This is a genomic window from Actinospica robiniae DSM 44927 (genome assembly GCF_000504285.1).
GTDB classification, from domain to species: Bacteria; Actinomycetota; Actinomycetes; order Streptomycetales; family Catenulisporaceae; genus Actinospica; species Actinospica robiniae.
Genome location: NZ_KI632511.1, coordinates 1,849,027 through 1,904,832, shown reverse-complemented (window position 1 = coordinate 1,904,832; position 55,806 = coordinate 1,849,027). Strand labels below are relative to the sequence as shown.

50 protein-coding genes and 3 pseudogenes (1 of these 53 only partly in view) are annotated in these 55,806 nt (G+C 68.8%); 26 read left to right on the top strand and 27 right to left on the bottom strand.

Annotated features, from left to right (window positions below; all coding sequences use genetic code 11):
- From ACTRO_RS08195 to ACTRO_RS08185, 3 genes are all read left to right on the top strand, one after another.
- Positions 1 to 1,038 carry the 3' portion of an MFS transporter gene (locus tag ACTRO_RS08195; RefSeq protein WP_063627944.1) on the top strand. 309 nt of this gene lie to the left of the window's left edge, so only the last 1,038 of its 1,347 coding nucleotides appear in the window; the start codon falls outside the window, past its left edge; the stop codon is at positions 1,036 to 1,038.
- Positions 1,039 to 1,062: 24 nt separating this feature from the next.
- Entirely contained in the window at positions 1,063 to 1,902 is an 840-nt protein-coding gene (locus tag ACTRO_RS08190) for a helix-turn-helix domain-containing protein (protein ID WP_211244161.1), read from the top strand.
- Positions 1,903 to 1,966: 64 nt separating this feature from the next.
- Complete coding sequence (locus ACTRO_RS08185) at positions 1,967 to 2,548, top strand: dihydrofolate reductase family protein (protein ID WP_034262497.1); 582 nt, start codon at positions 1,967 to 1,969, stop codon at positions 2,546 to 2,548.
- 270 nt (positions 2,549 to 2,818) lie between these two features.
- On the opposite strand, the gene ACTRO_RS08180 is transcribed toward ACTRO_RS08185, so the two are convergent.
- The 6 genes from ACTRO_RS08180 to ACTRO_RS08155 form a co-directional block, all read right to left on the bottom strand.
- Positions 2,819 to 3,448 carry a hemerythrin domain-containing protein gene (locus ACTRO_RS08180; RefSeq protein ID WP_034262494.1) on the bottom strand — a complete coding sequence of 210 codons (630 nt, stop codon included), beginning with the start codon at positions 3,446 to 3,448 and terminating at the stop codon, positions 2,819 to 2,821.
- 201 nt (positions 3,449 to 3,649) lie between these two features.
- The gene (locus tag ACTRO_RS08175) at positions 3,650 to 4,570 is read right to left on the bottom strand and encodes a serine hydrolase domain-containing protein (RefSeq protein WP_034262491.1); all 921 of its coding nucleotides are present in this window, start codon (positions 4,568 to 4,570) and stop codon (positions 3,650 to 3,652) included.
- A 206-nt stretch (positions 4,571 to 4,776) separates the two neighbouring features.
- Positions 4,777 to 5,280 carry a hypothetical protein gene (locus ACTRO_RS08170; RefSeq protein ID WP_157435948.1) on the bottom strand — a complete coding sequence of 168 codons (504 nt, stop codon included), beginning with the start codon at positions 5,278 to 5,280 and terminating at the stop codon, positions 4,777 to 4,779.
- 142 nt (positions 5,281 to 5,422) lie between these two features.
- Positions 5,423 to 6,643 carry an enolase C-terminal domain-like protein gene (locus ACTRO_RS08165; RefSeq protein WP_034262486.1) on the bottom strand — a complete coding sequence of 407 codons (1,221 nt, stop codon included), beginning with the start codon at positions 6,641 to 6,643 and terminating at the stop codon, positions 5,423 to 5,425.
- Positions 6,640 to 7,500, bottom strand: a complete 861-nt coding sequence (locus tag ACTRO_RS08160; protein WP_034262484.1) for an NAD-dependent epimerase/dehydratase family protein — start codon at positions 7,498 to 7,500, stop codon at positions 6,640 to 6,642. Before ACTRO_RS08160 ends, ACTRO_RS08165 begins: the two co-directional genes overlap by 4 nt.
- A gap of 119 nt (positions 7,501 to 7,619) precedes the next feature.
- Positions 7,620 to 8,600, bottom strand: a complete 981-nt coding sequence (locus tag ACTRO_RS08155; protein WP_034262482.1) for a helix-turn-helix transcriptional regulator — start codon at positions 8,598 to 8,600, stop codon at positions 7,620 to 7,622.
- 91 nt (positions 8,601 to 8,691) lie between these two features.
- Between ACTRO_RS08155 and ACTRO_RS08150 the strand changes: the two genes are divergently transcribed.
- The 3 genes from ACTRO_RS08150 to ACTRO_RS08140 all read left to right on the top strand — a co-directional run bounded on the left by ACTRO_RS08150 (position 8,692) and on the right by ACTRO_RS08140 (position 11,866).
- Entirely contained in the window at positions 8,692 to 9,057 is a 366-nt protein-coding gene (locus ACTRO_RS08150) for a VOC family protein (protein ID WP_034262479.1), read from the top strand.
- A gap of 172 nt (positions 9,058 to 9,229) precedes the next feature.
- Positions 9,230 to 10,015 carry an HAD family acid phosphatase gene (locus ACTRO_RS08145; RefSeq protein ID WP_034262477.1) on the top strand — a complete coding sequence of 262 codons (786 nt, stop codon included), beginning with the start codon at positions 9,230 to 9,232 and terminating at the stop codon, positions 10,013 to 10,015.
- A 126-nt stretch (positions 10,016 to 10,141) separates the two neighbouring features.
- Positions 10,142 to 11,866 carry a hypothetical protein gene (locus tag ACTRO_RS08140; protein WP_157435946.1) on the top strand — a complete coding sequence of 575 codons (1,725 nt, stop codon included), beginning with the start codon at positions 10,142 to 10,144 and terminating at the stop codon, positions 11,864 to 11,866.
- 92 nt (positions 11,867 to 11,958) lie between these two features.
- On the opposite strand, the gene ACTRO_RS47045 is transcribed toward ACTRO_RS08140, so the two are convergent.
- Positions 11,959 to 12,342 (bottom strand): hypothetical protein, encoded by a 384-nt coding sequence (locus tag ACTRO_RS47045; protein ID WP_157435944.1) that lies wholly within the window; start codon positions 12,340 to 12,342, stop codon positions 11,959 to 11,961.
- A gap of 77 nt (positions 12,343 to 12,419) precedes the next feature.
- A complete protein-coding gene (locus tag ACTRO_RS08135) occupies positions 12,420 to 13,238 on the bottom strand; it encodes a class I SAM-dependent methyltransferase (protein ID WP_034262470.1) in 819 nt (272 codons plus the stop codon).
- Positions 13,239 to 13,413: 175 nt separating this feature from the next.
- Here ACTRO_RS08135 and ACTRO_RS08130 point away from each other — a divergent pair, with 175 nt between their 5' ends.
- A complete protein-coding gene (locus tag ACTRO_RS08130) occupies positions 13,414 to 14,043 on the top strand; it encodes a DsbA family oxidoreductase (RefSeq protein WP_034262468.1) in 630 nt (209 codons plus the stop codon).
- A 75-nt stretch (positions 14,044 to 14,118) separates the two neighbouring features.
- Here ACTRO_RS08130 and ACTRO_RS08125 read toward each other — a convergent pair whose 3' ends face one another.
- A complete protein-coding gene (locus tag ACTRO_RS08125) occupies positions 14,119 to 14,589 on the bottom strand; it encodes a hypothetical protein (RefSeq protein ID WP_051450502.1) in 471 nt (156 codons plus the stop codon).
- Positions 14,590 to 14,672: 83 nt separating this feature from the next.
- Here ACTRO_RS08125 and ACTRO_RS08120 point away from each other — a divergent pair, with 83 nt between their 5' ends.
- Positions 14,673 to 15,113: a VOC family protein gene (locus ACTRO_RS08120; protein ID WP_034262466.1), complete on the top strand. Its 441-nt coding sequence runs from the start codon at positions 14,673 to 14,675 to the stop codon at positions 15,111 to 15,113.
- Between the two features lie 234 nt (positions 15,114 to 15,347).
- Here the strand turns inward: ACTRO_RS08120 and ACTRO_RS08115 are convergent, their stop codons facing one another.
- Positions 15,348 to 15,521, bottom strand: a complete 174-nt coding sequence (locus ACTRO_RS08115) for a hypothetical protein (protein WP_034262464.1) — start codon at positions 15,519 to 15,521, stop codon at positions 15,348 to 15,350.
- Positions 15,522 to 15,813: 292 nt separating this feature from the next.
- On the opposite strand from ACTRO_RS08115, the gene ACTRO_RS08110 reads away from it, so the two are divergent.
- From ACTRO_RS08110 to ACTRO_RS08100, 3 genes are all read left to right on the top strand, one after another.
- Positions 15,814 to 16,275 carry an ATP-binding protein gene (locus ACTRO_RS08110; RefSeq protein ID WP_084316078.1) on the top strand — a complete coding sequence of 154 codons (462 nt, stop codon included), beginning with the start codon at positions 15,814 to 15,816 and terminating at the stop codon, positions 16,273 to 16,275.
- Between the two features lie 436 nt (positions 16,276 to 16,711).
- Positions 16,712 to 18,775, top strand: coding sequence for a S53 family peptidase (locus ACTRO_RS08105; RefSeq protein WP_245594324.1), 2,064 nt, complete (start codon positions 16,712 to 16,714; stop codon positions 18,773 to 18,775).
- A 208-nt stretch (positions 18,776 to 18,983) separates the two neighbouring features.
- Positions 18,984 to 20,093, top strand: coding sequence for a baeRF2 domain-containing protein (locus tag ACTRO_RS08100; protein WP_034262461.1), 1,110 nt, complete (start codon positions 18,984 to 18,986; stop codon positions 20,091 to 20,093).
- A gap of 126 nt (positions 20,094 to 20,219) precedes the next feature.
- Here the strand turns inward: ACTRO_RS08100 and ACTRO_RS08095 are convergent, their stop codons facing one another.
- Both ACTRO_RS08095 and ACTRO_RS47040 read right to left on the bottom strand, forming a co-directional pair.
- Positions 20,220 to 21,209 (bottom strand): zinc-dependent alcohol dehydrogenase family protein, encoded by a 990-nt coding sequence (locus tag ACTRO_RS08095; RefSeq protein WP_034262458.1) that lies wholly within the window; start codon positions 21,207 to 21,209, stop codon positions 20,220 to 20,222.
- 151 nt (positions 21,210 to 21,360) lie between these two features.
- Positions 21,361 to 22,278 (bottom strand): cupin domain-containing protein, encoded by a 918-nt coding sequence (locus ACTRO_RS47040; protein ID WP_034262456.1) that lies wholly within the window; start codon positions 22,276 to 22,278, stop codon positions 21,361 to 21,363.
- Between the two features lie 100 nt (positions 22,279 to 22,378).
- Between ACTRO_RS47040 and ACTRO_RS08085 the strand changes: the two genes are divergently transcribed.
- Positions 22,379 to 23,758, top strand: coding sequence for an FAD-dependent oxidoreductase (locus tag ACTRO_RS08085; protein ID WP_034262453.1), 1,380 nt, complete (start codon positions 22,379 to 22,381; stop codon positions 23,756 to 23,758).
- Between the two features lie 94 nt (positions 23,759 to 23,852).
- On the opposite strand, the gene ACTRO_RS08080 is transcribed toward ACTRO_RS08085, so the two are convergent.
- Entirely contained in the window at positions 23,853 to 26,495 is a 2,643-nt protein-coding gene (locus tag ACTRO_RS08080) for a discoidin domain-containing protein (protein ID WP_157435940.1), read from the bottom strand.
- A 287-nt stretch (positions 26,496 to 26,782) separates the two neighbouring features.
- A complete protein-coding gene (locus ACTRO_RS08075; RefSeq protein ID WP_034262450.1) occupies positions 26,783 to 27,973 on the bottom strand; it encodes an ROK family protein in 1,191 nt (396 codons plus the stop codon).
- A gap of 103 nt (positions 27,974 to 28,076) precedes the next feature.
- Between ACTRO_RS08075 and ACTRO_RS08070 the strand changes: the two genes are divergently transcribed.
- The 4 genes from ACTRO_RS08070 (at position 28,077) to ACTRO_RS47030 (ending at position 32,869) form a co-directional block, all read left to right on the top strand.
- On the top strand, positions 28,077 to 29,354 hold the full coding sequence (locus ACTRO_RS08070; RefSeq protein ID WP_034262447.1) for a Gfo/Idh/MocA family protein: 1,278 nt from the start codon (positions 28,077 to 28,079) through the stop codon (positions 29,352 to 29,354).
- Positions 29,355 to 29,463: 109 nt separating this feature from the next.
- Positions 29,464 to 30,897 carry an N-acetylglucosamine/diacetylchitobiose ABC transporter substrate-binding protein gene (ngcE, locus tag ACTRO_RS08065; protein ID WP_034262444.1) on the top strand — a complete coding sequence of 478 codons (1,434 nt, stop codon included), beginning with the start codon at positions 29,464 to 29,466 and terminating at the stop codon, positions 30,895 to 30,897.
- Positions 30,898 to 30,991: 94 nt separating this feature from the next.
- Positions 30,992 to 31,936, top strand: coding sequence for a carbohydrate ABC transporter permease (locus tag ACTRO_RS47035; RefSeq protein WP_034262442.1), 945 nt, complete (start codon positions 30,992 to 30,994; stop codon positions 31,934 to 31,936).
- Between the two features lie 15 nt (positions 31,937 to 31,951).
- On the top strand, positions 31,952 to 32,869 hold the full coding sequence (locus ACTRO_RS47030; RefSeq protein WP_034262439.1) for a carbohydrate ABC transporter permease: 918 nt from the start codon (positions 31,952 to 31,954) through the stop codon (positions 32,867 to 32,869).
- An 18-nt stretch (positions 32,870 to 32,887) separates the two neighbouring features.
- Here the strand turns inward: ACTRO_RS47030 and ACTRO_RS48785 are convergent, their stop codons facing one another.
- Positions 32,888 to 33,034, bottom strand: a complete 147-nt coding sequence (locus ACTRO_RS48785; protein ID WP_211244160.1) for a hypothetical protein — start codon at positions 33,032 to 33,034, stop codon at positions 32,888 to 32,890.
- Between the two features lie 406 nt (positions 33,035 to 33,440).
- Here ACTRO_RS48785 and ACTRO_RS51365 point away from each other — a divergent pair.
- A pseudogene (locus ACTRO_RS51365) lies at positions 33,441 to 33,491 on the top strand (hypothetical protein); the annotation flags it as partial.
- 75 nt (positions 33,492 to 33,566) lie between these two features.
- Complete coding sequence (locus tag ACTRO_RS08045; protein WP_051450499.1) at positions 33,567 to 34,268, top strand: LysR family substrate-binding domain-containing protein; 702 nt, start codon at positions 33,567 to 33,569, stop codon at positions 34,266 to 34,268.
- Here the strand turns inward: ACTRO_RS08045 and ACTRO_RS08040 are convergent.
- Positions 34,265 to 34,786: a hypothetical protein gene (locus ACTRO_RS08040; protein WP_157435938.1), complete on the bottom strand. Its 522-nt coding sequence runs from the start codon at positions 34,784 to 34,786 to the stop codon at positions 34,265 to 34,267. The two genes, ACTRO_RS08045 and ACTRO_RS08040, sit on opposite strands and share 4 nt — an antisense overlap.
- Before the next feature lie 245 nt (positions 34,787 to 35,031).
- Here ACTRO_RS08040 and ACTRO_RS08035 point away from each other — a divergent pair, with 245 nt between their 5' ends.
- The 3 genes from ACTRO_RS08035 to ACTRO_RS08025 all read left to right on the top strand — a co-directional run bounded on the left by ACTRO_RS08035 (position 35,032) and on the right by ACTRO_RS08025 (position 38,807).
- On the top strand, positions 35,032 to 36,030 hold the full coding sequence (locus ACTRO_RS08035; protein WP_034262436.1) for a DUF4331 family protein: 999 nt from the start codon (positions 35,032 to 35,034) through the stop codon (positions 36,028 to 36,030).
- Between the two features lie 70 nt (positions 36,031 to 36,100).
- The gene (locus ACTRO_RS08030; protein WP_034262434.1) at positions 36,101 to 36,973 is read left to right on the top strand and encodes a DUF427 domain-containing protein; all 873 of its coding nucleotides are present in this window, start codon (positions 36,101 to 36,103) and stop codon (positions 36,971 to 36,973) included.
- 91 nt (positions 36,974 to 37,064) lie between these two features.
- Positions 37,065 to 38,807: an MOSC domain-containing protein gene (locus ACTRO_RS08025; protein WP_034273716.1), complete on the top strand. Its 1,743-nt coding sequence runs from the start codon at positions 37,065 to 37,067 to the stop codon at positions 38,805 to 38,807.
- Here ACTRO_RS08025 and ACTRO_RS50880 read toward each other — a convergent pair.
- The 3 genes from ACTRO_RS50880 to ACTRO_RS08015 form a co-directional block, all read right to left on the bottom strand.
- Complete coding sequence (locus tag ACTRO_RS50880; RefSeq protein WP_342673756.1) at positions 38,717 to 39,040, bottom strand: SGNH/GDSL hydrolase family protein; 324 nt, start codon at positions 39,038 to 39,040, stop codon at positions 38,717 to 38,719. The two genes, ACTRO_RS08025 and ACTRO_RS50880, sit on opposite strands and share 91 nt — an antisense overlap.
- A gap of 83 nt (positions 39,041 to 39,123) precedes the next feature.
- A complete protein-coding gene (locus tag ACTRO_RS08020) occupies positions 39,124 to 39,411 on the bottom strand; it encodes a hypothetical protein (RefSeq protein WP_157435936.1) in 288 nt (95 codons plus the stop codon).
- A 111-nt stretch (positions 39,412 to 39,522) separates the two neighbouring features.
- Complete coding sequence (locus ACTRO_RS08015; protein WP_342673755.1) at positions 39,523 to 40,158, bottom strand: SAM-dependent methyltransferase; 636 nt, start codon at positions 40,156 to 40,158, stop codon at positions 39,523 to 39,525.
- A gap of 351 nt (positions 40,159 to 40,509) precedes the next feature.
- On the opposite strand from ACTRO_RS08015, the gene ACTRO_RS43030 reads away from it, so the two are divergent.
- On the top strand, positions 40,510 to 42,402 hold the full coding sequence (locus ACTRO_RS43030; RefSeq protein WP_051450498.1) for a sensor histidine kinase: 1,893 nt from the start codon (positions 40,510 to 40,512) through the stop codon (positions 42,400 to 42,402).
- 48 nt (positions 42,403 to 42,450) lie between these two features.
- Here ACTRO_RS43030 and ACTRO_RS08005 read toward each other — a convergent pair whose 3' ends face one another.
- Positions 42,451 to 43,083 carry a response regulator transcription factor gene (locus tag ACTRO_RS08005; protein WP_034273712.1) on the bottom strand — a complete coding sequence of 211 codons (633 nt, stop codon included), beginning with the start codon at positions 43,081 to 43,083 and terminating at the stop codon, positions 42,451 to 42,453.
- Between the two features lie 150 nt (positions 43,084 to 43,233).
- On the opposite strand from ACTRO_RS08005, the gene ACTRO_RS08000 reads away from it, so the two are divergent.
- Together ACTRO_RS08000 and ACTRO_RS07995 are read left to right on the top strand one after the other, a co-directional pair.
- Positions 43,234 to 43,989, top strand: a complete 756-nt coding sequence (locus tag ACTRO_RS08000) for an SDR family oxidoreductase (RefSeq protein WP_034262430.1) — start codon at positions 43,234 to 43,236, stop codon at positions 43,987 to 43,989.
- Between the two features lie 327 nt (positions 43,990 to 44,316).
- The gene (locus ACTRO_RS07995) at positions 44,317 to 44,703 is read left to right on the top strand and encodes a DUF5655 domain-containing protein (protein ID WP_034262427.1); all 387 of its coding nucleotides are present in this window, start codon (positions 44,317 to 44,319) and stop codon (positions 44,701 to 44,703) included.
- Between the two features lie 30 nt (positions 44,704 to 44,733).
- Here ACTRO_RS07995 and ACTRO_RS07990 read toward each other — a convergent pair whose 3' ends face one another.
- Positions 44,734 to 45,834 carry a glycosyltransferase WbsX family protein gene (locus tag ACTRO_RS07990; protein ID WP_051450497.1) on the bottom strand — a complete coding sequence of 367 codons (1,101 nt, stop codon included), beginning with the start codon at positions 45,832 to 45,834 and terminating at the stop codon, positions 44,734 to 44,736.
- Between the two features lie 129 nt (positions 45,835 to 45,963).
- Positions 45,964 to 47,403 carry a condensation domain-containing protein gene (locus ACTRO_RS07985; RefSeq protein WP_034262424.1) on the bottom strand — a complete coding sequence of 480 codons (1,440 nt, stop codon included), beginning with the start codon at positions 47,401 to 47,403 and terminating at the stop codon, positions 45,964 to 45,966.
- Between the two features lie 360 nt (positions 47,404 to 47,763).
- On the opposite strand from ACTRO_RS07985, the gene ACTRO_RS07980 reads away from it, so the two are divergent.
- Complete coding sequence (locus ACTRO_RS07980; RefSeq protein WP_034262423.1) at positions 47,764 to 48,708, top strand: DUF5996 family protein; 945 nt, start codon at positions 47,764 to 47,766, stop codon at positions 48,706 to 48,708.
- A 99-nt stretch (positions 48,709 to 48,807) separates the two neighbouring features.
- Here the strand turns inward: ACTRO_RS07980 and ACTRO_RS07975 are convergent, their stop codons facing one another.
- The 3 genes and pseudogenes from ACTRO_RS07975 to ACTRO_RS50870 all read right to left on the bottom strand — a co-directional run.
- Positions 48,808 to 50,571 carry a SpoIIE family protein phosphatase gene (locus tag ACTRO_RS07975; RefSeq protein ID WP_051450496.1) on the bottom strand — a complete coding sequence of 588 codons (1,764 nt, stop codon included), beginning with the start codon at positions 50,569 to 50,571 and terminating at the stop codon, positions 48,808 to 48,810.
- Between the two features lie 198 nt (positions 50,572 to 50,769).
- Positions 50,770 to 51,162: pseudogene (locus tag ACTRO_RS50875) on the bottom strand (SCO5389 family protein); the annotation flags it as partial.
- Positions 51,163 to 51,321: 159 nt separating this feature from the next.
- Positions 51,322 to 52,239 (bottom strand): annotated as a pseudogene (locus ACTRO_RS50870) (ATP-binding protein); the annotation flags it as partial.
- 268 nt (positions 52,240 to 52,507) lie between these two features.
- Here ACTRO_RS50870 and ACTRO_RS07965 point away from each other — a divergent pair.
- Positions 52,508 to 53,200, top strand: a complete 693-nt coding sequence (locus ACTRO_RS07965; RefSeq protein WP_034262421.1) for a class I SAM-dependent methyltransferase — start codon at positions 52,508 to 52,510, stop codon at positions 53,198 to 53,200.
- Here the strand turns inward: ACTRO_RS07965 and ACTRO_RS07960 are convergent.
- Both ACTRO_RS07960 and ACTRO_RS07955 read right to left on the bottom strand, forming a co-directional pair.
- On the bottom strand, positions 53,194 to 53,703 hold the full coding sequence (locus ACTRO_RS07960; protein WP_051450495.1) for a FadR/GntR family transcriptional regulator: 510 nt from the start codon (positions 53,701 to 53,703) through the stop codon (positions 53,194 to 53,196). The genes ACTRO_RS07965 and ACTRO_RS07960 overlap by 7 nt on opposite strands.
- A gap of 163 nt (positions 53,704 to 53,866) precedes the next feature.
- Positions 53,867 to 55,501, bottom strand: a complete 1,635-nt coding sequence (locus ACTRO_RS07955; protein ID WP_245594322.1) for a glycoside hydrolase family 27 protein — start codon at positions 55,499 to 55,501, stop codon at positions 53,867 to 53,869.
- Positions 55,502 to 55,806: the final 305 nt, after the last annotated feature.

Here is a 55,806-nt window from a genome sequence, read left to right as displayed (position 1 = left end):
GTCGCGTACTGGGCCGGGGTCCTGAGCCTCGGGCAGCTCTACGCCGTCGCCCTCGTCTCCAGCGCGTTCAGCGTGTTCTTCTCCGTCGCCTACCCGAGCTATCTGCCCACCCTGCTCGAACGCGACCAGCTCATGGACGGCAACGGGAAGCTCGGCACCACCCAGTCCTTCGCGCAGATCGCCGGCCCCGGACTCGGCGCCGGGCTGGTCGCCGCGTTCGGCGCCGCTACCGCCATGGTCGGCGACTCCCTGTCCTACCTCGCCTCCGCCGCCGGCCTCCTGGCGATCGGCAGCCGCGAACCGCCCGCCGCCGCCCCCGCCGGACGCCCGCGGCTGCGCGAGCAGATCCGCGCCGGACTCGCCTACGTGCTGCACGAGCCGATCCTGCTCAAAGGCGTCCTGTGGAGCGGCTGCGCGAACTTCTTCGTCATCATGGTCGAATCCCTCGGCGCGGTCTTCCTCGTGCGCGTCCTGCACCTGCGCCCCGCATACGTCGGCCTGCTGCTCGCGCTCGGCGCCGTCGGCGGCGTCGTCGGCGGGCTCGCCTCCGGGCTGCTCGCCCGCCGCTTCGGCGCGGCCCGCGTGTGCTGGCTGTCGATGACCGTCTTCGCGCTTCCCGGACTGCTGATCGCCGCCGCGGGCTCCGGCGCCTGGGTGCTGCTGTTCGCGATCGGCTGGATGTCCTGGACGTTCTCCTCGACCGTGTGCTCCGTCGCGTTGCTCAGCTACCGCCAGTCCACCTGCCCGCCCGACCTGCTCGCCCCGGTCAACGCCACCTCCCGGTGGATCAACTGGGGCACCCTGCCGCTGGGCGGTATCGCAGCCGGCGCCCTCGGTTCCACCCTCGGGGTACGCCCGACCCTGTGGATCGCGGTCGTCGGCGGCTGCGCCTCCGGCCTGTGGCTCTTCTTCTCACCGCTGCGCGGCATGCGCGACTTCCCCGCGCACGAACCCGAATCCGAGCACGAACCCGAAACCGAGCCCGCTCACGTCAGCTCAGTCCGGTCGGTTGAGGCGGGGGAATGCCAGGCCTGCTGACGGTGCGTCAGCGATACTGGTGAGATGGAGTACGTGTCCAGAGTGCCGCGACCGCCGCTGGACGGGCTGATCGACGACCTTTACTACCTGGAGGGTGCGCCGCCGTACGCCCGGCTGACGCTGCCGCCGATGCCGGCGGCGTTGCTCATCGTCAACCTCGGGCCGCCGTTCCGCATCCGTGCCGGCACCGACATCGAGACGGCCGAGTACGCCGACGGCTGCGTGGTCACCACACCCACTCGCGCGTTGGAGTTCGGCTACCCGCCCCAGACCCGGTCCGTCGGCGTGCACTTCAAGCCTTGGGGGCTGGCGCCGTTCCTGCCGATGCCCGCGGCCGAACTGTGCGACCGGCCGGTGACGGTAGAGCAGGTCTGGGGCCGACCCGCCATTGCCGAGCTGCGAGACCGGCTGGCCACGGCCGAGGGACCGCACGCGATGCTGACGCTGCTTGAGGATGAGCTACTGCGACGGCTGCGTGACACGGCCGGCCTGGGGCTGGTCCGCCACACGAGCAGCGTCATCGCGGCGACCGGCGGGGCGGTGGCGATCGGCGGCCTGAGGGAGGCGGCCGGTGTCAGCAGCACCCACCTGGCACAGCGGTTCAAGGAGCTCATCGGGGTCACGCCGAAGCGGCTGGCCCGCACCTACCGCTTCGCAGCCACCGTGTTCTCGATCGACCCCGCCGGACCGATCGACTGGGCCGACCTCGCCGGCAGCGCGGGTTACTTCGATCAGGCGCACTTCGGCCACGAGTTCCGGGAGTTCACCGGGCTCACGCCGACACGATATGTCGAAGTCCGGCAGCGGTTCCTGCGCGAACATCCCGGCAACATCCTGGACAGCTGGCCCCTGCCGATCGATTGATTTCTTACAAGAGCGACAGCCCACGCAACACTAGTGTTGGGCACCCCAGAGCAAAGGAGGGCCCATGGGCAAGGTGGTCATGTACAGCTCAGTGTCGGTGGACGGCTTCATCGCGGACGAAAACGACCAGCCGGGACCGCTATTCGACTGGTTGTCGAGCGGTGACGTCCCATTGGACGAGAGCGGCGTGTTGAAGGTGTCGCAGACGTCCCACGACTACACCCGGTCTTACTGGGACGCGATCGGGGTGACACTCGTCGGCCGCCACGTCTTCGACATGACGGACGGCTGGGACGGGAAGCCTCCGAGCGGGATCGACCACGTGGTCGTCGTGACCCACCGGCCGGCACCTGAGGGCTGGGACCACGAGGCGCCGTTTTACTTCGTCGACAACGTCGACGCAGCCGTGGCCAAGGCGCAGGAGCTTGCCGGTGACCGCATGGTCGAGGTCGCCGCTGGCGAGGTCGGTGGCCAGGTGCTCGCCGCAGGTCTGGTCGACGAGGTACGCATGGACGTCGTGCCTGTCGTGTTCGGGTCCGGCAAGCGCTATTTCGGGTCGGTCGACGCGCAGCACCTGTTGGAGGATCCTGAGGTGGTGCTTCAGGGCAACCGGGTGCTTCATCTGCGCTATCAGGTGCGCCGTTGACCCCGGTGCCTAGCTGATGTCATCGAGTGCTGGGTTATCCGCAGTCCTCACCTGGCCTGGGCTACCGGCCCGGCCGGGGAGGGGATCGTGATGTCTGACATCGACGTTGCGCTCGAGTGCCTCTTCGCGTGGATGCGACCCGGAGGACGGCCAGGTCTTTCGGGGTTGGCGTTCTCTGCATCCACGGGTGAAATAGATACCACCCCACCAGGCGACGACATGCGGTGTCGGCCTGCGCGCCACGGACCTGCGCCGGCGCGAGTCGTCCCGCTAGGCGGCGACGGGGGCGGTCTCGAAGTACCGCGAGCGCTCGTCCCGCCATCGGGACTCGGCGAGCCTGTCGACAGCCTCCTGAAACAGAGCGCGGTATTCGAGGCGTGCGATGTCTGCCGAGGAGAGCCGCGCCACGGATCCTGCCGGCACGGCCCGATCCGACGTGCGCGCTGTCGGGTTCGCCGGGTCGGGGGCGAACGCGCGGTAGAGCCAGGCACCGAGGCGCGACTGTTCTTCGTCGCTCCAGCGGAGTTCGAGCGGATGCCACTCCTCGGCTTCCTGGGACCACATGTGCGCGATGAGCTCTTCGGAGAACGAGAAGAACGCGTCCTGAAAGTCGTTGCCGTCCAAGTCGAGCCGCTCGAGGTGCTCGATCATCTCGCCGAGCCGTCGTTCGTCCTCGAGGTGGGCTTTCACGACCGAACGGGGGATCACCGTGTGCGCGGCCGGCCGCAGCACGAAGTCCTCGGCCGCCTCGTGCACGGCCAGTACCCGGCGCAGCGCGTCGAAGGCCGCTCGGCGGTCCGGGCCCTTCCCGTCCGCCACCAGGCACAGCAGTTCACGCGTGCGGGCATGTTGGTCGCTCAGAACCTTGAGAATGGACCCGGCCCCGACGGTACTGCTCACTGCGGACCTCCGCGCGATCGACCCCCGGTCCGTATAGTCCGGCTGCACCGTATTACCGGGTTGTACCTTGATAAACCCGGGAATCCGGGTCGAACCGCCACGGTCGTGGCGCGGGCGCCGCTCACGTGCGCGGCTGCGAGACGCTCCTGGTCTCATCCTTTCGGGCCGATGAGAGGCAGGAGCGTTCGCGGACGCTCGCTTTTATAGACGGTCCACGATCTCTTGGTCTATGAGCGTTGTTATCGAGACCGGGTGGGGGCCCGTGTTCCCTTCGACATGGCCGGTCACGGTCACCACCGCTTCCTTGTCCGGGGCGATGATGCAGAGCTGGCCGTAACGGCCTGCCATTTTGTACGTCTTCTCCCCGGGGGTGCACCAGACGCCGAGGCCGTAGCTGTCGGAGAGGCGGAAGCCCTGGTATGTCGGGTCCTCGACCGTCGGGACGGTTTCCGTCGCGATGCGTGCGCAGTATTCGGCGGGGATGAGCTGCCGGCCTTCGTGGCGGCCCTCGTCGAGCAGGAGGCGGCCGAAGCGGGCCAACTCGGACGTCGTCAGGTGGAGGGCGCTTTCCGCTACCGGGTGGCCGAGGGGGCAGGTGTGCCACTGGGGGTTGTGGATGGCCAGTGGGGTGAAGAGGCGGGACACCAGGTAGTCGCGGACGTTGGCGCCGGTTGCGGCGCGCAGGGCGCGGGCCGCTATGTACGGGCCGATGCCGGTGTAGCTGAAATGCGTGCCGGGCTCGTGCGCCAGCGGGGTCGCGAAGAAGTCAGCGGCCAGATCCGCGACCAGGACGGGCTCGTAGGCGGACCAGGAGTGCGGGCTGCCGGACGTCATCGTGAGCAAGTGCCGGAGCGTGACCTGGTCCAGGCCGGGCGCGGCAGAGCCGGCCAGCTCGGGGTAGTACTCGAGGGCGGGGTCGTCCAGGGCGAGGCGGCCTTCGGCCTCGGCGATGCCGAGCGCTACGGACGTGAACGTCTTCGAGACCGACCGCAGGTCGATCCGGTCGTCCGACCGGAGCCTGCGTTCGACCGGCTCGGCACCACGGCGGTAGACGTGCACTCCGTAGAGTTCCATGCCCTCTCGTTCGGCCGACCGGACCAGGGCGTCAATGAGTTCTCGCATGCCATGGAGCCTAATAGCGGGGTCTGACATTCTCGGCTGTCTGCGCCGCGTCACTGTCGCCGTGGGGCCCTGGAGCGTTGCGTGCTTGACCCGATCAGGGTCCTCGCGCTTGACGGCAGCCCATGATCGATATCGCTGAGCCCGGGCCTGCACGTGCGCGGCCCGGGCTCAGCGATGCTCGGCATCAGCCAGCTATATCAGCCGTGTCAGTTGTTGTTCTCGGGAACCGGGGGAGTGAGCGTGATTCCGCAGTCCGTCGCCAGCGTCTTGAGGTCGCTGTCGAACTGCTCGAGCTGAGACGCCGACACGGTGTTGTATCCGCTGGGATTGTTCATGTTGGTGAGGTCTCCGGTGTCCGTGTACACGGCGAAGATGTCCGTGGCAATCTGTGTGTTCACATTGCCGGCGCTGCTCGCCTGGACCTGGAGGCTGGTGAACGGGTTTCCCCACAGCCCGCCCTTGGCCGGGGTGTAGCCGGCCAGGAAATCAGAGTAGCTTTTGGCCACCTGCGCGCAGATCGGGCTGTTCGCACCGGCACCGCCGCCGGCCGCTCCGGTGCTCGCCCCACCTGCTGCTCCGTTGTTCGCGCCGCCTCCCGCCGAGGTGACGGGAGACGAACTGGCGCAGCCGGCCGGCGCCACGGTCCCGGCGACGGCCAGCGCCGCCAGGACCATCCTGCTTTTGCGGATCGTGCAATCGTGCTGAGACACGGGCCCACCCCTGTGATTGGTTGTCGCCCGACCGCAACTCCAGTGGCGCAACACCAGACCCTTGCGTCTAATTGAACGGGCGCCATCAAGACGTCATCAATATCTTCGGATACGTATTTGCGGTGAATCCACATCTCCCGCGTCAGGGGCGGGCCGGGCTGCCGTCGGGCAGGCGGGCCAGGGTCCAGCCGGGCAGTTCCTCGGAGCACGGGTACTTCGCCGCAAGACGTTCGTCGATGTCGATTCCGAGGCCTGGCTTGTCGTTCGCGTAGAGGTATCCGTCGCGGGTTCGGGGGCAGCCGTCGAAGACCTCGTAGACCGGTTCGGGGAATCCGGCCCACTCCTGGATGCCGAAGTTGGGGCTGGCCAGGGCCAGGTGCAGGCCGGCGGCGTGGCCGACGGGGGAGGTGTCGCGCGGGCCGTGCCAGGCGGTGCGCACGCCGAAGGCCTCCGCGGTGGCGGCCAGTTTCCGGGCCGGGGTGATGCCGCCGATCTGACTGATGTGGCAGCGGATGAAGTCGATGAGCCGGGAGCTGATCGGCGGCATCCACTCGTGCGGGTTGTTGAACAGTTCGCCCATCGCGATCGGCGTCGTGCACTGTGCGCGCAGTCGGCCGAGCCACTCGTGGTGCTCGGGCGGGAAGGGGTCTTCGAGGAAGAACAGTTCGTGCTCTTCGAGACGGCGGGCAAGACGGACCGCGTCAGCGGGTGCGAGGCGCTCGTGCACGTCGTGCAGGAGTTCGACCTCGAAGCCGAGGTCCTCGCGCAGAGCGGTGAACATCGCGGGCACGGTGCGGGCGTAGGCGGCGGGGTCGAAGTAGGCCCCGGGCAGGGCGCCGGCGGGTGCGGCCGGCATCAGGGCATGTCCGCCGCCGTACCCGCCGAGTTGGCAGCGCACGTGCCGGACGCCCTGCGCGAGCCAGCCGCGGACGTTGTCGGCGATTTCAGCCGCGTCACGCCCGTCGGCGTGCCGGTAGACGGCGGCGCCCTCGCGCACCTTGCCGCCGAACAGTTCGTAGAGCGGCAGTCCGGCGATCTTTCCCTTGATGTCCCACAGGGCCATGTCGACGCCGGAGATCGCGTTGTTGAACTCGGGTCCGTTGCGCCAATAGCCGCTGACGTTCATCGTCTGCCAGAGGTCTTCGATCCGATGGGCTTGCTTGCCGCGCAGGAACGGGTCGAGGTAGTCGGTGACGATGGTGCGCACCGCATGCGGTCGCTGCGTGAAGGTGGCGCAGCCGACGCCGTACAGGCCGGGCTCGGAGGTCTCGACCTTGACCACGACCAGCCGGTTGGCGCCGTCGGGCATGGTCAGAATCGGACGCACGGCCCGGATGGTGAGTGCGGAGCCGTTCGCCGTCATGCGTTCTCCTCCTGCTCGGTGGTCCAGGAATAGGTCGGCTCGTAGGCGAGCACGGACCGGCCGGTGCTCGCGTCGATGAGCGACCAGTGCTCGTCCGCTTCGTGCTCGCGGATCGGGACCTCGGGGAACCAGCGGGCGAGCAGTTCATCGGTGGGCAGAGTGGAGGTGGTCCCGGCCGCGGTGACGTGCACGGCGACGTGGCGGCCGTCGAGCGGTCGGGTGAGGGCGAGCAGACAGGCCTGCGCGACATCGCGTACGTGGACGTAGGACCAGAGTTCGGGGGCGAACTTGGCCGGGTCCTTCGCTGTGATGGCGAGCAGAGGCTTGATCGTGGTGTCGTCGACGACGTGCGAGATGCGCAAGCTCACCGCGTCCCCGGCGCCGCGGCGGACGTAGGCCTCTGCGATCTGCTCGCCGACCGCCTTCGAGAGGCCGTAAGAGTCCTGCGGGAGCAGCGGGTGGCCCTCGTCGATGGGGAAGTAGTCGGGGACGCTCCAGCGGTGCTGGAAGGGGAAGCCGTAGGCGGAGATGCTCGAGGCGCTCACCACCCGCCGGATGCCCAGGCGCGCCGCCGCCTCGTATACGTGGAACGTGGCGGCGGTGTTGTTGCGGAAGACCTCTTCGGCCGGCAGGCCGGTGGGCGCGGGGATCGCGGCGAGGTGGAGCACCGCGTCCTGCCCGGCGAGAGCGCCGTAGACCTGCCCGAGGTCGTTGAGGTCCGCGCGGAGGGGCGCGATGCCGGGCGTGAGGTGCGAGAACTGGCGGTCGACGGCGAGCACTTCGATGCCGGCGGCCGTCAGCGCGGTGACAGCTGTCCGGCCGAGCAGCCCCGCCGCTCCGGTGACGGCGACCTTCATTCCGGCAGCACCCGCTTTCGTATCCGGCGGCCCTGAAAGACGGTGTGGGCGGCGCCAGGCCGTCCGCCGCTCTCCGAAGGTATACAAGGTCTCGCAAAAAATCTAGAAGTCACAGCAAATTATCTATTGAACCTCGATGCGCCCGGTGACGGCGCATAGTGGTGGGCAAGGTCGGTGGCGAGGTCACGGAGGTGAGCCCTGACTTCGGCGGGGCCGTGCACGGTGATGGCGCTCCCGAACGGCAGTAGCGCTCGCACGTCCTCCAGGTGCGGGAAGCGGATCCTCACCCTGTGGCCGGTGGCAGATTCCTCATGGCCGTCCTGGACGAGTCGTTGGCCGAGGATCCGTCGCGCTCGCTCGATCTGGGTCTGGTCGATGGTGGCGCTGACCTCTATCGCATGGGTGTGTTCCCACTGCTCGACGAGCGCCGCAGCGACAGTGGCCAGGGTCTGGTTCGCGCGGATCCGTCGTGGCTGGTCGACCTCTTTCCACGCCGTGATCCGTTCGAGTCGGTACATCCGCGGCACTCGGGCACAGTCGGCGACGAGGTACCAGATGCCCGCCTTGGCGAACACTCCGTAGGGATCCACGACCAGGTCGCGTGGGCACGACTCGCGTGGGCTGTCGTACTGGATCCGCAGCCGGCGACCGCGCCGCACAGGGCCGAGCAGCGAAGCCGGAGTCGTGACGGCGGTACGTGCCTGGAGCCAAGGACGACTGTCCACGTGCACTACGTCAGTGAGCGGCAGGAGCCCATCACCTCGGCGTGGCGGCGTAGCACCGATCTTGGAGCGCGCGCGCCGGCTTTCGCCCGATGCGTCGAGCTCAGCACGTTGCTTCTCGTCCAGCCCGGCGAGCGACAGATGGTCACGCTCGCCCGGCGTGAGTCGCGCAAGGTCGAGTCCGGATCCGGGCAGCATGGTCACGCCTCCGAGGCGGCCCCGTTGCGCGGTCACCGGCATACCGGCGTCGCGGAGCCAGTTCAGGTCCCGGGTGACGGTTCGAAGTGACACCCCGAGCGCCGAGGCAAGCTCCTGCGTGGTCACCGCATCCCTCGATTCCAGGAGCAGCATGAGGGAGAAGAAGCGGTCGGGGGTCACTCCTCAAGTTTTTCAGAAATTGCGCCATGATCCGGCGCATATCCCGGTCAGGCTGGTGGGCACGCACCCACGACCTGCGAGAAGGACAACCATGACCACATCCGTCGTATCCATCGTCTACGTGAACGACGCTCCCGCCGCAGCACGCTTCTACGGCGACCTCCTCGGCATGCTGCCGTCGCTCGAGACTCCGGGATACATCACCTTCGAGCTCGGGCCAGGCGCTGACCTCGCTTTGTGGTCTGGCCAGTTTGACGACCTGTCGGCGGACGTCCCGCGTACCAGTGAGGTGTGCCTGGCCACCAATGGTGGGCCCGACGAGGTCAGCGCGATATTCGCGCTGTGGAAGTCCAAGGGTGTCAACATCCTGCGGGAGCCACATGATGCGGGGTTCGGGCTGACCTTCCTCGCGGCCGATCATGACGGGAACCGTATCCGCGTCGCACCGCGGGACTGAAAGGCCCCGATGCGGCGGGCTCGGCGGGTGGCCGACGCAGGCGCCTTGTTCACCTGGCGTTCTTGACCTGTTCATCTGACGGCCAATACGGTCGGGTCACCGCGATCAGCCGCCGGGCAGAGGCGACGGGCGCCTTTGCGGCCCGTGCGGCTGGAAGGAGAGCCGCGCCCACATGCGCCCACACGTCTTGTCCATCCGCTCCCGCACACTGGCCGCCCTGGCGGTCGGCGTCCTGACCGGCTCGCTGACCGCAGGGGGTCTGGCGCTGGCCGACTCCTCCTCGGCGCCGCGAACCGACAAGCAGATCACGAACATGACCGACGAGGTCAGCGAAATCGAGGCGTACTACGGCGACACCGTCGACGCCAACGGCGAACACTGGCCCTCACCGAGCAGCAACTACGCGGTGCAGGTCCAGGGCATCGAGACGCAGGCGGAGAAGTACCTCGCGGACAAGGCCCGCCACGCCCACGGCGCCAAGCAGGCCATCGTGCTGGATGTGGACGACACCTCCCTGTCCACCTACAACTACGAGCTGGAGACGATGTTCGTCTACAGCTCCGCCAGCAACGCCGCGTACATCGCCACCAAGACCATGCCCGCCGTCTTCGGCATGAACAACCTCGCCACCTGGGCGCAGGCGCAGGGCTACACGGTCTTCTACATCACCGGCCGTCCCGAGTCGCAGCGCACGTACACCGAGGCGAACCTCGAGGCCGTCGGCTTCCCGGCCGCCACCGACGCGAACCTGTTCATGAAGAACGCCGCGAACCCGCCCGCCTACCTGCCCTGCGGCGCGACCTGCAACACCGACCAGTACAAGGCGTACACCCGCGCCCACCTCGAAGCCCTCGGCTACGAAATCGTGGGCAACTTCGGCGACCAGTACAGCGACCTGTCCGGCGGCCACGAGGACAAGTCCTTCAAGATCCCCAACCCGATGTACTTCCTTCCCTGACCGATCCCGCCGCTGGTGGTCCCGCCCGGATGGGCGGGACCACCAGCGCAGCCGCCTTCCGAGGCCTGCGACACAGGGCACGTCGAACGTGCTCTGCTGTCGGAGGTGATCTGTACGGTCTGTCATATGACCGAAGATGAGGCCAAGGCTGTGGCGTCGGTGGCAGCCCGGTGCCTGACGTGGAGTGGCTGGCGGCGGTGGGAGCCGGTCATGCGCTATGGCAGGCTGTTCCCGCCGGGCACGGGCACGCATGGCGTTGATATCCGGCGAATGTCTCCGGATTCGGCCGGCCGGAAGGCATGCCGGCTCGCTGTGGATTCAGATCTGCTCTATGTGGAGGGCTTCGCCCGCCACCCAGAGGCTATGCGCGAGAGCGATTCCTGGGAGTGGGCTTGGTGCCTGGACGGCGAGACCGTCGTGGATCCGGCTGCCGACAGGCAGGGCACCGCGTTCTTCGGGGTGGCTCTGCGGCCGCAGTACATGCATCGCGTACGCGCAGCTCAGCGCGGAGATGACGGCAGTGACGGTTTCCAGTGGGCATTCACCCGCGGCGACCGGGAGAACCCGCCGCTGGACCCGGCCGCCGACGTCGTCTTGGATCTCGGCAGGGACATCCCATCCTCGGTCCGCGAGTGGGCTCTGACCGCCGAGCGGCATCCCGGTCCGGCCCGGATACCGCCCGACTGGGTCCTGGCGGAACTGTTCGGCGCCGATGCGGATTCCGCCGTCCTGGAGCGATTTCGTGGCCTGTTCGCCGGACGCGTCGACCAACGCCAGACAACCGAACCACTGCCCACGGGGCGGTACGCGCGGTACCTGGTCCGCTCTGCTGACTGGTTCAATGCCGACCGTTGGCCCAATAGGGGGATGGCGCTTCAGTGCGCCGCCAAGACCGGCGGCGCCTTCAGCGACGACGGCGAGATCGTGGGCATGATCCGTGAAGGCGACAGTTTGGCCACACTGATGCGGATGGCCGATGAGCACGGAACGCGGTGCGAGTGGGAGACCGCCGTCGCGGGCGAGGAGGAGACCGGGGAGCCGGCGTACACGCCCGCGGAGGCTCGCCTCCAGTCGGACGGGCGTACTTTCGCCGTGCTGCGCCGGCTTGAGTACCACGTGTGGGACGCATGGTTGCGTCCGTCAACTACCGACGGTGAGGCAGCGGGAAAACGCGTGACCCGCAACGGTGTCAGTTACGAGATGGCATTCGCCGCGGTTTTCCGAGCCATGGGCGATGTGATGCCGACGCACTTCGAGACGGTCTACGCCGAGGAGCAGCCGGACCCGACCCCGTACCCGGCCTTCGTACCGACCCCTGAGGTGTGGGGGCAGCCCGAGGCAAGACTCCCCACGTCATACGAGCGTCAAATACTCTACCCCGGCTTGAGCCTGGTCGAATGCGGCGATACCGGCGGCCTCCACAGTTGTGAAGCATCTTCGCTGGGCGTCGGTGGTGACGGAACGAGTCTGGCCGCCCTGATCCAGGCGGCCGAGGAGAACCGGGCGATCAGCGAGTGGACCCTGTGCCCGGAGGACGAGCGCAAGATCCCGGCGCTGACGGTGCAGAAGAACACGGAGGTGGACCTCTGCTGGGCGCGGGGAGGCGAAGCGTACTTCGCTACGCTACACCGCTTCGCCGACGGTACCTGGGACGCGTGGCTGGTTCCTTCGCACGCTCAGGTCGCCGGAAGGGAGGAGCCGACAGAACTGCCGACCCCGGAAGGGGTCAGCTATGAGATGGCGCTCGCGGCGATCTTCCGCGCTATGGGCGACGATATGCCAGCCGGGTTCGGATTGAACTACCTCAGCGCCCGGATCACACCAGGGCTCCCCGGCCCCGCACACGTGTGAGCCGGCCGGCTGCATCCACGTGACGCAAGGGTCCGACCCGCGGCCATCCACGTCGCCGCCCAGCAGGCCGACGGTCTCTACGAAGTGCGCGATCACGTGGTCGGCCACCTGGCCGGGTGTCCGGGGCGTGTTGGCGAGGCGCAGGTAGTCGTCACGCTCATCGAACATGCCGCCAGAGTTGAGCTGGTGGCGTGCATCGAGTTCCGGCAGGCTGCGCGCGAAGACTCCAGGTTCCGCTTCGATGGCTTCTCGGCCAGGCGCGATTCGCCCACGTTACGGCGCAGTCGTTCGCTCTGGGGCGCTTCGAGCTCCAGGAACAGCACGCGCCTGTTACTGGCGTCGACTTCCTCCACGACCATGCGACGGATAGTCCCATCGATGCGGCGGAATCCGGCAGTGCCGAAGTCGAAGTAGCGTGGAGGCGGGGGAGTGCCTAAGCCCTCTGCCTCACGAATCAGGTTCGGCTCGCTCATCATCTCTTACATTTTCACCGCCTGCGTGCCCGTGGCCTCGGCATCACGGGCTCGCTCCGGATCGCACTCGGTTGCGACCGCTACTCCCGCCGCGCGGCGGTCAGCAGGTGTCCGGAGATGCCGAGCAGCGCCGGGTCGGACTCGGTGATACGCAGCGCGGCGAGCACGGCATCGCGCTTCGAGTCGTCCTCGAGGTAGGCCGCGATATCGGCCATGAGCCACCCGGCGCCCTCGACCCCGTACTGCCCGGTGACGGTAAGACCGGACGCGGTCATTTCTGCGGCGATGGCCGCGGGCTCATGGAAGTAGGCGGTCGTGAAATCACCGCCGGTATGCACACGTCCGGTCGCCGCGGTCGCCTCCAACCTGGCGCGACGCCCGGGTTCGAACCAACCGCCGCGATTGAGCTGATCGTGCAGCGCTGCGTACCGGTTGATCGTCGCCGCGACCACCAGCCCTCCTGGGCGCACCACCCGTGCGGCCTCGGCCAAGGCCCTGCCGCGCTCACCCGGATCCGGCAGGTGGTAGAGCGGACCGAGCAGCAGCACGACGTCGGCGGTTGCATCGCCGACGTCCAGGGCACGCGCGTCGCCCAGTCGTGCAGTAACGCCGGCGAGCGCGGCAGCCTGCTCAACGTGGGACGGCACCGGGTCGATCAGTTCCACTCCCCACCCGTCGGCCGCGAGCCACTCGGCGTGGACGCCACTGCCACCGCCCACATCCAGCAGGCGTCCGTGCTGCTCGGGCAGGATACGGCGCAGAATGTCCTGGGTACGCCACAGCTCTAAGCGCCCAGTTCCCTCACGTAGCCGGCTGTCCTCCCGTCCGAGGGCGTAGTAATCCAGAATCTCCGGAGCCAGCCGCGGCGTGGAGTGCGCATGGGCGGGTGTCGGCGTCATCCGGCCACGATCCCAATCCGGGCCCATTGCGACAACCGCATTTCGCTGCCGCTCACAAACAGCAACCATCAGTGACCCGGCTGGGCCCGTAGCCGGGCGCTCGGGAACAGGCGCGAGATCCCGCAGAGCCGCCGTTGAGCGCGCCGGGTCGGGGCGAGCGCTTTATCGTGATTACATGGACGACAAGGACATCGAGCTGGTGCTCCCGCCGGGTCCACGCACGGTCCTGCACTGGTTCGATTTCATCTGCCCGTTCTGTTATGTGGCGCAGCCGCGGAACCAGCTCCTGGCCGGCTACGGACTCGAGGTCGTCCACCTCCCGTTCCAGATCCATCCGGACATCCCGCCTGGGGGCATCGAGGCGGGGCCGCGCAACGGAGCGATGTACCGGTCGCTCGAACAAGAGGCGGCCAAGGCCGGACTACCGCTGAACTGGCCACCACGGCTCCCGAACAGCCGAACGGCTCTGTCCGCGTCGGAATGGGTCCGGCGGCACCGGCCGGAGGTATCGGACCCGTTCAACCGCGCCCTGTTCGCTGTGCACTTCGACCTCGGCGAGGACCTCGGCGACGTCAACGTGGTCATGCGGCACGCCACCGCGGTGGGCGTCGATACAGCGGCCCTCCGTGCCGCCTTAGCGGACGGCGACGCGCAGACCGCCCTTTCCGAGGCGGAGTCGGCAGGCGGGTGGGCCGGCGTCCAAGCGACTCCGACGTGGCTGATCGCGGGGGAGACGATCTCGGGCCTGCGGCCGGAGCCAGAGTTCGAGCTCCTCGCGCGGCAGGCGATTGAGCAGGCGGAGTAAGGGTCCTGGCGCAGCCGATTTCTCCTTGAGCTGATCAAAACGCGGCGCCGGCTCGTGCGGAGCCCGGCGTCGTGCCTATCGGGTCTCTTCGCGGTGTGTGAAGGCCAGGAAGCTCCCGCACACACCGATCAAGATCAACGCGATCGCGATGCCGATACCGCCGGCGTGCTGCCAGTAGACGTCTTTGAGATCGACGAGGTTGCCGGTTTCGTCGATGACCAGCGCCATCGCGATGCCGTAGATCAGGCCCAGCCAGGCGCGCCAGCGCGGTGAACGCTCCACCAGCCCGTACGCACCGACGATCATCAACAGCAGAATTCCCCAGATGTAGTGGTGCAGGTGTACGCCGCCGGCCTGGATGTTGCCGACTCCCGAGACATCGATGTGGATCAACCACGTCAGCAGGCGCAGGCCCCCGAAGGTCACGGTGAATCCCCACCAGGCCAGCACCAGCCCGTGGCGGGTGGGCGAGACCTCCCGCCATCGGCGCGGGCGCCGCTTGGCCGCAGCGTCGGGAGCCGAATCCTCACGCGTCGAATTGTTCACCGCCCTACGGTAGAGCCACCGAGTCGCGGGCCGTCAGCCGAGCCGTATGCCGCCGGCGGCGTGCCCGGCCCTATCCTCGAACTGTGACCATTCAGCGCATGGACAACGTGGGCATCGTCGTCGACGACCTCGATGCCGCCGTCGCCTTCTTCACCGCACTCGGCATGGAACTGGAAGGCAGGATGCCGATTGAGGGGCGGTGGGCGGAAAGCGTCGTCGGGCTCGATGACATGCGGTGCGAGATCGCCATGATGCGGATCCCGGGCGTCACGGGGCGGATCGAACTGGCGAAGTACCACGCCCCGGAGGCGATCGCCCTCGAGCCATCGGTCGCGCCGTCCAACACGCTGGGTCTGCACCGCATCATGTTCGCCGTCGACGACATCGAGGACACCCTCGCGCGCCTGCGCCCGCACGGCGCCGAACTCGTCGGCGAGGTGACGCGCTTCGAGGACAGCTACCTGCTCTGCTACCTCCGTGGGCCGAGCGGAATCATCCTTGCCTTGGCCCAGCAGCTGAGCTGAGAAACAGGCCGCCCGATCAAGGCAGCGCCGACCCCGTCCGTTCGCTCACGATGACGCGATGGTGGTTGTGGGGTGGCGGCTACTGCGCAAGGGCGGATTCCCGCCGATCCGCGTAAGAACACTGGAGTTCAGCGTGTTCTTGCGGCTCGGCGGGAATCCGCCCTTGGGCACGAGAGTGCCGATGCTGCGGTGGTGCCCATCACCGCGTCGCAGTTCGGCGCAGCTGCGCCTGCGTCACCAGCGGCCGTACCACCGCCGACGTCCACCGCTGCCTTCACCGGCCCTGATACCGAAGCCGACGAGCCAGACCACGAGCACGATCAGGGCGATCCACCACAGCACGTGGACCGCGAACCCCAGACCGCCGAGGATCAGGGCGAGTAGCAGGACGAGCAGAACGACACCCATAAGACATGCTCCTCACGCATTCGAGTATTCCCGGGACTCTGTTCGCCTCTGGGCTGAGTCCGCTGCTTATGGGTTGCCGGTTCCGGTCCGGACAAACCCGTATGGGTGGTCCCGGGGATTCACCCGGGTCGCGCGGTCTGCCTGTTTGCTCCCTGAGCGGGCGGTTAACCGTGAGGCATAGGGCCACGACAATTCGCGCCGCGTGACTGGAATCCGGCTGCGAACGCCCAGCAGGAGGGGCACGAGAGCAATCCTTCGCAGCAGGAGCCAGAGGGCAGGATTGGGGCATCGCATGGACGCATACGGGAGCGCGCTGGCGGCGGGGCGTCTCATCGTCTACCCGTTGGACGGATCAATCGGTTGCATTGCCCGGGCGCGGGGGCGGACCCGAGCGTTTCTCGGGCAGTGCGGGCACCCTGTGCCGCCGGATGTGGTGGCCGACGTGGCCACGGTGGTGAGCGAGTTGGTGACCAACGCGGTGGTCCACGCCCCGGGGCCGTGCGGCCTCTACCTGGTCGAGGCTGAGGCGGAGTTGACGATCGGCGTGAGCGACACCAGTACGGTGCCGCCCGAGCCGCGATCCTCGGATCCGGCGCGCGGCGGCGGGTTCGGCTGGCATCTGCTGCGCCGGTTGGCGGAGCGGGTCGAAGTCTGTGTGCGTCCGCCGTGGGGGAAAACCGTGTGCGCCTTCATGCGAATGACCGCCGCCGGCTCGACTCCTGTCAGGGAGAACCGAGTCCGCGGCGGCGGCTGACACGCACGCCGATATGGTCCGGATCGCCAGTCGCTGTAATATTCGCGTGCATAGAAAGGATGCGGCTGCGGATGGTTGCCGACCGCGTCTTCGCTGATCTGCGGCCTCAGCAGGTGACAATCCTCAGCAGGTGACCCGAGTTCGCGAGAGAGCCGGAAGCCCTGAACAGTCTCAAGAATTCGATCGCCTGTCACCCCTATCTTCTGCCAAACTCGATGGCAGAAGTCGCCCCAGTGCAGCATGGGAGCCGACAAGGATTGAGGATCCCGGCGTTAACGGCCTGGCTGGCGAAAAATTCGCGGAAGTCTTGTATCAGAACCCTTGATCAATTCCTCTCCACATTGGCGGGGGCTGCCCCCGTCAACGACAGGACCGGCGCAGCCGGTTCAGGGGAGGAATCCACGTGCATCGGGTAACACTTCGCGGGATCGGGGCGTTGGTCACGACCGTCGCCCTGGTCGGCGCTCTGTCGGTCGCTTCGGTGTCGGGGGCCGCCGCGGCGGCTGCCGGCTCGAACGTGGCCACCTCGGCCACGCACCTGATCGCCGCCGAGGCGGCCGGTTCCGCGCACGCTTCGCAGCCCGCGAACTCTTCGGCGAACCGCGGAGCCACGCGCGCCTGTTCGTCGGCGACGGTGGTCGGCCACATGTCCTGCTTCGCGCTCAAGCGCAACGGCGTCCACGCGGCCGCCGCCACGGCCTCGTCCACGACGGCCACCCCGAACGCGATTCCGGCGGGCGTCGGCTACGGCCCGGCCCAGCTCCAGGCGGCCTACGCGCTGACGGCGGCCTCCGCCGCGGACGGCGCCGGACGCACGATCGCGGTGGTTGACGCCTACGACTACCCGAACGCCGCCGCCGACCTGGCCGCCTACCGTTCCGCGGCCGGCCTGCCCGTGGCGATCTTCACCAAGGTCAACCAGAACGGCGCGACCTCGCCGCTGCCCTCGGCCGCTCCGGCCAGCGACGACTGGACGGTCGAGGCCGCGCTCGATCTGGACATGGCCTCGGCGATCTGCCCGCTGTGCAAGCTCGTGCTGGTCGAGGCGCAGGACGATTCCGGCACCGGCCTCTACGTCGCCCAGAACGCGGCGGCGAGCCTGGCCGGCTACATCTCCAACTCTTGGGGCGGCAGCGAGTCCGGCTCGGAGGCGTCGATGGACGCGGCTTACTTCACCCACGCCTCCGGCATCGTCACCACGGTGTCCGCCGGTGACGACGACTACGGCGTGAGCTACCCGGCGACCTCGCCGAAGGTCGTCTCCGTCGGCGGCACCGCACTGAGCACCGCATCGAATTCGCGCGGCTGGACCGAGTCGGTCTGGAACACCGCGACGGGTTCGGAAGGCACCGGCTCGGGCTGCTCGGCCTTGGAAGCCAAGCCGTCCTGGCAGAGCGCGCTGAGCCTGCCCGCGGGCTGCTCCAACCGCATCGACAACGACGTCGCGGCCGACGCGGACCCGAACACCGGCGTCGCCGTCTACGACACCTCCAACGGCGACGGCGGGTGGAACGAAGTCGGCGGCACCAGCGCGTCGTCTCCGATGGTCGCGGCCATGTACGCGCTCGCCGGCAACGCCGGCGCGAACCCGGCACAGGACGTCTACCAGCACACCGCCAACTTCTTCGACGTCACCACCGGGAACAACGGCTCCTGCAGCCCGGCCTACCTGTGCACCGCGCAGACCGGCTACGACGGGCCGACCGGATGGGGCACGCCGAACGGCATCGCCGGGCTGCAGGCCGGCACCGGCGCCGAGACCGTCTCGGTGACCAGCCCCGGCAACCGGACCGGCGTGGTCGGCACCGCGGTGTCGCTGCAGATCTCGGCCACCGACACGGCGGGCAAGGCGCTGACCTTCTCGGCGACCGGTCTTCCGGCCGGCCTGTCGATCAGCACCAGCGGCCTGATCTCCGGCACCCCGACCACCGTCGCGACCTCCACAACGACCGTCACGGCATCCTCCGGCACCGCCAGCGGCTCGACTTCGTTCACTTGGGCGATCGCCGCGAAGGGCAGCGGCTGCACCGCGGCCCAGCTGCTCGGCAACCCGGGCTTCGAGACGGGTTCGAGCGCGCCGTGGAGCACCACCGCCGGAGTCGTCAACTCCAACGGAAGCGGCGAGACCTCCCACACAGGCACGTGGTTCGCGTGGCTCGACGGCTACGGCACCACCCACACCGACACCGTCGCTCAGCCGGTGACGATCCCGGCCACCTGCACGACGGCGACCTTCTCCTTCTACCTGCACATCGACACCTCGGAGACCACGACGACGACGCAGTTCGACAAGCTCACGGTGCAGGTGGTCAACTCCGCCGGCACTGTGGCGACGTTGGCGACGTACTCGAACCTGAACGCCGCCACCGGATACGTCCAGCACTCGTTCAGTCTGGCGCCGTACATCGGGCAGACGGTCACGCTGAAGTTCACCGGCGCGGAGGACTCCTCGCTGCAGACGTCCTTCGTGATCGACGACAACGCGCTGAACGTGAACTGAGCTCTGGAACCGTAATCGTCTGACACGAACGCGGGTCGGGCCCGGCGTGAGCCGGGCCCGACCCTTGTCACGTGCCGTGGCGGCCCGGGCCGCGCGCGTCGTGCCCTACCGCCGTTCGAGTGAGCGCCGAATGTCGCCCGGTCGGCGGTGGCGTGAGGATGGAGCCGTTGTCGACCGATCGGTCCGCAATCGTCGAACGGAGATCGCGATGGAACTCGCACTTCTGCGCCCGCTCTACACCGCCCCGCCGAACGCCGAGGTCGTCACGGTACATGTGGACACGAGCCGGCAGGACCAGGACGCGGACAAGAGGCTCGAGCTGACCTGGCGGGATCTGCGCCGCATGCTCGAGGGGCAGGGGGCCGACGAGCCCTCGCTGGCCGCGCTCGATCCCGAGGTCGGCTCTTCCCCCCACATCGCGGGCCCGCAGGGCGAGTCGCTGTTCGCGGCGGGCGGGAGGGTGCTCGGCGCTTTCTCGCTCTCCCAGCCGCCCGCGCAGAGCCAGGCGATGGTCGGGCCGGTCGTCGACCCGCTCGAGACGGTGCTCGATCTCGATCACCAGATGGCGCACATCGTCGTGGCGCTGGACCGTTCGGGTGGCGACATCACCGCGTATCCGGCCGGCGCGTTCGACCCCGACTCGCACCGCACCTACGACGGCACCACGCTGCACCTGAACCGGGTCGGCGCCGGCGGGCCGTCGATGGCCTCGTACCACCGGCGCTCGGTGAACGCGTGGGAGAGCAACGCGGCCGGGGTCGCCCGCGAAGTGGCCGAGGCCGCAGCCGAGGTCGGCGCGGCAGTCGTGTTCGTCGCCGGCGACCCCAAGGCGCTGCCGCTGTTCCACGAGCAGCTGGCCGCGCTGAACGTGGACGCGGACGCCGTGGAGGTCGCGGGCGGCCGGGGCGGGAAGAGCGCGGAGAACGCGATGCGCGCATCAGTCGACCAGGCTCTCGCGGAAGCCTCACTCGCCAGTCACCGCAAGGTGATGGCCGAGTACAGCGACGCCCTCGGCGAAGGCCGCGCGGTTCACGGCATCCCCGCCGTAAGCCAGGCCCTGACCGAAGGCGCGGTCGAGACGCTGCTGCTGTCCGCGGACCGCGCCGCGGACCCGATGAAGTGGGCGACCACGCAGGACCAGCGGATGATCGCCACCAGCCGCGAAGGACTCGGCGAAGCGGCCGACGGCGCGTTCGAGGCCAAGGCCGGCCCCCTGATGCTGCGCGCCGCCACCGCCGGCGACGCGTCCTTCAGCGAGCTGCTGCCGGGCACCAAGGCGGACGACGGTTGCGCCGCAATCCTCCGCTACAGGGTCTAGGTCAGGGTCTAGGTGTCCTGCGCCCAGTCCTGACCGCGATGGGCGGAAGAAGGCTGGGGACCCGTCTCGATGGCGGGTTCCCGGCCTATCTCCAGCGTATGGACGCTACTTGTGTTCCTATGCTGATCATTCAGTGACGACGTCCACGACGACCTTGCCGCCGGACGCACCGCTCTCGACTGTGCGATACGCGTCGGCGATCGTCGCGAACGTGAAGTGCTGCGGATCCAGCAGAGGCCTGAGGCTGCCTTCGTCCGCGAGCGCGGCGACGTTCGCGAGGATCTCGCCGTGGTGCTCGCGTCCGCGGCCGGTCAGCATGGGCAGCAGCGTGAACACCCCGGAGTACGTCGCTCCGCGGAAGGAGAGCGGGGCGATGCTGTGGGTGCCCCAACCCAGCGCGCTGACCACGTGCCCGGTGTAAGTGCGGACTGACGCGAACGACTTGTCCAGCGTCGCGCCGCCCACGGTGTCGAAGACGACGTCGAAGCCGTCTCCGTCGGTGTGCTCGGCGACGTAGGCGGTGTGGTCCGTCCGGGTGTAATCGATCGGCGTGGCGCCGAGGCTCTCGATGATCTCGAGGCTGCGCTGACTGCCGGTCGCGTAGACACGGGCACCGCGGGCACGCGCGATCTGGATCGCCACGTGTCCGATGCCGCCGGCGCCGCCGTGCACGAGCACCTTCATGCCCTCGCGCACTCCCGCGCGGTCCACCAGCCCCTCCCATGCAGTGATCGCCACCAGCGGCAGGGCCGCGGACTCGCGCATCGTCAGCTGCGCGGACTTGCGGGCCAGCAGCCGGGCGTCGACGGCCGCGTACTCGGCGAGCGAGCCCTGCAGCGCGCCGACGCCGCCGGTCATGCCGTACACCTCGTCGCCGGGCGCGAAGCCGTTCACGCCGTCGCCCACCGCGACGACCGTGCCCGCCATGTCCAGGCCCGGCACGGCGGGCAGTTGCCGTTGGGCGTGCGCCGCCTTGCCGGCGAGGATCTTCGTGTCGAGCGGATTCACCCCGCTCGCGTGGACGCGGACCAGCACCTGGCCCTGGCCGGCGACGGGGGTTGCGATGTCGTCGAGCTCGAGTGGAGTGTCGAATTCCCGAAGAATGAGTGCACGCATTTTCTGTGCCGCGCTTTCGTGTGTCGGACCTGGCCGTCTCGGCCGGGGTGGTGGGCGACTGCGCCACGTTAACCGGCGGATGTCGCTTGATCATTCCTCCGCGGACGTTCGCGCAGGTATCTCGGACGTTCGCGCCACGGTCTGCTCGAGGTCAGAACCGGTCGCGTGCCGTGGCCCGGCGGAAGGCGGCGGGGGTGGTGCCCGTGGCTATGCGGAAGGCCCGGCCGAAGGCGGAGGTGGAGCCGTATCCGGCCGCGGCGGCGATCGCGTCGAGGCTGCGGTCGGTGGTGGCGAGCAGGTCGGCGGCGATCGTCATCCGGATCCGGGTGAGGAAGTCGGCGACGCCCATCCCGGTGAAGGCCGCGAAACGCCGGACCAGCGTGGCCCGCGAGACTCCGGCCACGCGGGCGAGCTCGGCGATCGTCCACGGCCGCTGCGGCTGGTGGACCACGGCGTCGATCACGGCACGCAAGCCGGGATCCTTCGCCGCGGTCCACGGCGCGGGAAGGCTCGTCGTCAGCCGGGCGGCACCGTTGCCCCGCAGCACGAGCGCGAACAGCGCCTCGCACAGAGCGGCGAGCAGGGCTCCGGCGCCCGGGCCCTCGAGGCCCGCTTCGCCGCGCATCAGCTCGCCCAGCAGCCTCAGCGGAGAGTCGGCGCCGGTGCCGAAGGAGGCGAGCACGATCTCGGGCAACCCGCCGAACAGCAGCTCGCCCGCCCCAGGACGATAGGTGTAGTGGCCGCAGAACAGGTCGATGGCCGGCGGACCCGCGCTGCTCAGCGTGTCGAGGACGCTCCCCGCACGCAGCTCGGTGGGCAGGTCCGACGCGCCGGCGGCGACGCGGATGCGGTGGCTCCCGGCACGTGGCAGGACGAGCACGTCGCCCGCATGGAGTTCGACGCTGCGTCCGCCCACCTCGGCCACGCAACTGCCCTCGAGCAGCAGATGGAAGGGCACGCGCCCGGGCGCGGCCGGATTGTCCAGGACGTGTCGGCCGGCGAGCAGGCAGCGCACGTCGACGGCCCCCTCCAGGCGCGCCATCCGAATGAGGGTACTGATCGCGTCCATGGCTTCGCCGTTACCCGTCCGTGATGCATTGAGCCGATCTCGATGATTATTGATCCTATTGGGTCTAGTCGTCTCGGTCGAAGCGGGCCAAGCTTGATCCATGGACAACATGCACGTCGATCTGCTGGTCATCGGGTTCGGCAAGGGCGGCAAGTCGCTGGCGGCGGCCCTGGGGCGGCGCGGTCAGCGCGTCGCCATGGTGGAGCAGTCCGACCAGATGTACGGCGGCACCTGCATCAACATCGGCTGCGTACCGAGCAAGTCCCTCATCCACCACGCCACGACGCGACCGGACGACGCCGACCCCGAAGCCTGGTACACCGCGGCGATCGCCTCGACCGCGGCGCTGACCTCGGGGATGCGTGGCAAGAACTTCGAGATGCTCGACTCCATCGAGTCGGTCATCGTGATCACCGGCACCGCGGCCTTCCTCGACGACAAGCGCGTCGAGGTCACCGCCGGGCAGGACCGGCTGGAGATCACCGCGGACACGATCGTCATCAACACCGGTGCCTCGCAGAACGTCCCGGACATCCCCGGTCTGCGCGGCAGCGCGCGGCTGGCGACGACGACCGACCTGCTCAGCCGGCCCGATCTGCCCCGTCGCCTGGTCGTGATCGGCGGGGGATACCAGGGCATCGAGTTCGCCGCGATGCTCAGCCGGTACGGGACGGAGGTCACCGTTCTTGAGGGCGCCGAGCGGATCCTGCGGTCCGAGGACGAGGACGTCGCGCGTGCCGTCGAGCAGATCCTCACGGACGACGGCATCAAGCTGGTCACCGGCGCCCGCGTCACCAGGGTCGAAGACACCGCTGACGACGCGCTCGTGTACTACACGTCCGGCGAGGCGGGGGAGCAGTTCGTTCACGCGGATGTCGTGCTCGCGGCCGTCGGGCGCGCCCCACGCACCGGGGACCTGCGACTCGAGGCAGCCGGCGTGCGCACCACCGAGCGCGGTGCCATCGCCGTCGACGAGCACCTGCGCACCAGCCGGCCGCACATCTTCGCCCTCGGCGATGTGAACGGCGGGCCGCAGTTCACTTACATCTCCCTTGACGACTCCCGGATCGTGGCCGACCAGCTCCTCGGCGAGGGCAAGCGGTCGACGGCCGACCGCGTGGCCGTGCCCACCACCCTGTTCACCACCCCGCCGCTCGCCCGGGTCGGCATGACCGAAGACCAGGCGCGCCCCGCCGGAAGGGCCGTGCGCATCGCGTCGAAGCCGATCGCGGCCATGGCGGCGATGCCCCGAGCCCGCATCGTCGGCGAGACGCGAGGGATGATGAAGTTCGTCGTGGATGCGGATACCGACGAGATCCTCGGTGCCGCGCTGCTCAGCGTCGACGGTCAGGAACTGATCAACACAGTGGCGCTGGCCATGCGCACCGGCACGACAGCGAGCACTCTACGCGACGCGATCTACACCCACCCGAGCTCCACTGAGGCGTTCAACGAGGTGCTTGCCAGCTTCGTGCGCTGACACGGAGAGGCGATGGCGGGGGACAACGATCGGTGCTGAACGACGCGGCTGTCCGGGCGGCGGGGTCACCGCTGCCCGGACAGCCGCTTGGGGTTTATGACGCGGGTGTACCCATAGCCACGAAGTTGGCGATGTGGACGCCGGTGTTGGCGGAGTCCGAGGCCATGTTGACGCGCAGATAGCGTGCTGCGACGCTCACCGCGTAGCTGTCGCCGGAGCTGGTCGCGACCGTGTCGTTGTTCTTGGTGGCGATGGTCGTCCAGGTGACGCCGTCGGTGCTGGCTTGGATGTTGTAGTCGTAGTAGCGGGTGCCGTCGACGTAGTTGGTGATGGTGACGTCGTCGAGGTTGTAGTTGCTTCCCAGGTCGACTTGCCACCACTGCGGCGCGGGGTCCGCGCTCCAGTAGCTTTCGCTGCTCGGATCGTCGTCGACAGCCATGCCCGGGGCGTGCCCGGCCTGCGAGCTCTCGGCGGTCGCGGTCTTGTTGAACGCGACGTCCGTGTCCGCGGCCGCCACCGGTGTGCCGAAGGCCTTGAAGTCGGTGATGCGGACGCCGGTGTTGGCGGAGCCCGAGGTCATGTTGACGCGCAGGTAGCGTGCTGTGACCCTGACTGGGTAGCTGTCGCCTGCTCTCGTGGCAGCCTTCTTGTTGCTCTTCGTGGCGATGGTCGTCCAGGTGACGCCGTCGGTGCTGGCCTGGATGGTGTAGTGGTCGTAGCGGTTGCCGTCGACGTAGTCGGTGATGGCGACGTCGTTGAGCTTGTAGTCACCGAGCAGGTCGACCTGCCACCACTGCGAGGTCGAGGCAGCGCCCCAGTAGCTTTTGCCGCTCGCGTCGTCCACGGCCAGGTTCGGGGTGTTCGTGCCCTGCGAGCTCTGCGCGGTGGCGGGCTTGCCGAGTGCCACGTCCGGGATCGGTGCGGGGCCGACGGCGGTGAAGGCCAGTTCCTGCTCGGCTGCTGAGCGCGCCTTGCCGACGGAGTGGGCGATGGTGTCGGTCCAGCTGCGCGTGGGCGTGGTCTCGGCCAGGGGCTTGGAGTTGTCGTCCGACAGGCCCAGAACCAGCCCGCTGTAGCGGTTGACGAGCCGGTAGGAGCCGAGCGGCCTGCCGTTGGAGTCGGTGGTCCGGACGAAGAACCACTGCTGGCCGACGTCGGCGGCGTCCGGCAGGGTCGCGGTGGTCGCGGTGCCCCAGGCGCGGGTGGCCGTGCTGGTGGAGGCGACGCCGAGAGCGTCCCCGGTGCGGGCGTTGGTGATCTGGTAGGAGCCGTCACCCAGCGAGGTGAAAACCCAGTCCGTGAGCGACGAGCCGGAGTGCCCGGTCTGCGAGGTGGTCCGCGAGGTTCCGGACACCTGGGTGAGGGTGTCTCCGGCGGCGCTGGTGATCCGATAGGCGTCGTGCAGGTCGACCGGTGCGGCCGCGGGCGTGGTGGAGTCGAGCGTCATGTCGCGGTACTCCGAGGGACCGGTCGCGGAATCACCCGCGCTACTATCCGCGCTGCAGCCGTAATCGCAGTAGCTGCGGAAGGTCTTGCCGACGATCGTGCCAGTGGTCAGGCTCCCGGTGTCGACGAACCAGTGGTACCAGTAGTCCTGGTAGAGGGTGGAGCCGGTGTCGGCGACCTCGGTCCACTTCTCGGTGGCGAGGTTGTCGGTGACGAAGAACTGCTCCGGGTGCGCGGCGACGCTGTTGGTGTTCTCGGGGTTGGCCCCGGCGATGTACAGCCCGAGGTAGGCGTCGTAGGCGACGCTCATGTAGAGCAGCGGCGACTGGGCGGGGATGGTGCCGGCGGCCAGTTGGGCGCTGACGCAGCCGGCGTTGTCCGGGTTGTACTCGCTGGAGACGGGGTCGTAGCCGTTCGAGTTGGCGGAGCTGACCGGCACGATGGTGCTCTCCTGGCCGCCGACTCCCGGCTGCGACCACGAGCCGTCGTACCACTTCTGCCAGGTGCCGGTCGCCATCTTGCCCGAGATCGGGGCACGGGCGACGTGCTCGAGCCGCTGGATCGCGCCGGCGCAGCCCGGCTTGTCGATCACGCTGGAGCCGTAGTAGACGTAGAAATACCCTGATGCGGTGTCGACGTACAGGCGCTGGTCGCCGTCGCCGTAGTAGTAGGTCTGGTTCGGGAACGCCGTCGTGTCGCCCCGGGTCGTGCTGTACGGGGAGGTGAGCGCGTGCCCGACGATGGTCCAGCTCGCGCCCTCGTCGGTCGACTCGGCGTAGTCGATCGAGTCGTAGTGCATGCCGTCGCCGAACGGCTCCGGGGTGAACTCGTTGTGCACGAGCCCGTACCAGTTGCCGGTGTCGGGGTCGACCCAAGTGCCGATCAGGTCGCAGTAGTTCGGCTCGGCGTAGGCGGATGCGGACGGCGTGCCGGTCGCCTCCAGTCCGGTGGGGCTGTTGTTGCACAGCGCGGTGGTGTCGCCGTTGTCGCTGTTGAGGGTGGCGTCGTCGGAGGCGTCGTCGAAGTTCGTGCCCGTGTCGAAGGCCCAGGTGCGTGTGGCGGTGGAGCTGTAGTCCGAGACCGACTGCTGCGTGTAGAACGTCCCGTCCTTGTCGAGGAAGGGGCTGGACGGCGAGTCGGAGGCGAAGTTGTTCGGGCCCGCGGGGCCCACGGAGAGCGTGTAGGCGGTGCCGGCCGGCAGCGGAACCGTCGCCGACGCGGTACCGGGCACGAGCACGCCCGCCGCGAGAGCGGCGAGCGCCACCAGAAGTGTGTTGCGCGAACGGGGCACTGCAAGGACTCCTAGCGAGGGATAGGTCGTGGGATGCGAGCCCTGAGGCCGCGGCTCGCGACGAGGTGCGCCGCGCAGCGGAGGTTGCCGGGCTCGGACCAGGGATTAAATTTTGTACCTCAGATATGTAACTGAGGGAAGTAAATGGGCGGGACTCTGCGTCGTCAAGACGGCCCCCGCCGCCGTTATCGAACCGTGTCCGGAGGCGGCCTCGTGGCCGGCGCACGAAAACGGGCGGGCTCGGCGACCCTTCGGTCGCCGAGCCCGCCCGGTGGCGGACTACGCCGTCACCACCCGCGGATCGCTCCGTGGGTCAGCGGCGTGTTGCTGTCCAGCGAGGTCATCCGCTGGTCGACGGTGTCCAGGGCGAGGCGTAGCGCGCCGAGGGCGACCGCGTCGTCGCCCAGCACGGAGCCCTCCACCCGCGGCGTATGCAGGCAGGTCGCGGCCAGTTCCACAGCGAGCCGGGGTACCAGCAGGTCGGCGGCATGCGCGAAGCCGCCGCCCAGGACCACCAGCTCAGGGTCGATGGTGAGCACCATGGCGGTCACGCCGCGCGCGATGTCGGCGGCGAACCGGTCCACCGCGGCGAGCGCGGCGGGGTCTTCGTCCCGGGCGGCCTGGAATACCCGCGTCGCCGCGTTGCCGCGGCCGGTGGGCGAGTCGAGGCCGAGCGCGGTCGCGGCCAGGCGCTCGGCCGCGTCGTGCCAGCCGATCTCGCGCAGGGCTCCGATCTCGCCGGCCGCGCCGGCCGCGCCGCGGTGCAACTGGCCGCCGATGACCAATCCGGTGCCCAGGCGAGCTCCGGCCAGGACGTAGATCATCGTCTCGGCCCGGTGGCCACGCCACCGTTCGGCCAGCGCCGCGAGATTCGCGTCGTTCGCCACCTCCACGGTGCACGGCAGCACGGAGTCGAGCGCCTTCGCCGGATTCAGGCCGCGCCAGCCCGGCAGCAGAGCCGAGGCGGTGACCGTTCCGTCCGGGCCGACGACACCGCTGGCCCCCATGGCCGCCGCCCATACGGCCTGCGGCTCCAGGCCCGCATCGGCGAGGGCGCCCAGCAGCGTCCGCTCCACGGCGGCGAGCCGGGTGGGGGCGTCATCGGTCGGCGAGACCTCGAGGCGGTGGCGGCCCACGATGGTGGCGGCCAGGTCGGCGACGAACACCTGGACCTGGTGTGTGCCCACGTCGAGGCCGACCACGTGCCCGGCCTCGGCGCGGAAACGGTACCTGCGGGCCGGACGGCCCACCGCACGCCTGCCGCCGGAGCCGTCGTCGGCCTCCGTCTCTACGAGCCAACCGTGCTCGTCCAGGATCTCGGCGACCACCTGCGTCGTGCGCCAGGACAACCCCGTGGTGTCGGAGATCTCGCGCAGCGGCCGCGCTGCCTGGCCTCGCAATACGGCCAGGATCGACAGTTCATTGACACGGCGCAGCAGCGTCTGATCACGGGCGGAGCTTGGAAACGATTCGGTCACGGCGTGGGCGCTCCTCTTGACGGCGGGGACGGCCGATCCATTTAATTCCCCCAGTTGCATATCTCAGGTAATAAATTAGCACCAGGTCAGGGAGGGCTCAACCATGGGTTCCGCAAATCATCACGGCACCAGTCTGGCGGTAATCGGTGCCGGAGTGCGCGGGCTCGGCTACGCGCGCCGGGCTCGGGCGCAGGGCGCGCGCATCGCCGCGGTCGCCGAGCCGCGCCCGGAGGCCCGGGAGCGGTTCGCGGCCGAGTTCGAGATCGCCCCTGAACTGGTGTTCGAGAACGTATACGACCTGCTGGCCGTCGACCGCGCGGCGGACGCCGTGGTCATCTCGTCGCCCGACGCCTGCCACGCCGAGCACGCCGTCCTGGCGGCGCGTCGCGGCTATCCGATGCTGCTGGAGAAGCCGATGGCGCTGAGCGAGCAGGACTGCGCACGGATCATCGACGCGGTGGAGGAAGCCGGGGTGGTCTTCGCCGTCGGCCACGTCCTGCGCTACACGCCGTACACACGACTGCTCAAGCGGGTGCTCGACTCCGGCCGCATCGGGACGATCGTCAGCGTCGAACACCTGGAGCCGGTCGGCTGGTGGCATCAGGCGCACTCGTACGTGCGCGGCAACTGGCGGCGCGAGGACGAGTCGGGGCCGATGCTGCTGACCAAGTCCTGTCATGACATCGACTGGTTGATGTACATTGTGGGCGAGTCACCCGGCAGGGTCTCCTCCTTCGGCTCGTTGAGCCACTTCACCCCAGAGCACAAGCCCGAGGGAGCCACGGACCGGTGCGTGAGCTGCCCTGTCGAATCCTCGTGTGCGTACTCCGCGAAGCGGATCTACCTGGGCTGCGTCGGCGATCCGCTGCGGGAGTACTGGCCGCTCTCGATGGTGACCGAGGACATGTCCGAGGCGGGGGTGCTGGCGGCGCTGGAGCACAGCCCGTACGGCCGCTGCGTCTACGCCTGCGACAACGACGTCGTCGACCACCAGGTCGTGAGCCTGGAGTTCCCGAGCGGCACGACCGCCTCGTTCACGATGACCGCGTTCACCGAGCTCGTCCACCGCAAGACGAGGATCTTCGGCACCCGCGGCACGGTGGAGGGCGACGGCGAGATCGTGCGCCTGCACGACTTCGTGACCGATGAGACCGAGGAGTACCGGACTTCCGACAGCCACCCGGGCGCGTCCGCCGCGGACGGGCACGGCGGCGGCGACGACGCCCTGATCGATGCGTTTCTGACCGCCGTCGCGAGCGGGGACCCGAGCACCCTGATCTCCGATGCCCGCACCAGCCTGGCCGGTCACCGCGTGGTCTGGGCCGCCGAAAGCGCCCGGCGCACCGGAACCGTGGTTCGTCTGGACGCTCTGGACGCCTGAGCGGCGCCTTCCGCCGCACCGCCGCCCGACCGGCCGCGCGCACCGACCTTCTGCTTCCGGCGCCGATCTCCGGCGCCCCTTTCCCGCCACCGATTCAAGGAGAACGACGATGTCCTTCGCTCATGGCACCTCCACCGCCGGCACCCGCAGGCAAGTCCTGGTTCGTTCCGCGACCATCGCCGCGATGACGGTTCCGACCGCCGGTCTGCTCTCCGCCTGCGCCGGAGGCACCGGCGCCGGCGCGGCCCCCACCGGTGCGAAGAGCGCCGGCAACCCGTTCGGGGTCGAGTCGACGGCGCCGCTGGACGTCTACTTCTTCGAAGGCGGCCTCGGCAGCGGTTTCGCCAAGGCCTTCCAGGCGATGTACCAGAAGAAGTTCCCGTCCGCCAAGATCTCCGCCGGCGGCGGCCAGAACGTCACCGGTGACCTCCAGCCCCGCTTCAACGCCGGTTCGCCGCCCGACTTCATCTTCGACGACGGCGCGCAGAAGCTTCAATTGAACGTGCTGCACACCAACGGGCAGCTGACCAACCTCGACGCCCTGCTCGACGCGCCCTCGATCGACGACCCGTCGAAGACGGTGCGCGACACGCTGGTCCCCGGCACCGTCGAGGCCGGCCTCATCGGTACGAGCATGTACTCGCTCAACTACGCGCTCACCGTGTACGGCGTCTGGTACTCCAAGACGCTGTTCGCGAAGCACGGCTGGACGGTCCCGCAGACCTGGGACGAGTTCACGACCCTGTGCCAGAGCATCAAGGCCGCCGGTATATCCCCGTGGGCCCACCAGGGCAAGTACCCGTTCTACATGATGGTGCCGCTCATGGACATGGTCGCCAAGGCCGGCGGCCAGGACATCATGAAGAAGATCGACAACCTCAAGCCGAACGCCTGGCACGAGGAGGCCGTCGTCCGGTCGGTCGAGGCGATCTACTCGCTCGTGTCTGACGGCTACATGCTCCCGGGCACCGAGGGTCTGACCAACATCCAGGCGGAGACCGCCTGGACCGAGGGCAAGGCGGCTTTCGTCCCCTGCGGATCGTGGCTGGAGCAGGAGATGGACGGGATCACCCCGGCCGGGTTCGACATGGCCGTCATGCCGATGCCGAAGGTCGCCGGCGACGTCATGCCCGCCACGTCCGTGCGGGCCGTCGCGGCTGAGGCGTTCATCGTCCCGGCGAAGGCCGCGAACCCGGCCGGCGGGCTCGAGCTGATGCGGATCATGTGCTCGAAGGCCGGCGGCGCGGCCTTCGCACTCGACGCCAAGTCACTGCCGGTCGTGCGCGGCGCCATCACCCCGGAAGTCGCGGCCGCGATGACGCCGGGCACCAAGTCCTCCAGCGACCTGATCGCGGCGGCCGGGGACAACGTCATCACCTGGAACTATGCCAACTGGTACCCGCAGCTGGAGACGGACCTGGAGAACGCGATGGGCGACCTGATGGCCGGTCGGATCAAGCCGGCCGACTTCATCACGCAGGCGCAGGCCGCCGCGGACAAGACCGCTGCCGACTCGTCCATCCAGAAGTACACCCGCAGCTGAACCACGCCACGGCCGGGGACGACGCGCTCCGCGCGGACCCGTCCCCGGCCGACCGGCCCATCTGCCCCAAGCGTCCGATCAGGAGCGCCCGTCCATGCGACTGAGCAAAAACCTCCGGAAGAACCTGTTCGTCACAGCCTTCCTCATCTGTCCGATCGGCCTGTACGCGCTGTTCGTCCTGTGGCCGTACCTCGAGACCTTCGGCTACTCGCTGACGAACTGGTCCGGACTGACGCCGCCGACCAAGTTCGTGGGCCTGCAGAACTACAAGGAGCTGTTCGGCGACAGCGTGTTCCGCTCCGCGCTGTGGCACAACCTGCTGATGCTGATCGTGCTCCCACCGATCACCATCGTCCTGGCCCTGTTCTTCGCCTTCATGCTCAACGCGGGCGGCCGCGCCGGAGCTGCGGGGATCCGCGGCGTGCGTGGCGCGGCCTTCTACCGCGTCGTCTTCTTCCTACCCCAGGTCCTGTCGGTCGCCATCCTGATCATCATCTTTCAGGAGGCGTACCGTTCGGACTCCGCGGGACTGTTCAACGGCATCGGCGTGAAACTGGGCCTGATCGACGCCGCCCACCCCCTCGGCTGGCTGGCGAATCCGAACGCCGTGCTGTGGTGCATCCTGGCGATCCTGATCTGGCAGTGGGTCGGGTTCTACATGGTGCTGTTCTCCGCCGCGATGCAGTCGATACCCAAGGAGATCTTCGAAGCCGCCCTGCTCGACGGCGCCGGACGCGGCCAGACGTTCCTGCGCCTGACCGTCCCGCTGCTGTGGGACTCCGTCCAGACCGCCTGGGTCTACCTGTCGATCGCCGCGATGGACGGCTTCGCCCTGGTCGCCAACCTGACCCAGGGCTCAAGCTACGGAGGCGGCCCCGACTACCGCAGCGAGGTCCTCGCGACCTACCTGATGCGCAACTTCCTGACCTTCGGCAAGGCGGGCTATGCCTGCGCCATGGGCGTGGTGATCTTCGCGATCACCCTCGTGCTCTCGTTCGTCATGCTCCGCTTCACCCGACGCGACAGCGTCGAGTACTGAGTAAGGACCCCCACCATGACCACCAAGACCGAGGCCCCGTCCGGGACGCGAGTGCGCAAGGAGCCCGGCGACGGGCGTCTGCGGACGTTCGGCCAGGACGGCCGGGTCCTGAACGTCTTCTCCCACGGCTTCCTCGCCCTCTGGGCCTTCATGATCGCGTTTCCGCTGCTGTGGGTCGTCCTCGGCTCGTTCAAAACAAACCTCCAGATCGGCGCCGACGCCTGGGCCTGGCCGACGAACTGGTCCTTCGACGCGTTCGGCCGAGCCTGGTCCACCGGAATCGGCGGCTACTTCGGCAACACGCTGATCGTCATGTCCATGTCCGTCACCGGCACCATGCTCTTCGGCGCGATGGCCGCCTACGTGCTCGCCCGCTACAAGTTCCGCGGCAACCGCACCGTCTACTACGGCTTCGTCGCCGGTGCGATGTTCCCGATCTACCTGGCCCTGGTGCCCCTGTTCTTCCAAGTCAACAACTTCCACATGCTCAACTCGTACACCGGTCTCGCGCTGGTCTACATCTCCTTCTCCCTGCCGTTCACCGTGTTCTTCCTGCACGCGTTCTTCCAGACCTTGCCCACGGCCGTCCACGAGGCGGCTTTCGTCGACGGCTGCTCGCACACCCGGGCGTTCTTCCAGGTCATGTTGCCCATGGCCAAGCCCGGGCTGATCTCGGTCGGCATCTTCAACGTCCTCGGGCAGTGGAATCAGTACCTCCTTCCCGTCGTCCTGATGCAGCGCCAGCGCGGTGACACCGAGGCGCACCAGATGCTGACCCAGGGCCTGGTGAACCTGCTCGCAGCCCAGGGCTACGCCGGAGACCTCCCCGCCCTGTTCGCCGGGATGACCATCGCGATGCTGCCCATGCTCGCCGTCTACCTCTCCTTCCAGCGGCAGGTCCAGGCAGGCCTCACGGCCGGAACGCTGAAGTAGCCCGCTCCTGGACGCCGCTCAGAGCTGGGCGAAGCCGGCGCGCCAGGACGGGTGAAGCGGCTGCCAGCCGAGGATGTCGCGGGCCCAGGTGTTGTCCGCGCCGCGTTCCCATCCGGCGCGGCCTGGGGTCGGCGCGGGCGGGGTGAGCCCGAGGGCTTCGCACAAGACGGGAATCCCAGACGCGGCCGGGTGCGGGCTCGTCGTCGACGATGTTCACCGGTCCGGGCGGCCACGCCAGGGCCTTGATGGCCGCGTGCGCGGCGTCCTGCACGTGGAGGAAGGAACTGACCGCGTCGGTTGCCGGCATCGTTCCGGCCGCCAGGTTCTCGGCGACCAGGCCGCCGCGCCGGTACCAGGTGCCCGGGCCGTAGAGGTGTGCCTGTGACCAGCATCCAGGCTGCCGATACGATGATCAACGCGTGATGGCGGAACCGGCGTTTAGCCGGGTTCAACGATCGGGACCGGAGGGGCGGGGTGATCGAACGCCTTGAGCTTGAGGCCTTCCTGACTTTGGCCGAGGAGCTGCACTTCGACCGCACTGCGGAGCGTCTGCATGTGACCCACCGGACGGATCAGCCAGACCGTAAGAGCGCTGGAACGGCAGATCGGCGCTCCGCTGTTCGAACGCACCAGCCGTCGGGTCCGACTCACCGATCTCGGCCGGCAGCTGCTCGGCGACCTGCGCCCGGGCTACGAGATGATCAACGCCGGAATCGACCGCGCGGCCGCCGCCACGGCGCGGGGCGATTCCAGCCGGCTCAGCGCCGGATTCGTCAGCGGTCTGGCTGGCACGGTGCTCAGCGAGGTGGTCGCCGTCTTCCGGAAACAGCACCCTGACGTCGCCGTGCGCACCCGTGAAGCGCAGATCGTCGATGCGCTCGACCGGCTCCGCGCCGGCGAACTCGACGTGCTCGTGCTCAGCCTGCCGGTCGAGGAACCCGATCTGGCGGTGGGCCCCGTGCTGGTGCGCGAACGGCGCATGCTCATGCTCCCGGCCGCGCACCCACTCGCCGACCGGGAAGGCGTCGGCTTCGAGGACCTCGCGGACATACCCATGCTGCGCATCGCCGGTCGCGGCCCGGGCGACTGGCCCGCCGACCGGCGGCTCGAGCGCACCCCCCAGGGCGTTCCGATCGCCCCCGGCCCGCAGTTCGAGACCTTCCAAGAGGCGCTGGCCCTGACCGCCTCCGGACTCGGCGCCCTCATCGTCGGCGCCCACACCGAGCAGCACTATCCCCGGCCCGGCGTCACCTGCGTGCCCCTTGAACCCAGCACGCCGATCGAGTGGGCCCCCATCTGGCGTAAATCGCACACCGGCCAGGCCATCCGCGCCTTCATGCGCACCGCGGCGAACTACGCCGCGCACAAAGCCTCGCAGGAGGAAGGCACGCGTCGCTAGCGGGCGCGATCGCAGTCCTCGGCGGCGATGACCCCTCTGTCCGGGTCTGCGGCGACGACGACCCGGCACTCGTAGGTGCCGGTGGAGGGGCCTGAGGTAAGGGTGATCTTCGCCGGGCCGCCCAGCCGAGCAGGTAGGCCGGTGCATCCGAACGCGACCAGGCTTCTTAAGCCCGGGTATCCGTCCTGGCAAGAGATGGAAACCTGGGCGGGTGTGCAATGACTGGCGAAAAGAGCACCGAAACCGGGAGTGAACTGGGCGCGCTCGCAGTCGAAGGTGGCGTCGTCGCTGATCAACGTGACCCGCGCCGCGGAGCCCGGATCGGGTTCTCCGCCGGTGCAGTCGAATCCATGAATAGTCAGACCATCGTTGTCGTACTTGGCCACATCCCCGTAACTACACGTGATGTGGGGCGGCAATGCAGCGGCGTGCGCAGGACCAGCCGCGAGGATTCCTCCGGCGAATGCCATGGCGCAACTGCCGAGGAGCGCGGTCTTGCGAGGGGTGGGCTTCTTCATGATCTGACCGTGCCACGATGCCAGGCCAGGCTGGGGTGAACACCCCGTTCGTGCCGTCCGTCACCACCCGGGCGGCCTCCCCGTCGGCGTACCGACAGACCACGAACGATAAGTGGAGTATTAGCCCGACCGGCTCATCGTGAGCCCGGATGCGTCTCCGATCAGCCGAGCATCGTTCCGATCCCACGGACTTACTCGATGATGGATATCTCAGCATGGAGAGCAATCGGCCGGAGAAAGTAGTCATGTCCAATCATTACAGCGGCGCCTACCTCCATTTCCCGGGCGACGACGCCCGGCTCGACCTCACCGACCTGTACGTGTTCCCGACGCCGGGTTCCTCGGGCCGGACCTCGCTGATTCTCGATGCGAACCCGTATATGACAGGCCTGAGCGCGACGCCGCCGTTCCTCCTGACCGAGACGCTGCGCACCGACGCCGTCTACCGGATCAACATCGACAATGACGGGGACCTGCTGGCCGACGCCGCGTTCACGTTCGTGTTCGCCGATGCCGCGGACGGCGGCCAGAGCGTGACCGTCCGCTACGCGACCGGCGAGGACGCGCGACAGCCGGAGGCACTCGGAACGGTGCTCATCGAGGCCGCCCCGGTCGGGCGTGACGACGCGGCGCAGCCGGTCCAGGCCGGCGGCGAGTGCAGGATCTTCGCCGGCGTACGCAGCGACCCGTTCTTCGCCGACGCCGAGGGCGCACTGCACGGGTTCAAATGGACGGGCCAGGACGCATTCGCCGGCAAGAACATCGTGTGCATGGCCCTGGACGTGCCCGACGGCATGCTGGGCGCAGACCCGGAGATCGGCGTGTGGGCGACGGTCAGCGTGCCGCGAAACGGCGGCTACGTCCAGGTCGACCGGGCCGGACACCCGACGATCAACCCATTCATCAACCCCGACTACGCCAAGGAGGCCTACAACGCCGGGCACCCCGCGGACGACGTAGCTGCCTACCTTGAGCCGTTCGCCCGGATCCTGCAAGACCACGGCTACGCTCCCGCCGAGGCGGACGCGGCGGCCCGGACCGTGCTGCCCGACATCCTGCGCTACGACCGTCGACGTCCTGCGGTCTATCCCGACAACGGCCGCCACCTGGCCGACGACGTATTCACCCTACGCATGGCGTTCCTGAGCAACGGCACCGTCACCTCGGGCGCCGTACCGCCGCACCCAGACCTGCGTCCGGACTTCCCGTACCTCGGCCCGCCCAACCCCAACCCGGCGATGTGACCGATTCAGTCCACGGATATGCGAAGCGCGGCCGCTCTCTCGGGCACCGCGCGCGAGAAGGAGTCAGGTCATGGGTTTGGCGTGGCAGCAAGGCCCTTTGTCGGAGCGCGGCGTAGGACACTTCTTGACACCGGAGGCGTTGCCCACGCGGCTTTTGTACGCCGAACCGCTGCGTCGGCGCATGCGAGTACGCTTCGGCGGATCGTGGATCGCCGAGAGCGAGGATGTGGTGCTGCTGCACGAGCCGGCGCGCTACCCGGTGGCCTACTTCCCGCTCTCGGACGTCGCCGACGGAGTGCTCGAGCGCCTCGAGAAGGTCACCCGGCACCAGGATCTCGGCGAGACCGCGTGGTTCACGGTCTCGGCCGGTGAGGCGTCCACGCCGCGCGCCGCCTGGCAGCACACGGGTCTGCCGGCGCACGCCCAAGTCTTGCAGGACCGCGTGGCCTTCGCCTGGCGCGGCATGGACGCCTTCTACGAGGAAGACGAGCGCATCTTCGGCCACGCGGCCGACATGTACCACCGGATCGACATCCGCCGTACGAGCCGCCACCTCGTGGTCAGGACCGGCGATCGCGTGGTCGCGGACACCCGCTCGCCGCTCGCGCTATTCGAATCCGGCTTCGCTCCACGCTGGTACGTCTCGCGCGCTGACATCGACGAGAGCGCCCTGACTCCGGTCGAGGGCCAGACGTTCTGCCCGTACAAGGGTTTGTGCAGTTACTACGACGTCGAGGGCGCATCGAAGGCGGCCTGGTCCTATCCGCAGGCCTGGCAGGAGGTCGCGCCCGTGCGCGACATGGTCTCCTTCGAGCCGGACCTGCTCACCGTCACCCTTGACGGTGCGCCCCTGGCGCTCGAGCCGGGTCAGCAGGTCATCTCGCACGGCATCGACCGCGGGCTCGACGCAGACGAGGTCGAGCGCGTAGGCACCGAGGGCTGATGACGACTCGATCGCATCGCACCTGCGCCTCGGAGCACTGAACACCGCGGGTGCGCCCGCCGGCCGCACGACCAGGAAGGAGTTGATCGCGATGCCCAAAGTGGTCTCCGTCAACGTGGGGATGTCCCGCGACCACTCCTGGCAGGGGCGCACCGTGTACACCGGAGCGTGGAAGGACCCGGTCGAGGGCCCCCGGATGGTGCGGCGAACGGGCATGGAGGGCGACGGGCAGGGCGACCTGGAGGGGCACGGCGGACCGAATCGCGCCGTCATGGTCTACCAGATCGAGTCCTACGAGTACTGGAGCTCCTACTTCAAGCGTTCGGACCTCGGTCCGGGGACCTTGGCCGAGAACCTCACCGTCGACCAACTGCCCGATACCGACGTGTGCATCGGCGACCGCTACCGGATCGGCGAGGCGGAGTTCGAAGTCAGCCAACCGCGCGTGACCTGCTTCCGCGCGGGCATGCGCATCGGGCACCCCGAGATGGCTTCACTGCTCGTGGCCCATCACCGGCCCGGCTTCTACATGCGGGTGATCACCGAGGGTCGTGTCGCGCCAGGGGATTCGGTGGTTCGCACCGCCCGCGGCCCGGGCGAGGTGAGTGTCGCGGATATCGACGCACTGCTTTACCTGCCGAACCCGGACACCGAGCAACTGCGCAGAGCCGTCCGCGTGCCCGCCCTGAGTGCCGGATGGCGAACGTCACTGCAGGAGTTGCTTGACGCTGCCGACAAACCGCGCCCGCCTACCCCGGTGGCACCCGCATGGTCAGGTTTCAGGACACTGAAGGTCGCCGAAGTCGTGCCCGAGACCTCTGAGGTCTCCTCGTTCTATCTCGCCGACCCCGACGGCTCCGACCTGCCGCCGGCCCGCTCCGGGCAGTATCTGACGATCCGTGTGCCGGGCGCCGACGCGAGCGCGGTCCGCAGCTATTCGTTCTCGCAGAGCCCCACCCGCACCGCTTACCGCATCAGCGTCAAACGCGAGCCGCACGGCCAGGTCAGCACATATCTTCATGACCAGGTGCACCGCGGCGACCAGCTCGAAGTGGCAGCGCCCCGAGGTGAATTCACCCTGGAAGTCGAGGCAGAAAATCCCCCACCCGTCCTCCTGATCTCCGCGGGGGTCGGCATCACCCCTGTGCTGGCCATGCTCGACCAGTTAGCCGCTCAAGAAAGCGCGGCGCCGGTGTGGTGGCTGCACGCGAGCCGCGGCCCTCACGAGCTCGGCTTCGGCCCGCAGACTCGCCGGCTGCTCGAGAAGCTTCCGGCGGCGCGCGCCTTCACGTTCTTCAGCCGCGCAGGCAACCCTGGGAACGAACCCGCCCCCGGGCAAGTGCGCTACGGCCACCTTGATGCCCAGGCCCTCGGCGGCCTCGCCCTGCCGGCGGAAGCCACCGCCTACCTGTGCGGGCCCGCCGGGTTCATGGCGGCGGTCACCGAGAGCCTCATCACCTGCGGACTTCAGGCACCCAACATCCGCACCGAGGCCTTCGGCGCGCTCGACGCGATCAACCCCGGCGTCGTCGGGGAAGGCGAACACCACCCCCACCAGCCGCCCGGGCCACCCGGGACCGGCCCCATGATCACGTTCGCGCGCAGCGGCCTGGGCGCCCGATTCGACGAGGGCAAGAAGAGCCTCCTCGAATTCGCCGAGGCCTGCGACGTGCCGACCCGCTGGTCATGTCGCACAGGTGTGTGCCGCACCTGCGAGACCGGGCTGGTCTCCGGCGAGGTGACCTACGCACCCACCCCGCTCGAACCGGTCCAACCCGGACGGGTGTTGCCGTGCTCCTGCCGGCCCACCACTGATGTGATCATCGACCTATGAGACCGCAAGGCCCACCCGCCTGCAGCCAGGCGACCGCTGCGGCCGAAGCCGTCGCGAAGCAGGCGGTTCCCGCTGATCCCCAGGTTCAGGACGGGGATGCCGAGGCGGCGGGCCAGCTGGTCGGGGAAGCGGTCGTGAGCACCGGGGGTGCTGCCGTCCCCGTTAATGAGTGAGTCGCCGAATGCTGCGATGAGTGGCGCGTGCGCGTCGGCGTCGGCGGATTCGGTGTCCACACCGCAGATCCAGTAGAGAGACGTCACCTGTTCCACCGCGTGTGCCTCGAGCGCCTCCGCGGCGGTCGCGTCGCCGCCAAGGCCTACCAGCCGCTGGCACCGACCGAGCGGGCGACGCTGCACGGCTCATGGAGCGCGTCCTGGCCCACAGCGGTGACGGGCACGAACGCGACGCAGTCGGGACCCTGCGTCGCGGCAGCGCAGCGCGGCGCCGAATCGTAGTGTTGTGCCGCCAGCTGAGCCGGCACCGCGAAGCAGCCGATGGCAAGCGTCATCAGGGCCGCGAGGACGAGTTGCATACGCAATATCAGCAGGGCGAGCTTGCGCTCCTCGGCTGGAGTGGAAGCACCAGCCGCACCGTCTTTCGCCACCGAAACCATGCTCTGCCGGCCATCCCCCCGCGCCCACGGCGCACCTGCCCCGCGCCCCGCTGGAGTGCCATCGTACGCCCACGCGTATAAGACGCGGCAGGCCTGGGGCCGTCAGGGGCGGTATCCGACCGCTGCCAGGAGGTGGTAACGGGTGACGTCCCCACCGTAGGGGTCGAGGTCGTCGGGATCGGGCCGCCAGCGGATGACGTCGGTCAGCCCGGGTTCGACGAGTTCGGTCCCAGTGAGCATCTGTGCGATCTCTTCACGGCTGCGGAAGTTCATCGAGTGGCTCGCCTTCCGGTAGACGCCGCCGGCCTCGCGCATCGCGGCCGGCTGGTAGTCGTTCGTAGCGTGGCTCATGGCGAGGTACGAGCCGGGGGCGACGGCGCCGAGGTAGTCGTCGAGGATCGATGCCGGTCCGTCCTCCTCGGGGACGAAGTGCATGACCGCGATCATCAGCACGGCGACGGGGCGCGTCAGGTCCAGCGTCGCGTCCCTGCGGACCGCCGCCAAAGTCCCGGCGGTGTCGCGCAGATCCGCGCGCAAGTAGGCGACGCCCGGGAGGCCCGCGACCAGATGCGCGCCGTGGGCGACGGTGACCGGGCCGACATCGGCATAGACGACGCGGGACGCGGGGTTCAGAGCCCGTGCGACTTCGTGCACGTTGCCGACCGTCGGTATGCCCGAGCCGAGATCGAGGAACTGGTCGATGCCTTGGCCGGCCAGGAAGGCCACGGCTCTGCGCAGGAACCGGCGGTTCGCCCAGGAGATCGCGCGGATCTCGGGCAGCTTGGCGATGTACTGTTTCGGCGAGCGCGCGGTCCGCGGCGAAGTTGCTCGAGCCGCCGAGGTAGTAGTCGTACATGCGCGCGGCGGAGGGCGCTTCGGTCTCCGCCGGATCCGGTGCCCAGGTGGGCTGGTGGCGTGTCATCAGGCCTGCGCTTCCCCTCGGCGGCCGGTGGACGGCGTATGCGTGTCCTGTGATGGTACGCCGCTGGAGATCAGCTTGCGGAACGTCGGCTGCGTGAGCCGCGGGAAGTTCCTCAGCACCCTGCGTGAGAGATCGCCTATCATGGGGGTCTTCACGAGGGGGTGCGAGTGGATTCGGTCGCCGGATCAGGGCTCGGCGACGAACGCGACGACACCGGGGATCTGCGGCTCGGCCTGGTGCGGACCATGATGTGGGCCGCGCTCGGCCTGGTCATGCTGATCAGGCTGCTGACGGCGTGGCAGGAGGGCCTGGCGTGGACGTCGGTGCTGTCGGCGATGGCTCCGTATCCGCCGATGGTGCTGCTGTTGCGGCAGTCGCGCCGGTCGAAGCCCGCTTTTCGCAGTGCTCTGCTGGTCTCGGTCGCGGCGCTCTACCTGCTGCCGTTCGTGCTGGTCGGCGCGCACTGGGACTGGCTGCCGTGGCCGCTGGCGGTCGTCGCGTTGTGCGCTTTCCGCGCGCGTGTCGGTTGGCCGCTGTTCGCGCTGCTGCTGGTGGCGACTGACGTCGCCGGGGTCCGGCTGGGCGACGGGGCGGTGATCGCGTGTGAGAGGGCGGCGAAGACCGCGATCGACGGCATCATCGTGTTCGGTCTCTATGCCCTGGCCGCCATGGTGGCGCACCTGCATGCGACGCGGGGGGAGTTGGCGCGGGAACTGCTGGCGCGCGAGCGGCGTCGGCTGGACGGGGAGTTGCGCGCGCTCGTGGGTCGGCACCTGCGTGAGCTCGAACGGCAGTCGGCGCAGCCGCTCGAGGCCGGGGCGCGCGATGACGCGGACTCCAGGCTCGAAGCGGTGATCGAGACGGCCAGGGCGGCGCTGGCCGAAGTGCGCCGGGCGGCGGGCGCCTACCGGGAGACCGCACTTCCGAGGCCGACCACGCAAGCCGCGCCCGCCACGCCGATCGTCTCGCCGCTGGCGGCGAGGTGGACGCTGGCCGGGGTGTACGGGTGCGACGCGCTGGTCGTGATTCTCGAGGCGCTCGCCTGGTTCCACCGGTTCTGGACGCTGCTGCTGATGGTGCCCGTCGTCGTCGCCGCGGGGGCGGTGCTGCTGGTGATGCGGCCCTCGCGGCGCCAGACGGTGCTGCTGGGGCTGATCCTGGTTCCGAGCGCGTTCCCGCTCGGCGACGTGATCTGGGAGTTCAACTTCTTCACGCTGCTGTGGCCGTTCTTCCTCGGCCCGGTCTTCACGCAGTACCGGCGGCGCGACGCCTGGATCGTCACCGGGGTCGCGGCGGTTCCGTACGTATCACTGTTCTTCTACCCTCCGCCGCTGCCCAATCTCGCCGGGATCGGCGGAGACGTGATGTCGTTGGTCGTGTTGACCTGGGTCTCCTACAGTCTGATCCGGCTGTCCCAGCTCGTGGTCGTGCTGCGGGAGGCCAGGCGGGATCTGGCGCGTGAGGCGGTGGTGCGCGAGCGCACCCGGATGGCCCGGGATCTGCACGACCTGGTTTCCTCCAGCCTCTCGGCGTTGGCGCTGCAGGGCGAGGCGTGCCGTCGGCTGCTCGCCTCCGATCCGGTCGCGGCGTACGCGCGGTTCGCCGTGCTGGCCGAGCTCGCGCAGCGTGCACGGGCCGAACTCGAAGCGCTCGCGGTCAGCCCCGCGGTGCTGCGCACGGATGACGAGGTGGCCGCCGCGCTCAGCGTGCTCGAGAGCGTCGGTGTGCGCCCCGAGGTGTCGGTGCCGCCCGATCCGTTGCCGCCCGGGGTGGACGCGGCGTTGGCGGTGGTGTTGCGCGAAGCGGTCACCAACGTGGTGCGCCACAGCCGCGCGGGCATCTGCACGATAGCGATCACTTCGACGGCTGAGCTGGTGCGCCTGCGGGTCGTGAACGACGGTGTGGCGTCGGCGCCGAGGGCGGGCGTCGGCGCGGTGGAGCAGGGCGCGGGCGGCTCCGGGCTGCTCGGCATGGCCGAGCGGACCGGGGGCCGGGTGAGCGCCGGGCCGGGTGCGCACGGGTGCTTCGAGGTCGTCGCCGAGTTCGCCGCCCGGCCCTGAGCCAGCCTGAGCCGTGCTGAGCCGTGCTGAGCCGGCCCGTCTCCGACTTCAGATCCAGCCGGCTTCGGTGGCGATCCTGATCGCGTCGACACGGTTGCGCGCCGAGAGCTTGCCCACCGCCGAGGTCAGGTAGTTGCGCGCGGTTCCATAGGTGATGAACAGCCGTTCGGCGATCTCGGTCGGTTGCGCGCCGGTGGCGGACAGGCGCAGCACCTCGGTCTCGCGCTGGGTCAGGGGGCTGACAGGCGTCGCCAGCGCGGCCACGGCGAGGGCGGAGTCGATCACCCGGCCGCCCGCGGCCACCGTCCGGATCGCGGCGGTCAGTTCCGCGGCGCGCGCGTCCTTCGGCAGGAACCCGCAGGCCCCGGCCTGCAGCGCCCGGCGAAGCTGGCCGGGCCCGGCGAGCCCGGTGAGGATCACGACCTTGCAGGCGGGCAGTGCCGCCCGCAGCGCGATAGAGGCCTCTACGCCGTCGAGGCCCGGCAGTCCGATGTCGATGATCGCGACGTCCGGTGTGTGCTGCAGGGCGCCGGGCACGATGTGGGTGCCGTCGGCGACCTGTGCGACCACGGCCATGTCCGGCTCGGCGGAAAGCAGCCCGACCAGGGCCTCGCGCAGCAGGTGCATGTCCTCTGCGATCAGGATCCGTATCCGCTCGTGCGACGCGAGATCCTCCGGCATGGCGCCATTCTCGCCGATCACCCGCGGGCGTTCCACCCCGGCTATGCGAAATACACAGCCGGATCGGTGAGCCCGGCACTTCATGATCGGCGGCGGGAGCGACAGGCTTGGCCGTATCAGCACCCGGTCTTGTGGAAGGAACGCCGCCGCATGTCGAACAACCCCGCACGCGACCTCGAAGGCAAAGTGGCTCTGGTGGTCGGCGGCAGCCGCAACCAGGGCGCCGCGATCGCCGAACTGATCGCCTCCCGCGGCGCGAGCACCGTCATCAGCTACGCCGGGGACCATGCCGCCGCCGGGCAGACCCTGGCGGCGCTGGAGAAGCACGACGTCCCGGCCGAGGCGATCTGCTCCGACGCGCGACGCTCAGCAGAGGTCGATGATCTGTTCGATGGCGTCGTGGCCCGTTACGGGCACCTCGACATCGTCGTGCACACGCCCGGCGCGGTCATCAAGAAGCCGCTGGTCGAGTTCACCGACGCGGACTTCGACCATCTGATCGACCGCAACACCCGCAGCGCGTTCAACACCCTGCGGGCCACGGCGCGCACGGTCGCAAACAACGGCCGCTACGTCGTGCTCTCCACCACCCTCACCTCGATCATGACCGGGCCCTACGGCCTGTACTCGGGCTCGAAGGCCGCCGTCGAGCGCATGGTGCTGGCCGCGGCCAAGGAACTCGGCGCGCGCGGCATCACGGTCAACGCGGTCGCACCCGGCCCGATCGACGACTCCTTCTACCGCGACGCCGAAACCCCCGAGGCCATCGCCGCCGCCACCCACCACAGCCCACGCAACCGCCTCGGCCTGCCCGAGGACATCGCGCCCGTCGTCGGCTGGCTGGTCGGCGACGCGGCCGGCTGGGTCTCCGGACAGACCGTCCGGGCCAACGGCGCGATGTTCTGACCCCGCGTCGCGCCGCAGCCAGGCCTCGCGCAGAACCTAGAGAGAAGGGGAGTAGGACAAGGCGATGCGCGAGGCCGTGGCGCTGGATTGGCGATGGGCGTCACTGTGCACTGGCGAGCTGGCGCCGATCGCTCCCACCGCGGCCCGCAGCGCGTCTTCTCCATGTCCGTGTGGGTCTTGCTCAGATAGCCCATGCTTTGGCCGACAGCGCATGGTAGAGGTCGTCCAAGGCGCCCACTGCTTCCGCGCGTCGTCGGGCGGATTCGGCTATTACGGCAGCCGGACATCATGATCGGGACTGTCTGACGTGATGGTTAGGGTGACGCCATGGATGACGTGGAGTGGACCGTAGAGCGGCACATGCAGGGAAAACCGTCGCAGGTTATTGAATTGTATGATCGGTTCATCGGGTTGGCGGAGGATTGTGGTCCATTCGGCTACGCCGTGTCGAAGACCGCGATCACCTTGAAGGGCGTCCGTCGTGGATTCGCGGGCGCGGCGCTCGGCAGGCACGCCTTGACCGGGTATCTGGATCTGCAGCGCCGAGTCGAAGAGCCCAGAATCACCAGGTCCACGCCATACACCAGGCGGCTGTTCGTCCATCACTTCCGCATTCAGACACTCGACGAGCTCGACGACGAGTTCGCCGGCTGGCTTCATGAGGCGTACCAAGTCGGCGCCGGCGCACATCTGGACGGGCCGACGCGTCGCTGATGCGGCGCTCCGGCCGTCGCCATCGCCGTCTTACCGCTGCTGGAGTCGCAGACCGCGTTCGAGCGCGCGCAGGAACGACCGGCCGAAGAGCTGGTCGGGCTCCATGATGGATCCTTCCGCCCACTCGTTCCACGACTTGACGAACACCATCCGCGGCCCGGGCATGGCCCGCTCCCGGCGGACGGCGGTTTCGACGGCGGCCTCGAAGACGTCGGGGTCGGGGCGGTGCAAGAGGACGCCGCGGGATCCCGAGCGCGGCGTGTTGTCGAAGCCTGGCACGACGCAAGGGTGCTGCCGCACGTCGGCAGGCAGCCCGGAGAGCAGCCAGGCGGCGTAGATCTCGTCGTAGAGGTACGCTCTCGGGCCCTCGCGCAGCGGCACGCCGGCGAAGCTCTGCTCCAGTTCGTGCCCCCGGGGTGGCGGGGCCGGGTTCCACACCGCCGCGTCGAGCGGGTGATCGGCCTGCCGCATCCACGATCCGTCGGCGTCACCGACGAGGTAGAGCCCGGGGAGTCCCGCGTCGGCGGCCATTTGCAGCCAGAGCGCGGCCAGGCCGGGCAGATCCGGGATGGCGCCGGGTCGGAAGAGGTAGAGCACGGGCTTGGCCTCGACCTTGAGATAGCGCTCGTCCAGGAAATGGGGCAGCAGGTACTGGAAATGGCGGACGTGGTCGGCCTGCCCGGGATACCGTTGCTGCTGCAGGATCTCGTCGCCGCGCCCGTGCCACACTCCGGTCCAGCTCTGATTCGCCCAGCCGAGGCAGTAGCGGTGCGGCAGTTTCGGGTTCTCGAGCAGGTCCATGGCCGGCCGCGCCAGCAGTTGCGCGCCGTCGCCGAACCAGTAGTGCCAATAGCACAGGGCGGTCACGCCGTACTGGGAGGCCATCTCCCACTGCGCGCGGCGGGTCTCGGGCACACGCAGGTCGTAGAACCCCAGGTCCGCGGGCAGGCGCGGCTGGATATGGCCGTCGAACAGTGGGCGGGCCGCGGCGGCGTGTGTCCATTCCGTGAAGCCGGCGCCCCACCACCGGTCGTTCTCGGGGATCGGGTGGAACTGGGGAAGGAAGAACGCCACAACCTCGAGCGGTGACCCGTGGTCGGCCGTAGAGTGCCGCTGCGCGCTGCTTTCCATGTCGGTCGAACCCTCCGAGAAAAAGAGATCCCACCGCCGCGAGGGCCGGGAGTCGATCCGGGACCCGCGCGTTCGCGGGTTGACGGGACGCTGAGCAGTATGTGCTGCGGCGCTCGGGGACCGTCGCCGTCACCCGCCCGCGCGCGGGTCCAGGACGGCCCGCACCACGACCGCTTCCATCTCCCGGACGAGCTCCTCGACCTGGGAGAGCGCAAACTCGTGCGTGTCCGTCCAGACCTCGAAGTGGACGGCGGGCTGCCCTTCCGTCTGGGCCCGCCGGGCGGCCAGCGCAGGCTCCGAGTCGACCTGGAGGAAGAGCGCGCCGTCGAACATCGCCTGCCGGCGGTCCCAGTACATCCTGGTCAGCGGGAGACCCCTGGTCAGCTCGGCCTGGATAGACACGGCACCTTCTCCATCGCTGCCACCGACGGCGGCCTCGGCGGTGTCGTCGTCCGACCTGAACAGTCCGCGGCGGTCGTTGAGGTGCCAGGAGAGCCCGAGCGGTCGCCCGCCGCGGGCAGCCGTCACCTCCTCCAGCATCGCCGCGTGATCCGCCGGATCGTAGTACCCGTGGAAGCTCGCATTCGTAGCGGCGTTGTAGGCCCTGTGTACGACCTCGTCGAAAGTGGCGTCCGCGGTGTCGACCACGCAGATCCCGTGCTGCGAGATCTGAGCGACCGCCTCCGCCAGACCAGGGCGGAACCGGTTGCTCACGACGATCTGGGCGACGTTCGGGTTGCGCCCGAACACTCGGGCGACGGCCGACGCGTAGGCGGCGAGCAGCACATAGGTGGTGGGCACTCCGGTGCGCGCCGCGACCGCGCGCATCCCGAGTTCCATCGCGGGCGAGTACGCCACGAGCTCCCAGAACCGCGGCTCACGAGGGGTGGGCGGCTCGGCCGGACTCCACGGCGTCAGACGCGCCAGTTGGGCGAGGCAGTAGCGGATGGAGCGCTCGCTCTGGCGCCGCCCGGCTGGGCCGGCCTGCGCGCGGGCCAGCTCCAGCGGACTCGGCCCGTCGAACGGGGCGTCGGCCTCCCCGGTGAGCCGGTCGAGGTGATCGAGGTCGCGGGTGAGCACACCGAGTCCGACACCGTCCACCATCACGTGGCTATAGCCCAGCACCAGCTGGAGAAGCGCCCCCGCCCGCCGGACGATCCCCATCCGCACCGGGAACTCGTGCTCGTAGTCGAAGCCGGTGAGCTCGTAGCGCGAGCGCATCTCCTCCGCGACGAGCGCCGGGTCGTCGTCCTCGTCGATGTCCGCGATCTGCAGCGGCACCTCGCCGGACGCCGCGACGACCTGCTGCGGCACTCGGTCCTCAGACGACTCGTCCGCGAACCGCAGCCGGGTGCGCAACGCCGGATGCCGTCCGACGATGAAACGCAGCACTGCCGCCATCTCCGTCAGCGGCGTGGCTTCGGGCAGCGGCATCACCACGACGATGTTCATGGTCCGGCCGGTACGCCGCGTCGTGCGCCAGATCCCCGCCTGACCCCAGGTCAGCTCCCCGACACCCGCCCCGTCACCCTCGAACGGCACCCGGACCTCGCTCAGCTTGACGGCCATTGCGCAGCTCCTGTCAGATGGCGTGCTTCCGGTACGAGGAGCAGTCCGGCGACCGGACTCACGAGGATCGGCCTGCGGCGGACGCGGGGTTCAGGGCACTGTTTCACTCGCGGCTGGCGCGCCTCAACTCCTGGACGTCGCAAGTTTCGCCCGCGAGCGAGTACGGCTGTTGAGAGCCCTGCCGGAATGAGTACGCAGCATGAAAGGTTCATCACAGAACGTCGATCGGCCGCGCCCGCCGGGTTGCCGGGGCATTCGTCTATTCGTGGCCTCCAAGACTTGCAGCCGTCTGCGTTACGTCCACTATTGCCAGCCGGTGCGCCTGGCCGGATCTGAAGCCCGCTCGTCGAGAATGCCACTATGGGTGATCATGTACAGGAGTGGCCTGAGTTGTCCTACGGCGACCTGGCTCCGACAGTCGCTTTTCTGAACCGGTTGGTACAGGTCGCGGGCAAGTACACGCTCGACGAGCCGTTCGAGGTCGGCTGGGGGAACGTCGTGCTCGACGTCACGCCCCGCGGTCTGCGCACGCCGACGTTGCGCCAACCGGGGGTGACTTTCTCGGTCCATTACCGGCTGCTCGACGAGGACGTCCTGATCGAGGCCGACTCCGGGACGCGGACGCTGAGCCTGACCCACGGCAGCGTCGCCGCGTTCCACGCCGCGTTCTGCGAGGCGGCCGGTGAACTGGGGATTCGTCCACCCGCCAGCCAACTGGTGTGCGAGATCCCGGACGCGGCGCCGAGTTTCGACCAGGACGTCGAGCACCGGCACTGGGACGGGGCCGCCGCCGAACTCGTCTGGCGCGGGTTCAACCTCGTCGCCGACGGTCTCGAGACGTGGCAGGCGCCTTACCTCGGGCACCGGCCCCGCGTCGGAGTCATGTGGGGCGGATTCGACCTCTCATCCACGCGCTACCGCGCGCAGCCGACGCTGCCCAGGCCGAACAAGCCGGCGTTCATGCAGAACGGCGAGCTGGAGGCCTACGTATCGGTGGGCTTTTCCTTCGGCAGCGCACAGGCGCCCGCCGTCGGGATGTACGCGTATATCTGGCCTCAGCCTCAGGGACTCGAAGGGCGCAGTTGGGGAGTCGAGGGGGCCGGATGGAATCCGGAGGCCGGTTTGGTACTGCTGCCGTGGTCCAGCCTGCGCGAGCAGGACAACCCGAAAGCCGCGGTCCTCTCCTTCGGCGAAGCCGTCTACCAAGCAGCCGTCGACCTGGCAGGTTGGCCCGCGGACCTGATCGGCCCGCATTGCGACGGCTGGCACATGAGCCGGACTGCGCCGGCTCATGTGCGTGCCTGAGCTGAGGAGAGGACCTGGACCCAGCACACCGGGGCGGTGACGCCGGCCGGGTCGGCCACCACGTGCACGCGCGGTTCGCGCCGCCCGGCCCGCCACCGCCTATCGGCTCTCACTGGCGCGATGTGGCTGGCGTCTGGCTGTCATGAACAGCTCGTCGGAGCCGGCGTCGGTGCGGGCCAGGAGCACGGCGACGTCATCATCGGTGAAGGGGCCCAAACGGGAAAGGATGGTGTCGCTGAGCTCGCCGAGAGGCTGGTAGGTCTCGCTCTCCGCGAGCGCCGCCTCGAGACGGGCCATGCCGGTGACGATGTCCTGGTCGGGCTTCTCGACAAGCCCGTCGGTGTAGAGCACGAGGGTTGATCCCGGCGGGAGGTCGACGTCCACGGGGTCGTAGTCGCTCAGGCCCAGGCCCAGCATCGTGCCGGTGGGGGCGTCGATGAACTCGACGGTGCCGTCGGGGTGGCGCAGGGCCGGCGGCAGGTGTCCCGCAGTGGTGAACTGACACCGCCTTGTGCTCGGGTCGTAGACGCCGTAGACGCAGGTGGCGCCGGTCTCCTCGCCGTGGTCGGAGACGATCTGGGAGAGCCGGTTCATGATCTCGCTCGCCGGCAGGCCCAGGGGGAGCAGGTTGGTCATGGTGGTGCGCAGCTGTCCCATGACCGCGGCGGCGTGGATGTCGTGGCCGGTGACGTCGCCGACGACCAGGGCCACCCGGCCGGCCTCCAGCGGGATCACGTCGAACCAGTCGCCGCCGACCTGTGCGGCATTGCTGACCGCTTGGTACCGATGCGCAGTCGCCAGCCCCTCCACCTGCGGAATCCTGACGGGCAGCAGGCTCTGCTGCAAGGTCAGCGCAGTGGCATGCTCGCGCATATACATGCGTGCATTGTCGATACTGACCGCTGCGCGGGAGACGACGTCGGCGGCGAGCTGCAGATCCGCGTCCGAATAAGGCTCCGGTGTCTCGGCGCGCGCGAAGTTCGCAACACCCAGGGTGACCCCTCGCGCGATCATCGGCACGATGAGGAACGAATGGATGCCCGAAGCGAGCAGCGCGGTGATGTCCCCGGCGTTGTACAGGGCCTTGCCGCCGAAGTTCTTCAGATCGGCGACGAGAATCGGCTTGCCGGTGGTCAGGGCGATGGAGGGCGAGACCGTCAGCGGGGTGATGATGAGCTCGCCTTCCGCGAAGACGGGGGGCCGCTCCGGGTTCACATCGCGCAGGACGACACGGCGCAGCCGCAGCTCATCGCCCTCATGGGTGTCCTCGGCCGCGCCGCTGACCACACTGTCGAGCAGGTCGATCGCGATCCGGTCGGTGAGCGCGGGAACCACCAGGTCGGCGAGCTCGGCGGCGGTGCGGCGCACGTCGAGCGTGGTGCCGACCTGGTTGCCCGCCCGCTCCAGCAGATCCAGCCGGGAATGCGCACGCTCGAGCTCGTGGACCGTCCCCTCGCGCTCGGTGACGTCGGTCAGCATGCCGATCGCGGCGAGCTGCCGGCCGTCGAGGGTCAGCGGGAACGCCGACCAAGCCACAGTCCGCTCGCTCCCGTCGGCGAGGCGTTGGGCCAGCCGGGCGCCCATGACCGCGACTCCCTGGTCGACGACCTCTGCGGACGTGGTGCGCTCGATGAACCCGGTATCGAAGCCATGCTGGAACTCGGGTAGCCGGTGGCCGATGATCCCTTCCGCGGGCAGGCCGAGAAGCCTGCAGAAAGCCTGGTTCACGTGCAGGATCCGCAGCTGCGGGTCGACGCAGATCATCGCCACCGGCGCCTGGTAGAACAGCTCGCCCATGGCCGCGCCCAGGCCGGAGTCGGCCGGAGGCCCGCTACTCGCGCCGCGCCCTGCGCGATCGCTCATGACAACTCCTCATCCGGGATGTTGTCTAAATATAGGGCAAATACGGGCGTATCGGGTGTCGTGGTCGACCGGGGGAGGAGGAACACCCGTTCGTCGCAGTCCATATCAGTGATATGACTAATGCAATCGTCGCAGATGGGGAGGCCTTCGGCGGGCGGCGCTGAGGCTGCTCCACGAGGACACGTAGCTGATCGCAGCTCAGCAGTCGCGCAGGAGCGGGGACTGGTTGAGCAGTTGGGCGCGTTCGGAGACGAACTTGCGGTACTGCGCCGATCCTTCGGTGCCGGCCGGGAAGACGGCCAGCCGGTGGCAGTTCTGGAAGGCGAGTGCGACCCCGAAGTGGGCCTCGAGGCTGGAGCGGATGGCGTTGGAAGCCAGGGCGCGCAGCAGTTGGCCGCGCTCCGCCTCGGTCTCGGGCGCGGTGCTGTTGTCCACGAAGCCGAACCCGTCGGCGGTGCGGCCGGCGGCCAAGTCGGCGGCGAGGCGTTCGACCATTGCGTAGGCGTACGGCAGGGAGGTGCGCACCGTGTCGAGGAACGCGGCGGGGTCTACCTCGCCGGCCTCAGCCTGGGCGAGCAGTTCGTCGGAGACGTCGAGCGACATCGTCGGATTCCTTTCGTCAGGGGTGTGAAGGGTGGGGTCTGCCCGGCTTTGCCGAAGCGCTGTCGACGAGGCCGGGCCGAGCGTCAAACGGCAGCGGGCACGGGCTCCTCGGGCGGATCCGATTCCGCTGGCCCGGGGGTGAAGTAGGTCGATCTGACCGCGCAGGTCGATTCCGATCGCGGTGTTGGCCCACGCGAGGGCGTTGCGGACATGGAAGAGTTCGGCCTGGCGCTGGAAGGTACCCCAGTCCTTGACCCGCCGGTCAACCGCGCCACGCATCGTCGCGAGGACGGCGGCGTTCTCGGGCTCGAGCGCGTCGAGGGGTCCGAGGTGGCCCTGCTCCGCTGCGCGTACGTACCCGGAAACGGTGAGCCAGCCCAGCAGGTCCTCACCGACATGTGTGCGCAGGTACCGGATATCCGCCTCGTCGGCGACCTTGTTGCCGATCACCCGCAGCGCGACGTCGTAGCCGCGCGCGTAGTCGAGGTACTGGCGGTAGACCGAGACCCCGCGGCGGGTCGGCTCGGCGATCAGGAATGTCAGGTCGAAGCGGGTGAACAGGCCCGAGGCGAAGCTGTCCGCCCCTGCGGTCATGTCCACCACCACGTACTCTCCCGGACCGTCGAGCAGGTGGTTGAGGTACAGCTCCACCGCCCCGGTCTTCGCGTGGTAGCAGGAGACTCCCAGGTCCTCGTCGGCGAACGGCCCGGTCGCCAGCAGCCGTACCTTTCCGGCTGGAACGGCCCAGTCCCGGTGGAACGGGTCGTCCCCGTTGACGCTCAGCAGCCGCGAGCCCCGGCCTGGGGGAGTCGTCTTGACCATTTCGGCCGCCCTGCGGATGCGCGGGTTGGTGCCTCGCAGGAACTCTTTGGCCGCCTTCAGGTGCTCGCCCAGCGCCGGGACCGAACCGGCGGCCTGTTCGTCGAGGCCGAGCGCGACCCCGAGATGCTGGTTGATGTCCGCATCCACCGCCACCACCGGGGCGACCTCGGCCAGATACCGGGCGAAGAGCGCGGACAGCGTCGTCTTGCCGCTGCCGCCCTTGCCGACGAACGCGACCTTCATCGCGGCCCGCCTCCCAGATTCATATGAATACGACTTTCATTTTCATCTAGAACCTAGACTCTCCTGCCTGCTGACGGGTTGTCAAGTCGCCTGTCCGGCTCGGCGCGGAAAGAGCGGGGATCCGATCGCTCGTTCCAGGAGTCCGGCATCCAGCCCTCAGGTGATGATACGAATCTTCGGTGGCAGCGGAGCCGCTACCCTGACGGTCGTGCCAGGTGGAACGTGACGTGCCGGCCGTTGACAGCGCGCTAACGGGGGAACCGAAGACATGAGTTCAGGGCGGCTGCTCGACGACACCGCGTTGGCCGCGTCGGCGGTTGTCGCGAACAACACGATGAACCGCGAGCGCGGTCTGGCGGGCCCCAACAGCTACGCGAAGGAGCTCGGCTTTGACCCGTACGAGTTCCTCGCGGCGCGGCAAGGTGCGCAGGCGTGGCTCGACCTGTGCTGCGGGTCCGGCAAAGCCCTGATTTACGCTGCGGGACGGATCGCGGCCGAGCGGCCAGAGGCGGCGGTCACGATGGTCGGCATCGACTTGGTCGATCACTTCATGGGCGGGCCTCGGCCACCGGGGCTTGAGCTGATCGCGGCGTCGGTCGCCGACTGGTCGCCGCGTCGGAGTTTCGATCTGATCACCTGCGTGCACGGCCTGCACTATGTCGGCGACAAACTTCGTGTGCTCGAACGGGCCGCCTCGTGGCTTGTTCCCGATGGCCTGCTCGTGGCGGATTTCGACGCGGAGAGCGTCCGTGACGTCCGGGGCCGCAGCAGCGCGCGGAGAGTCGCGTCGGCCGTGAGGAGAGCCGGATGGGAGTATGACACGCGACGAAAGCGCGTGAGCTGCCTCGGGCCCTGCACGCTGAACTTCGAGGCAGCCTATCTGGGCGCTGATGACGCTGCCGGCCCGAACTACACCGGGCAGCCCGCCGTCGCGTCCTACTACGAGTGGAGCCGTCAATGAGCGGGCGGCACGTTCCCCAAGTGTCGGCGCAGCCACTGCTCGGTCGTGTTCACGTGGAGGAGCGCGGCCGCGTGGGCCAGCGTGGGGTCGCGTGCTTCGAGGGCGGCGTGGATGGCGGTGTGCTCGGCGAGGACGATGTCCGCTAGGTCGTGATCGAGGACGCGGTGGGGGAGATCGGCGAGCAGAGCGTGGGCGGATACCGCGTTGAGCAGGGTCATCAGCATTTCGTTCCTGGTCACGGACGTCACTGCCTGATGGAATGCGACGTCGTGTGCTGCGAAGGCCGCTGGATCATTACGGACCGCGGCCATCACTTCGAGTCGTGCGGCGAATTCCGCGAGATCGGCGTCGGTGACGCGTGCGGCCGCGAGGGCTGCGGTGGCCGGCTCGAACAGCCGCCGCACCTCGACGAGCTCGAGAAGGGGGTCCGGCCGAGGCGGCTGCCGCTTGGATGGATCGGGCCCGCGGCGGCGTGCGAGCAGGGAGAGATCATGCTGGCTCATCCGGTGCCCCCAGGTTCCTGTTCCTTGATCGGTGCGGCGCTCCGGGTGTGGCCGGCCGCAGCGTGCGTGTCTGTCGTGTGATGTGGGAGAGCCGGTTGCCGCGCCCGGCTCAGCGAACGCGAGCCAGGCGCGGCGACGTGCGGGCAACGCGGGCATCGCGGGCTCAGCCGAGGCTCCATTGCTGGTTGCTCTGCCCGTTGCAGGTCCACAACTCGGCCAGCGCGCCGTCGGAGGTCGACGCGCCCGTCACGTCCAGGCAGAGCCCTGACTGCACGCCGGTGACGGTGCCGTTCGAGTTGACGTTCCACTGCTGGTTGGCCTGGCCGTTGCAGGACCAGATCTCCACCTTCGTGCCCGCACTCGTCTGGTTGTTGTACGCGTCCAGGCACATCTGGGTGCTGCCCGAGTAGACGGTCAGCTGGTTCGACGCGGAGTGCGTCCAGATCTGGTTCGAGGCGCCGTTGCAGTCCCAGATCCCGACCTGTGTGCCGAGCGTGGTCGATGAGTTCGGCACGTCGAGGCACTTGCCGGCACCGATGGCGTGCAGTTCGCCGCTCGTGCCCTGAGTGCCGCCTCCGCCGGTGCTGCTGCCTCCGGCGATCCGGTACATGACCGTGCCGTGCGCGGGGACGGAGGCGCTGATGGAGCTGCTGGTGGTGGATGTCGTCCCGGTCCACAGGTTGGTCAGGGTGTAGCTGGAGGATCCGGACTTTCCGATGGCCGCCGCGGTGGTGGAGATGGTTGCGCTCGAGCCTGTTTCGTTGAACAGGGCGACGGAGACGTCGCCGTTGGCGAGCGGTTTGGCGAGGACGTCGAGTCCGCCGCTGGAGGAGACCTCGGTGCCCTGTTTGCCGAGGGAGTCCTGGTCGATGGCGATGACGTTCTTGTTCGTCAGGATGGAGAGCGTGGTCGAACTGGCGTTGGCGATGTTGGTGCCGGAGATCAGGGGCGCGGCCATTTCGGACCAGAGGGAGAACTCGCTCTGGTCTTCGGTGGCGCTCATGCCGTTGCCGACCTCGAGCATGTCGGGGTCGTTCCAGCCGCCCGGGCCGGCGTATGAGGCGAGGGCGACATTGGTGTGGAAGTTGGAGAGCATGCTGGAGAAGCTCGCGTTGATGTCGCCGGTGGTGCGCCACGAGTTGCCGACGCCGGCGCCCCAGGTCCAGACGCTTTCCTGGCCCCAGTTGCACAGGGAGAACAGGATCGTGCGCCCGGTGGCCTGGAGGGCGTTGCGCATGGTGGTGTAGCGCGTCTGAGCGCTGACGCCGTTGTTGTTGCAGTTGTCGTACTTGAGATAGTCGACGCCCCACGCGGCGAACGAGTTCGCGTCGGTGGTCTCGTGCCCGAGACTGCCTGGGTAACCGGCGCACGTGGCGGTGCCGGCGTCCTCGTAGATGCCGAGTTTCAGGCCGAGGGAGTGGACGTAGGTGGCGGTGCCGGAGATGCCGTCGGGGAACTTGGCGGGGTCGGGCACGAGTTGGCCCGCGCTGTTGCGGGTCTTCGTCATCCAGCAGTCGTCGATGTTGACGTACTGGTAGCCGGCGGCCTGCATACCGTCGTTGTGCATGGCCAGCGCGGTGGCCTTGATCAGGGATTCGGAAACGTTGCAGCCGTAGGCGTTCCAGTCGTTGAAGCCCATCTGCGGGGTGAGCGCGAGCCCGTTGCCCAAGGCCTGCGCCGGCGCGGCTGCCGTGAGCGCGATCGCCGGCACGGACGCGAAGGCCACTGTGGCGGCGATCGCGATGCTCTTGGCGCGGCTGCCGCGCAGTCGGCGCAGCATCGAGGTGCCCGGAGGCATGGTCGACCTCCTCTGGTCGAGGTGGGTGGGTCTTTACCCCGGCCCGGCCGATGGTGGGCATCGGCCAGGGCGGTCTGCGACGCCGCTGACGATCAAGGGGAAACTGTTAGCGTTAACACGCGGACGCCGCTTCGAGGTCTTCGAAAGTTGCGGAGTTGGATTCGAGACGTCTCGGGGGGTGAGCCTGCACCCGTCGAAGAGCGCTGTCAAGGTTCGGCGGTCGTGTCGCTGATACGACACAAGCGCGCTCTGCGGATGCAGGCGAGCCGTGGCGCCGGCGGTCTGGTGCTTCGCGGCGTGCGTGG

What these genes read in the sequence shown, in the direction of transcription:
- ACTRO_RS08040 (WP_157435938.1), bottom strand. Translation starts at nt 34,786, where the DNA reads ATGAAGAAGCCCACCCCTCGCAAGACCGCGCTCCTCGGCAGTTGCGCC.
- ACTRO_RS08185 (WP_034262497.1), top strand. Translation starts at nt 1,967, where the DNA reads ATGGGCAAGGTGGTCATGTACAGCTCAGTGTCGGTGGACGGCTTCATC.
- ACTRO_RS08070 (WP_034262447.1), top strand. Translation starts at nt 28,077, where the DNA reads ATGGGTTCCGCAAATCATCACGGCACCAGTCTGGCGGTAATCGGTGCC.
- ACTRO_RS08140 (WP_157435946.1), top strand. Translation starts at nt 10,142, where the DNA reads ATGACCGAAGATGAGGCCAAGGCTGTGGCGTCGGTGGCAGCCCGGTGC.
- ACTRO_RS07995 (WP_034262427.1), top strand. Translation starts at nt 44,317, where the DNA reads ATGGATGACGTGGAGTGGACCGTAGAGCGGCACATGCAGGGAAAACCG.
- ACTRO_RS08130 (WP_034262468.1), top strand. Translation starts at nt 13,414, where the DNA reads ATGGACGACAAGGACATCGAGCTGGTGCTCCCGCCGGGTCCACGCACG.
- ACTRO_RS47030 (WP_034262439.1), top strand. Translation starts at nt 31,952, where the DNA reads ATGACCACCAAGACCGAGGCCCCGTCCGGGACGCGAGTGCGCAAGGAG.
- ACTRO_RS47045 (WP_157435944.1), bottom strand. Translation starts at nt 12,342, where the DNA reads ATGATGAGCGAGCCGAACCTGATTCGTGAGGCAGAGGGCTTAGGCACT.
- ACTRO_RS08175 (WP_034262491.1), bottom strand. Translation starts at nt 4,570, where the DNA reads ATGCGAGAACTCATTGACGCCCTGGTCCGGTCGGCCGAACGAGAGGGC.
- ACTRO_RS08115 (WP_034262464.1), bottom strand. Translation starts at nt 15,521, where the DNA reads ATGGGTGTCGTTCTGCTCGTCCTGCTACTCGCCCTGATCCTCGGCGGT.
- ACTRO_RS08150 (WP_034262479.1), top strand. Translation starts at nt 8,692, where the DNA reads ATGACCACATCCGTCGTATCCATCGTCTACGTGAACGACGCTCCCGCC.
- ngcE (WP_034262444.1), top strand. Translation starts at nt 29,464, where the DNA reads ATGTCCTTCGCTCATGGCACCTCCACCGCCGGCACCCGCAGGCAAGTC.
- ACTRO_RS08190 (WP_211244161.1), top strand. Translation starts at nt 1,063, where the DNA reads ATGGAGTACGTGTCCAGAGTGCCGCGACCGCCGCTGGACGGGCTGATC.
- ACTRO_RS08145 (WP_034262477.1), top strand. Translation starts at nt 9,230, where the DNA reads ATGCGCCCACACGTCTTGTCCATCCGCTCCCGCACACTGGCCGCCCTG.
- ACTRO_RS07975 (WP_051450496.1), bottom strand. Translation starts at nt 50,571, where the DNA reads ATGAGCGATCGCGCAGGGCGCGGCGCGAGTAGCGGGCCTCCGGCCGAC.
- ACTRO_RS08030 (WP_034262434.1), top strand. Translation starts at nt 36,101, where the DNA reads ATGGGTTTGGCGTGGCAGCAAGGCCCTTTGTCGGAGCGCGGCGTAGGA.
- ACTRO_RS47035 (WP_034262442.1), top strand. Translation starts at nt 30,992, where the DNA reads ATGCGACTGAGCAAAAACCTCCGGAAGAACCTGTTCGTCACAGCCTTC.
- ACTRO_RS07980 (WP_034262423.1), top strand. Translation starts at nt 47,764, where the DNA reads ATGGGTGATCATGTACAGGAGTGGCCTGAGTTGTCCTACGGCGACCTG.
- ACTRO_RS08100 (WP_034262461.1), top strand. Translation starts at nt 18,984, where the DNA reads ATGGAACTCGCACTTCTGCGCCCGCTCTACACCGCCCCGCCGAACGCC.
- ACTRO_RS08135 (WP_034262470.1), bottom strand. Translation starts at nt 13,238, where the DNA reads ATGACGCCGACACCCGCCCATGCGCACTCCACGCCGCGGCTGGCTCCG.
- ACTRO_RS08035 (WP_034262436.1), top strand. Translation starts at nt 35,032, where the DNA reads ATGTCCAATCATTACAGCGGCGCCTACCTCCATTTCCCGGGCGACGAC.
- ACTRO_RS07955 (WP_245594322.1), bottom strand. Translation starts at nt 55,501, where the DNA reads ATGCCTCCGGGCACCTCGATGCTGCGCCGACTGCGCGGCAGCCGCGCC.
- ACTRO_RS07985 (WP_034262424.1), bottom strand. Translation starts at nt 47,403, where the DNA reads ATGGCCGTCAAGCTGAGCGAGGTCCGGGTGCCGTTCGAGGGTGACGGG.
- ACTRO_RS08095 (WP_034262458.1), bottom strand. Translation starts at nt 21,209, where the DNA reads ATGCGTGCACTCATTCTTCGGGAATTCGACACTCCACTCGAGCTCGAC.
- ACTRO_RS08165 (WP_034262486.1), bottom strand. Translation starts at nt 6,643, where the DNA reads ATGACGGCGAACGGCTCCGCACTCACCATCCGGGCCGTGCGTCCGATT.
- ACTRO_RS08045 (WP_051450499.1), top strand. Translation starts at nt 33,567, where the DNA reads ATGATCAACGCCGGAATCGACCGCGCGGCCGCCGCCACGGCGCGGGGC.
- ACTRO_RS08025 (WP_034273716.1), top strand. Translation starts at nt 37,065, where the DNA reads ATGCCCAAAGTGGTCTCCGTCAACGTGGGGATGTCCCGCGACCACTCC.
- ACTRO_RS07965 (WP_034262421.1), top strand. Translation starts at nt 52,508, where the DNA reads ATGAGTTCAGGGCGGCTGCTCGACGACACCGCGTTGGCCGCGTCGGCG.
- ACTRO_RS07990 (WP_051450497.1), bottom strand. Translation starts at nt 45,834, where the DNA reads ATGGAAAGCAGCGCGCAGCGGCACTCTACGGCCGACCACGGGTCACCG.
- ACTRO_RS08085 (WP_034262453.1), top strand. Translation starts at nt 22,379, where the DNA reads ATGGACAACATGCACGTCGATCTGCTGGTCATCGGGTTCGGCAAGGGC.
- ACTRO_RS08110 (WP_084316078.1), top strand. Translation starts at nt 15,814, where the DNA reads ATGGACGCATACGGGAGCGCGCTGGCGGCGGGGCGTCTCATCGTCTAC.
- ACTRO_RS08160 (WP_034262484.1), bottom strand. Translation starts at nt 7,500, where the DNA reads ATGAAGGTCGCCGTCACCGGAGCGGCGGGGCTGCTCGGCCGGACAGCT.
- ACTRO_RS47040 (WP_034262456.1), bottom strand. Translation starts at nt 22,278, where the DNA reads ATGGACGCGATCAGTACCCTCATTCGGATGGCGCGCCTGGAGGGGGCC.
- ACTRO_RS08000 (WP_034262430.1), top strand. Translation starts at nt 43,234, where the DNA reads ATGTCGAACAACCCCGCACGCGACCTCGAAGGCAAAGTGGCTCTGGTG.
- ACTRO_RS08005 (WP_034273712.1), bottom strand. Translation starts at nt 43,083, where the DNA reads ATGCCGGAGGATCTCGCGTCGCACGAGCGGATACGGATCCTGATCGCA.
- ACTRO_RS07960 (WP_051450495.1), bottom strand. Translation starts at nt 53,703, where the DNA reads ATGAGCCAGCATGATCTCTCCCTGCTCGCACGCCGCCGCGGGCCCGAT.